Source organism: Caballeronia udeis (assembly GCF_044909315.1).
Taxonomy (GTDB): domain Bacteria; phylum Pseudomonadota; class Gammaproteobacteria; order Burkholderiales; family Burkholderiaceae; genus Caballeronia; species Caballeronia udeis_A.
On sequence record NZ_JBIYEB010000014.1, the window covers coordinates 57,672 to 111,607 of the forward strand.

The following is a 53,936-nucleotide window of genomic DNA, read 5'->3' on the forward strand; positions in this document are numbered from 1 at the left end:
ACCACGATCTTGCCGCTCGCCGGATCCACCACCTGTCCCGACAGCAGGTTCAACGTTCCGACAAACGACGCCACAAAACGCGTACGCGGAAAGTTATAGATCTCCGACGGCGTGCCGATCTGCTCCACGCGCCCTTCGTTCATCACCACGATCCGATCGGAAATCGACAGCGCCTCTTCCTGATCGTGCGTCACGAAAATCGAGGTAATGCCGAGTTCGCGCTGCAAGTTGCGAATGTCCTCTCGGAGGGAGACGCGAATCTTCGCATCGAGAGCGGACAACGGTTCGTCGAGCAGCAGGACTTGCGGTTTGTTGGCAAGCGCGCGCGCAAGCGCCACTCGCTGCTGCTGACCACCGGACATCTGCCACGGATACCGGTCCGCGAGGTGAGGCAGCTTGATCAGCTCGAGCATTTCCTTCACCCGCCCCTTGATCTCCGCCTGCGGCCGCCCCAGCACCTTCAGCCCGAAGCCGATGTTGTCCGCCACCGTCATGTTCGGAAATAGCGCGTACGACTGGAACACCATGCCGACCTTGCGTTGCCGCGTGCGCACGTGAGTGACGTCGCGCCCGCCGAGCTTGATCGTGCCGCGCGTGGGGGTTTCGAAGCCGGCGATCATTCGCAGCACCGTCGTCTTGCCGCAACCCGACGGCCCGAGGAAGGTGATGAATTCGCCGCGCTCGATCTGCATATCGAACTGATGCAGCACGGTGTTCGTGCCGAACGTCTTGGAAAGGTTTTCGATCTCGAGAAGTGCCATGACAAGCCTGCCCTTTAAATTTTTTGTCCGGCGAGAGCGCGCGCCGAGCCGAAGACCTGAATAAGCCCCATCGAGGCCCACGTAATGGCGAACGCGATGATCGCGAGCGCCGAAGGTTCATACGCCCGGTTCGCGCCGATCAACTGAAGGTACGGCCCGAATGCCGGACGGTTGAGCAGGCTCGCCAGCGTGAATTCACCGATCACCACCGCGAACGTCAGGAACGCGCCCGACAGGATCCCGGAACGCACGTTCGGAAAGATGATCTTGAAGAGGATGGTCGGCCAGTTCGCGCCCAGGCATTCGGCGGCTTCGGTGAGCGAACGGACATCGACGGCGCGCAAGCCGGCATCGACCGAGCGGTACATATAGGGCAAACACAACGTAACGTAACCGCAGATCAGCAGGAAATCAGTCGCACGCTCATTGCCGGTGAGCGGCAGGAACGAACTGCTGTTGTAGATATGCAGATAGCCGAACACGATCACAATGGCCGGGATCACGAGCGGCAGCAGCGTGATGAACTCGATCAGCGGGCGCAGCTTCGGCAAGCGCAACTGCACCCAGTAGGCGGTCGGCACGACCAGCAGCACCCCAAGCACGATGGCGAACACGCCCATCATGATGGAGTAGCCAAACGACGCCTGGAAATGCGGATCGGTAAGGACCACGCGGTAGGCGTCGAAGCTGTATTCATCGCGACGCATCTTCAGGCTGAACTCCACGGTGGCCGCCAGGGGCAACAGGAAGTAAAGCGCGCCGATGAACATGGCGATCCACGCGCCCGTCCGCGTCTGAGCCCGGACCTTGTTGTCCGGAGCGGGTGCAGGTGTGAGTGTGGTGACGGTGCTCATCGACGGCCCCTTTCAGCGCGCGAGCGCAACCAGATATAACCGCCGTTGGACAAGCCGGTCACAAGGACCATGCCGAGCGCGAGCGCATAGCCAAGATTCTCGTTGTGCAGCACGTCGCCGCGAATCTGCGCGTACAACACAATTGGCACGATGTTGAGCGAACTGCCCGTGAGCGCATAAGCCGTTGCCACCGCGCCGAACGCGTTGGCGAACAGCAGCAGCGTGGCGCCGAGCACACTTGGCCAGAGGACAGGCAGCGCGACGAACATCCAGTAGTGGTACGCACTTCCGCCCAGGCAATCGCAAGCCTCGCGCCATTCGCGCTTCAGGCCATCGAGCGCGGGCGTGATGATGAGCACCATCAGCGGGATCTGGAAATACAGGTAGGTCAGCGTCAGCCCGGTGAAGCTCAGGATGCTGAAGCCCGTTGAATACAGGTTGATGCCGACATACTTCTTCAGCAACACCGTGACGAGCCCGACGCGCCCAAGCGTGCAGATGAACGCGAACGCGAGCGGCACGCCCGCGAAGTTCGACGCCACGCCGGAGAATGTCATCAGGGTCGGGCGAATCCACACAGGCAGCTTGCCCTGCACCGCCGCCCAGGCCAGCAGGAGCCCGAGCACGCCACCGCCCAGTGCCGATGCCGCGCTGACCTTGAAACTGATCCAGTACGCGTCGAGCACGCTGGGCTGAAGCAGCTGACGGAAATTCTCAAGCGTGAAATGGCCCTGCGAGTCCTGGAACGCGCCGACCATCAGCCACGCGGTGGGCAGCAGCAGGAACAGGACCGCAAACGCAAAAAACGGTAAGACGCCGAGATAATTCCACGCGGGCGACACGCGTCGCGCCGCTTTCATGCCGGGACCGAGCGACGGGTTCGACTGCCCCTCGCGCTCCTCATGTCCGGACATGGGCGTGGCGATCTTCGATGAAGTGCTCATGATGTCGCTCTTGACTGACAGGCCGCGCTGGAGAAAAGCACAAAGCGCGAGCCGGAAGGTTAGCCGGACCTGCAGTCCGGCCAACCGTGCACTACGTTACTTCACGTAACCACTTCAGCAGTTACTTCACGTTGGCGCCGACCACCTGGTCCCACTGGCCCGTGATGAGCGTCTTCGAAGCGTTTTGCTCGTCGAGCGTCGGGAACACCACGTTCTTGTAGGCCGACGGCGGCGGCAGCTTGGCGAGCAGCGCTGCCGGGATCTTCTTGTTCGCTTCGAGGTCCTTGAAGCGGATCGGATGGCAGTAGCCGGTCAGCCAGCCAATCTGGCCTTCGTCCGAATACAGGTATTCCATCCACAGCTTCGCGGCGTTCGGATGCGGAGCGTAAGCGCTGATGCCCTGCACGTAGACGCCGGCAACCACACCCGTCTTCGGCACGACCACCGACACCTTCGGATTGCCCTTCAGGGTATCGCGATCGGCCAGCGCGTTGTAGTCCCAGCGCACGACGATCGGCGTGGTGCCCTGCGCAAGCGACGCCGCCTTGCCGATCACCGGCACGAAGTTGCCGTTCTTGTTCAGCGTGCTGAAGAAGCTCAGGCCCGCCGCACCGGCCTTCGATGCATCGCCCTTGGCTTGCGACAAGCCGGCTGCGTACACAGCCTGAATCGCCTGGTTAGCCGAGCGCGGGTCGCCCGCGAGCGCCACGGCATTCTTGTAGTCGGGCTTGAGCAGGTCGGCCCAGTCGGTCGGGACCTTGTCGATCATGTCGGTGTTCACTTCAAACGACAGCACGCCGTAGTAATCACCGTACCAATAGCCGTCCTTCTCCTTGGCCGAATCCGGAATGGTCGCCCAGGTCGACACCTTGTAAGGCTGCAGCAAGCCGGCAGCCTGCGCCGTCGGTCCGAACGACAAGCCGACGTCGATCACGTCCGGCGCCTGCGGACCCGTGTTGCCCTTGTTCGCCTTGATGGCTTCGACTTCGTCGCCCGAACCGGCGTCCGGATTCAGTTCGTTCACCGTGATGCCGTACTTCGCCTTGAAACCCTCGATCAGTGCACCATAACCGCACCAGTCGTGCGGCAACGCGATCGTGGTCAACTGGCCTTCCTTCTTCGCAGCAGCGATAAGCGACGCCGGTGGCGCCGCCACGGCCTGCCCCGCGACAGCGGTCAGCGCGGCGATCGCCGCCATGATGGATGCCTTGCCGCTCAAGCGGCGAAATGTCGAGGTCACTCGCAACCCGTCTTGATTCATGGTGATTCCATCCTCTGCCTGCGTGCTTACGTTTTTGGAAAGTTGCGTGCTACCTGCATGCTGCATGGTCCGAAACTTGTTTTTTAATGCGCACTCACATTTGGCGCGCACGCGACTCTGGCGGCCAAATGTTTAAGAACGATGACGACGGTGAAAAAGACAGCTATCCAGGACTTGTTTCAGACACTCCAGACGGTCCAAGGGAACTATCCGCGAGTGTGACGGAGAGACTAAGTTCAAATACCCAAATTCGCAAGTATCCAAAAAAATGCAACATCGGCAGCGCCAGTTCTTGTTAATCTTTCAGCCGGAATCCCTGGTAACACCTGACGCCAGACAGCCAATTAATATTGGCGACACACGGGCGACACATAGTCCGTTCACAAGACTTGAGGCGCTGCCGGACCGGATTGGCGGCCACGCAGTGTCTACTCGTTTTCACTAGTCACCGTTCAACTTCAACGCTCAGGAATACGGCATGTGGCAGGAAGATCGTCATCAGAGAATTCGCGCGCTGCTCGCCACGCTTGAACGCGTGTCGACCGAACGCATCATGGCCGAACTCGGCGTGTCGCGCGAGACGGTCCGGCGCGATCTGGTGGATCTCGAAGCACTCGGTGAATTGCGGCGCGTGCATGGCGGCGTGACGCGCCCGGCTGACGAAGCGCCGATCGCCGAGCGCAGCCACACACGGGTCAAGTCGAAGAACGCCATCGCACGGGCGGCCACCGCGCTGGTCAGCAGTGGTCAAACCTTGTTCATTGACGCCGGCACGACCACCGCCATCCTGGCAGAAGAACTCGCCAAGCTCGCCAACCTGACCATCATCACGAACTCGATAGACGTTGCCCAGAAGATGCGGGCAACCGGTGAAAAGACGGATGCCAGCAACGAAATCATCCTGCTTGGCGGCTCGATCAGCGACCGGGCATTTGCCACGGTGGGCGGCACGACCGTCGCCGAAATCCTCAGGTACCGCGCCGACGTGGCGCTGCTCTCGCCGGTCGCCATCGATCACCGGCATGGCGCCACCAACTTCGATCACGCCGAGACCGAAGTGGCTCGCGCGATGGTCGCGCACGCCGACCGGGTAGTGATCCTGGCCGACTACAGCAAGATCGGGCAGTGCAGCAGGATTGCGTTCTGTCCGATCAATCGCGTGGATACGCTGATCACCAACAAGAAAGGCGCCGACGGTCCCGCGCTGCTGTCATTGCGCAAGAAGCTGCCGCAAGTCATTCTCGCCTAGCGTTTCAAACGCTGTCGTTACCGTAGGTGGCGTCAAGCACACGGCGCCGCAGCCGGGTGTCGCGCAACGCGCCGGCTGCGTCGAGCACCGGGTACGCGGTTGAGCAGAACAGCGAGTTGAGGCGCTTGAGGTCGCTGATGATGTCGAGATGCAGCGCACTGGTCTCGATGCTGCGCGCGCTCTGCCCGGCCAACCGGTCCAGGTGCGCATACGAATAACTGCGCTCGAGATCGCGGAACCGTTCCTTCTCGGCAAGCAGGCGCTCGGCGCTACGCAAGTCGCTGTTGAGAAACACACTCAAACCCAGTTGCAAGGTCAGGATCACGCGGGAATGAAGGTCCTCCAGCTCGGCCAGACCCTCGGGCGAAAAGGCCAGCCGGTGCGTAATCTTCTTCTCCAGGATGTTGGTCGCCACCCGTTCGAGGATGTCGCCCGCGTGCTCCAGATTGATGGTCAACGTAATGATGTCGGTCCAGCGGCGGCTATCCGCCTCGTCGAGCTGCTCGCGTGAGATGCGGGCAAGATAGGTCTTTACCGCCGCATAAAGCTGATCGACATCGTCGTCCATGCGGATGGTCGAGCGGGCCTTGGCCGGGTCGTTGGCCCGCATCAGGTCGAGCACGTTGTCGAGCATGGTGCGAATGATGTCGCCGATCCTCAGCGTTTCGCGCGCGGCATTCGCCAGCGCAAGCGTAGGCGTGGAGAGCGCGACGGGATCGAGATAAAGCGGCCGCAGTTCCGGGTTGACTTCGGGCCGGTCCGGCAGCAGGCGATTACACAGGCGCGAGACCGGATCGATCAACGGCATGCACGCCACGCAGCGCACCATGTTGTAGATGAGGTGGAACGTGATCACCGCCTCACGCGGATACGGGATCAACGCGCCAATGCCCTGCGCGATCCACGGGGCGAACGGCAGCACGATCAACGCGCCGGCCAGCTTGAACAGCACGTTGCCGAGCGCGAGGCGCCGGCCGGCCGGGTTTTGTCCCAGCGTGCCGATCACCGCAAGCAGCCCGCTGCCCAGATTTGCACCAATCACCAGGCACACCGCCACCTTCAGCGAAATCACGCCCGACGACGCCAGCGTTGCGGTCAGCAGCACCGCTGCAAGACTGGAGTAGGAGATCATGGCGAAAGCCGCGCCTACCAGCGTGTCGAGCATGGAGTCGCCCGTCAGCGCGCCGAACATGACCTTCACGCCCTCGCCCTGCATCACGGGCTGCGCGGCCTCCACAATCAGGTGCAACGCCAGCAGGATCAGCCCCAGCCCGATGACCGTACGTCCCACCTGACCGGTACGGGTCTGTTTGAACGACAGGAACGCGATCACGCCGCCGAGCAGCAGGATGGGTGACAGCCACGAGAGATCGAGCGTGAGCACACGCGACATCAGCGCCGTGCCGACGTCCGCACCCAGCATGATGGCCAGCCCCGGTGCGAGCGGCAACAAGCCTTGCGCTGCGAACGACGAAGCCAGCACGGCGGTCGCGTTGCTGCTCTGGACCAGGCTTGTCACGCACAAGCCAGCGCCAAATGCCCGGAAGCGGCTGTTCGCACTGCGTCCCAGCACGCGCCGCAACTCGGCGCCGAAGACTCGCAGGATGCCGGTCCGGACAATATGCGTGCCCCACACCAGCAGGGCCACACCTGACAAAATATTCAAGAGAATCAACATGCGTCTACGTCCGTTGTTCGTTCTGACTGTACTGCCATCCGTGCCATGATGCCACGCAAACAGGTTGTACAATTTTGCTTTGTTGTAGTTTTGGGTATTTAAAGCTACGATCAAATCGTCTTGGGAAACCTGTGCCGGACGGTGGTCTGGCGCGCTTTTTACCCGCTTTTAACCTGCAATCAAGGGCTATGGGATGAGTCGTACTCTGGCGTTGTTCGATCTGGATCACACATTGCTGCCGCTGGATAGCGATCAGTCGTGGGCGCGCTTCTACGCCACGCTGGGTTTCGAGGGCAGTGCGGACCATGCGGAAGAAATTGACGCCTACTATCAGCAGTACGTCGCCGGCACGCTCGACATGGACGCGTATCTGGGCCTCACGCTCGCGCCACTGGCGCGTCATCCGCGCGCGCAACTTGATGCGTGGCATGAGACTTTCATGAAGACGGTGATCGAACCGGCCATCCGCCCCGAAGCGCTTGCGCTGCTGCGTCGTCATCGTGACGCGGGGCACCTGTGCTGCATCGTTACCGCTACCAATGCGTTCGTCACCACGCCCATTGCGAAGGCGCTTGGTGTTGAGCATTTGCTGGCCATCGACCTGGGCACTGAAGGCGATGATCCGCTCGGGCGTTACACCGGGCGCTCGGTGGGCGTGGTGACGTTTCGCGAAGGCAAGATTGTCCGCACCGAGCAATGGCTGGCTTCCCAGGGATTGAAGCTGGAAGATTTCGAAACAAGCTACTTCTATAGCGATTCCGTCAACGACGTGGCGTTGATGGAACGTGTCACCCATCCGGTTGCAACGAATCCCGACGCGAAATTGCGGGTGATTGCAGCCGAGCGCAAGTGGCCGGTCATCGAATTGTTCGCGTAGGGTTCTGGTTCGCCTCCGGGACTTCAAGGGTGGGGGCCAGCGGCCCCCCGGACATCGCGTGAACGCGCCCCGCCCTATTCTCCAAACCCCGCACATGGCGTAGCATCCGCCCATTCCTCTGACAAACACATATAACAAGACATGGCCCTGATCGCACGCAATCTGCTTGGCATCGCCGTCCTGCTGCTCATCGCTTTCATCTTCTCCACCAATCGCCGCGCCATCCGCCTGCGCACCATCGGGCCTGCCCTGCTGGCACAGGTCGGCATCGGCGCCTTCATCCTGTTCGTGCCCTTCGGCAAAAGCGTGCTCTCCGCCGCCGCGGCGGGCGTCAATCACATACTCGGCTATGGCAACGCAGGCATCGAGTTCCTGTTCGGCGGTCTCGTCCAGCCAAAGATGTTCGAACTGTTCGGCAACGGCGGATTCGTCTTCGCCGTTCGCGTGCTGCCCGCCATCATCTTCGTGACCGCCCTGATCTCGGTGCTCTATTACCTCGGCATCATGCGCTGGATCGTGATCGTGCTCGGCACGGTCTTCCAGAAGCTGCTCGGGGTGTCGAAGATCGAATCGTTCTCGGCCGTGACCACCATCTTCCTCGGTCAAAGCGAAATGCCGGCGGTCGTGAAGCCGTTCGCACGCGACATGACAAGCGCGGAACTGTTCGCCGTGATGTCGAGCGGCATGGCGGCAGTGGCAGGTTCCGTGCTCGCGGGTTATGCGGGCCTCGGCGTGAAGGTGGAATACCTGCTTGCCGCCTCATTCATGGCCGTGCCGGGCGGATTGCTGTTCGCGAAGATCATCCACCCCACGAGCGAAGCCAGCCGTGTCACCCTCGAAAACCTGAACTTCGACGAGAAACGTTCAGCGAACGTGATCGAAGCGGCCAGTTCCGGTGCAACCGTCGGCCTGAAGATCGCGGTCATGGTCGGTGCCATGATGATTGCGTTCGTTAGCCTGATCGCATTGCTGAACGGGGTGGTGGGCGGCATCGGGAGCTGGTTCGGCGACCCCAATCTATCCATGCAATCCATGCTTGGCGCCGTGTTCGCACCGCTTGCGTACCTGATCGGCGTGCCTTGGGATCAGGCCGCGCTCGCCGGCAACTTCCTCGGTCAGAAACTCATTCTCAACGAGTTCGTGGCGTACGCGTCACTGTCTCCGTATTTGAAGGACTCCGCCAGCGTCGCCGCGGCTGGATTGCAGGCGCTCGATCCGCGTACCATAGCGATCTTGTCTTTCGCGCTGTGCGGTTTCGCGAATTTTTCGTCGATCGCCGTGCTGACCGGCGGCTTCAGCGCGGTTGCGCCGGAGCGGCGCGCGGAAGTCGCACGCTACGGCCTGCGCGTCGTGCTCGCCGCCACACTCTCGAACCTGATGAGCGCGACCATCGCGGGCATGTTCCTGACGCTGAACTAAGGAGTCACTCATGACGATGGACCAGTTGCTCGAGCGCGCGAAGAACGCGCGCGATCGCGCCTACGCGCCCTATTCCAGGTTCAAGGTCGGCGCCGCCTTGCTCACCAAGGACGGGCGCGTATTCGATGGCTGCAATGTGGAAAATGCATCGTACGGGTTGTGCAATTGTGCGGAGCGTACGGCGTTTTTCAGCGCTGTCGCCGCGGGTTACACGCGTGACCAGTTCACGGCGCTCGCGGTCATTGGCGACACCGACGGACCGATTGCACCCTGCGGCGCGTGCCGGCAGGTGATCATTGAACTGGGCGGCCCCGACCTGACCATTCGCCTCGGCAACCTCAATGGCGCGATCCGCGACACGACTGCCCGCGAACAACTTCCCGACGCGTTCTACCTATGACAAACCATAAAGTCATCTACGACACCGACCCGGGTGTCGACGACGCCATGGCGCTGGTGTTCCAGGCGCTGCATCCCGAGATCGAATTGCTTGGCGTCACGAGCGTGTTCGGCAATGCAACCATAGAAACGACCACGGCTAACGCGCTCTATCTGCGCTCGCGTTTTGCACCCGGCGTGCCGGTCGCGCGCGGGGCAGCGGCGCCGTTGCATCGTGCGCCGCCTGCGCCAATCGGCTGGATTCACGGCGACAACGGTCTCGGCAATATCGAACTGAGCGAGCCCGCTGATACAACGCTCGACGCACGTCCCGCGCATCAGTTCATGATCGATACGGTTCGCGCACATCCTGGCGAGGTGACGCTGATTGCAGTCGGTCCGTTGACGAATCTGGCGCACGCGCTTAAAGCCGACCCGGAGATCGCCGGGCTGGTGAAGCAGGTCGTCATCATGGGCGGTGCATTCGGGATTGCGGGCGTGCTCGGCAACGTGTCACCGGCTGCCGAGGCCAACATCATGTGCGATCCCGATGCAGCGGATCTCGTGTTCGGCGCCGCGTGGCCAGTCACGCTCGTCGGCCTGGACGTCACGCAAAGCACGATCATGCCGAACGACTGGCTGGCATCAGTCTGCGACGGCGCGGGCGAGGCCGGCCGTTTTGTGTGGGACGTATCACGGCATTACGCGCAGTTCCACCGTGACAGCGCCGGACTCGACGGCATCTATGTCCACGATGCGTCGGCGGTGGCGTACGTGCTGGCTCCGCATCTCTACACCGTGCGCAAAGGACCCGTGCGTGTGCTGACCAGCGGAATGGCCACCGGTCAGACGATACAGAAACCCTCGACCATGCGCGTTCCTGCGCCGGACTGGGACGACCGTCCGGCGCAGTCGGTCTGCATCGGCGTGGATGCAGCCGGCATGCTGGAGTTATATAAAAACACCTTGATGAAGGCCGTCTAGGCGCTCAGCCTTGCGCCGAGCCAGACCCGCAAGGCCTCGACTTCTTCGGCACAGACCGAGTGCGGCATGGGGTAGATGTGCCATTCCAGCTTGCACCCATGCGCAAGCGCGAAGTCGCGGCCCTGGATGGCCAGCTCGATCGGCAGCACGGGGTCCTGGGTGCCATGCGCGGCGAAGATCGGCGTGTCGCGATTCTCCTCACTGAACGCCGCATCAATCAAACCGGGCGACGGCACATAACCGGACAACACAACAAGCCCCGCCAGCTTCTCCGGATGCGTGAGTCCTGCGGTGTAAGTCATCGCGCCGCCCTGCGAAAACCCTGCAAGGAAAATCTTCGAGGTCGGAATACCGCGCTCGTTCTCCCGCGCGATCAGTTCGCGAATCCGTTCGCACGAAACCTTCAATCCGGCTTCATCGACCCTGCGGTTCACGCCTTCGAACGACAGAATGTCGTACCACGCCCGCATCACATAGCCGTTGTTGCCGGTGACCGGTATTTCGGGGGCATTCGGAAACACGAAACGCACCCCGGGCAGATCGCCCAAGCGCAGCTCCGGCACCAGCGGGATGAAATCATTGGCGTCGGCGCCCAGGCCGTGCATCAGGATCACGGCAAACTCGGGATTCGGCGCGGTTTCCACGTCGATGGTGGTGAGCAAAGCGGTCATTGGCTGGACTCCGGTTTCAGATATTTTCAGATGATAGGGACAAGAACAAGGATGATGCCGAAAAGCGAAACGAGCCATACGAGCGAGCGCAAGAATGGAATCCCTGCCGCGTACAAGGGCAGGTAGACCACGCGGGCGATGATGTACAACCACGCACCGTAAAGCGTCAGCGTGCCTTCCCGGCCGGCCATGTGCGCGACCAGGATGGCGATGGCGAACACCGGCAAGGTCTCGAACAGGTTGGCCTGGGCGCGCATCAGACGGCCAGTCACCTTGCCGACTGGCGGGCCCGGCTGGTCACGCGGTCCACCGTTATATCCCACGCCGGTTTCGCGGTTGCGAACCACCGACGGCAACAGCACCTGAATGAGGGCGAGTACAAGCGCCCAGGCGAGGATATGAAGTTCGGTCGTCATGGGAGGTGCCCGTTTGATTGAAGGTCGTTACGCAAAACCGGAATCATCATGCCATCATTGATGCATTACGTAGCCTTGGGACTTCACTCATGCAAACACTTCCCGTGCGCCTTGTTCCCGGAGACGACCTGCGTGTGGCGCTTGAGACAATCGCACGAGACCGGGCCATTGGCGCCGCGTTCGTGATGCAGGGCATTGGCAGCCTGAGCGTGGCGAACCTGCGTTACGCTGGCCTCGACCAGCCGGCCCAGCTTGACGGCGACCTCGAAATCCTGACGCTGGCCGGCTCGCTTGCTGCTGACGGCGCGCATCTTCATATGGCCGTCTCGAATGCAGAGGGCCGTGTGTATGGCGGCCATGTATCGCCGGGATGCATTGTTCGGACGACGGCGGAAATCCTGATCGTTTGCCTGGACGGAGTGCACTTCTCACGCGACCTGGATCCGCGCACCGGCTTCCCCGAACTCTCGATACACCCTCAGGCGTGACGCCGCGACGGCCTCGGCCAATACCTGCGCGTCAGTTCGATGCTCAAGATACACGCCACCAGCCAGACCGTTCCCAGTGCAAAGCCCGCCAGCACGTCGCTCGCGAAATGCACACGCAGGAATACGCGGCTGCTTGCCGTGGTGAACGCGATGAGCGTGGCCGCCACGATGACGGCCAGGCGCCAGCGGTCCGGCAAAACCCTCACGAGCACATACGCAATGATGCCGTAGGTGACGAGCGACCCTGATGAATGGCCGCTCGGGAAACTCCATCCGGTGGCGGTGGCGATCGATTGATCATGCACTGGCCGCACGCGTTCAAACAGATGCTTGAAAATGCTGTTGAGCAAACCGTTGCCGACTATCGCGAGTGTGAAGCCAATGGCCAGCGCATACCGTCGCCGCACGGTCAGGATCGCTGCGCCGAGCACGCACCACACGGCGAGTACCCACGCATCGCCCAGATGCGTAACCAGCGCAAACGCGCGGATCACGCCGATAGGAACCGCGCTCGCGATGCCGTCGGCGAAGGCCTGATCTAACCGGCCGAGTGTCTCGCCTGCGCCTATTTCATCAGCAATCGCGGCAAACAAGGCAGCCGCGCCAACGATCACGACAAAGCTCACCGCCAGATTCACGACCAGCAGGACCCTGCCCGACGGACCGCCTTCTTCGCGCGGCAGACCGTAACGTTGAACGAGCTGCCACACACTCAGCACCACGAGCATGGCGAGAACCAGGGACACCGCAAACACCATCAATGCATGTTCCCCAGCTATATGGGCTATCTCAAACAAGCCGGCGTACGGCCCTTCAGTCTGTTTCATAAAAGCGTCGCTAATGGAGTCTTGAGTGACTCGCTATCCAGGTCGAGTTCGTGTTGCATGTTGAGTTCAAACGATGCGCTTGCCCGACTGAAATCCCAGCGCGCAACAATTGCGCGGCGAATTGCACGTCGAAGCGCACCGCGTGCGTCCGTCCTGGATCCGTCGTAGTCAATCACGTTCACTGAATTGGGCACGCGCCCGCGCACGCGCGAAGACAACGCGGTTCCCGCCTGCACGGCCCACATCTGATGCGGCAAGTCTTGATACGCAACATGCAGCGGCGTTACATACGGAAGATGGATATGACCGCCTAGGATCAGGTCCACGCCCGCTTGCGACCAGCGTTCAATCGCATGTTCGCGGCCGTGCAACAGGTTCCTGATGTCGGTGGTACGCGCCGCCACCACGGGCTGATGCGTGACGATAACCCGCAACTGACGCGGCGTCGCATGGTCGAGGCGGCGAACCACGCGCTCGACTTGTTGCGCAGATATTTCGCCATCCTTACGACGATACGCACGCGTAGTATTGACACCGATCACCAGCAGGTCGGCCGATTCGAACACAGGTTCGAGATCGTCTCCGAACACGCGCCGATGATTGGCATACGGATGTGCAATGCGAGCGAACAGGTTGTACAGCGGAATGTCATGATTACCGGGAACGATGATAAAAGGTGTTGCACCGAATGTATCGACGAACGCCCGCGCTGCACTGAATTGCGCACGCCTGGCGCGCTGGGTAATGTCGCCGGACATGACGACGAGATCAGGCTGCAGGATATTTGCAAGCCGCTGCAACGCTGCCACGACCGGCGGTTGTTCGGTGCCAAAGTGCGGATCTGAAATCTGGAGCAACAGGGTCATGAGCGATTGGCGTTGGCCACGTCGGCCTCGGGCTTGAGCAGGAACAACGGCTCCGGGGCGACGCGAAATTCGAGCGGCATGATGATCCAGTTTATCTCGCCATCGGTCGCAACCTTGACGGGTCGTTGACGTTTGGACTGATGCGTCACCGTGATGCGCTTGAACGCGAAACTGATCACGTTGTCCGCGTCGCTCATCCGGCCTGCAGCACCTCGCAACGTGAGGCCGAGTTGCGCAAGGCGACCGATTGCCCGCGGCGCAATCGCGGCGAGCAAACCACGTTCCAGTTGCGGCGCTTCGGCCATGCCGATTTGTTCGAGTTGCAGGCGATTGTTGCTGACAAAGAGCGTCGATGTCCGGACCTCATGCATTGTGCCATCGTGCTCGATGTGAAGGCGCAAATGACGGTGCGTGCGTAGCAGCGTCACGGCTGCAGACCACAGCGCGATCAGGCGGCTGCGGCCAAACTGCCGCTTGTAGATCTCGCGGTCTTCCAGCAGCTTGGGATACAAACCGAGACTCGCGTTCACGAGAAACATGCGCTCGTTCAAGAAGCCGACCTGGACCGGGAACGCCCGCGCGTCAAGCAACAGACGGATGGATTCGGCCGGGTCCGCGGGGATGCCATGGTCACGGCTGAAATAGTTGAACGTGCCCCGCGGCAACACCGCAAACGCGCATCCGCTGCCGAGTACTGCCTCTGCCACCGCGCACAGCGTGCCGTCGCCTCCCGCACCGACCACCACGGCGTTTTGCGCTTTCGCATCACGTACGGCCTGGCGAGCGGTATCGGCGAGTTGAGAAGGGTCAGCGACCAGGCGAACCTCGAACTTGCGCCCGGCCCGTCCAAGGATATCGTCAAGCGCAGCGCGCGTTTCGTCGCTTTGCCTGCGCCCCGAGCCCGCGTTCATCACCACAATAAAAGGCGCATCCGCAGCAATGACGCGCGGCGCAGGATCAGTGGAAGCGGTAACCGGGGGTGACGTAGAAAGTTCGGGGGGAGTCATGAAAGGCGCTCCTTTTGAGTCAGTGCCGAAAACAACTCGGCGAGGGAACAGGCGCCTTGAATCTGGCCAATGCGTCAGGCCAATGCGCGGCATCGACCAATTATAACAATTAGCTTACAGAACGATTGGCTGAACGAATCCGCCGCAGCGGTCTTGAGGGAACGAACAATGACTATGCGAGGTAATCCGAACCGTGCAGGAACCGCATGGGCGCGATGCACACGCAGCGACACCAATAAAACACAGCGCGGCGTTCTCACGCCGCGCTGCGCCCCTCCCGGGCAAGCTACATGTGCTCGCCTCGAATATATCCCTCGAGCTGATGAATCGTGAGCTGCTGCTCGGAGATAATATTTTTCACCAGATCGCCGATTGAAATCATGCCCACCAGTTTCTCGCCATCAATCACCGGCAGATGCCGCATGCGGCGCTCGGTCATCAGGGCCATGCAGTCGTCCGTGGTCTGGTCGGGACGCACGAAACGCACTTGCGAGGTCATGATTTCGCGCACGGGAGTCTGTCGCGAGACACGGTCCATCAGCACGACTTTGCGGGCATAGTCGCGCTCGGTCATGATGCCGACGATCGCCTCGCCGTGGGTCACGATCAGGGCGCCAATGTGCTTCTCCGCCATCATCGCGATTGCTTCGTAGACCGATGCCGTATCGGCGATCGTGAAGATGGTGTGATCGGGTTTCGAATTAAGAACTTGTGCGACTGTAGCCATCGAACGCCTCCGTTGAACCGCGCTACGCCTGCCGGCTGGCGGGCGTTTCACATGGGTGAATAGCCGGCTTCCGGATCGCGTGGCGCCTGTCACCACGGGTTCGGGCGACACTCCGCACCCGCCGCGTTGAATCAATCGCCTTGCATCGGCACCTTACATCCGGATTACCCAGCCCATTCAAAAAGTATAGGCCAGACACCTGCCGCGTGAACGCTGGAAAACACTGCTTTTTATGCGTCCAAGGGTCTATCCCGATGCTGCCGCGCGCGCGATCCGGCCGGTATGAAACAGTCCCGTCACAAAGTATCGAAAAACGCTTCAGTTTCTCCGCAGCGCGCCGCTAATCAGGAACCGGTTATTGAGAAGCCGGATATAAATCGATCAGGAGAACCACCTTGAGCAGTTCACAACACGATATCGAACAGCGGGTTCGGCTCGCCGGCAACAACATGTTCGAACTGCTCCTGTTTCGCCTGGGCGAAGCACCGGACTCCGAACAACGCGAGCTGTACGGCATCAATGTGTTCAAGGTGCGCGAGATTCTCGCGATGCCGCCGATCACCGTGGTCGCCGGTGCAAACCCGGAGATTCTTGGCGTTGCCGACATCCGCGGCCAGATCATCCCTGTCATCGACCTGGCGCAGGTCACGGGCTGCCAGCCGAAGAACGGTCTGAAGATCCTGCTGGTCACCGAATTCGCGCGCACGACGCAAGGGTTCGCCGTCGAGGAAGTCGATGACATCGTGCGGCTGGAGTGGAATCAGGTTTTGTCCGCAGAATCGCATTCGAGCGGGCGGACGGTGACCAGCTTCGCGCGTCTCGACGGCAACGTGGACGGATCGCGGCTCGCACAGGTGCTCGACGTCGAGCAGATCCTGCGTGACGTGCTGCCGTCGACTGAAGTGGAGATCACCGAATCGAACACCGGACGGGTGGTTCTGAGACCGGGCACCAAAGTGCTCGCCGCCGACGACTCCGGAGTCGCGCGCAGCCTGATCGAACAGAGCCTGACCGCGATGGGCGTGTCGTTCATCATGACCAAGAGCGGCCAGGAAGCGTGGAACGTACTGGAAGACCTGCAGAGCAAGGCAGAAAAACATGGCGGCTGTGCCGCGGACGAAATCGCGCTCGTGCTGACCGACCTGGAAATGCCCGAGATGGACGGATTCACGTTGACGCGCCGCATCAAGGCGAACGCCGGCATGCAGGCCATCCCGGTCGTGATCCATTCGTCGTTGTCGGGGTCGGCGAATGAGGAGCATGTGCGCAAAGTGGGCGCAAACGCCTATGTAGCCAAGTTCGCTGCCTCGGAATTGGCAACCGTGATGCGGGACGCGCTCAAGACAGGCACCTGAAGCAATCCTTCCTCATGCACAAGCACAAAGGCCCGCTGAACTTTCGTTCAGCGGGCCTTTGTTCGTTTCAGGTCTTCCAGCTCGGCGCGATCATGACGGCACACGTACTGCCGGCCATGCGCGTAGAAGCTTGAGAATTACTGACCGAAGAAAACAGCTTGTGCGTTGTTGGTACGGCTGTGGCTCGAACCCGATTGCGACACCGACGTACGTTCACCACCGTAGGCATTCGTATCAGCGTTGTTTTGTGCAGCGATGGTTTGCGTGTTCAGGCCTTGTTGCGAAGCCGGAGCGCCAACCGTCGGACGATACGAAGGTGCCGGGCCGTAGCCGCTGGCAAATGCCGGGACAGCGATAGAAGCGGTAGCGGCGATGAGTAACGATGCGAGAAGATTCTTTTTCATGGTGAGCTCCGATATACGTTGGCTTTCGACTGGTTCAGAAGGCGTCGCAGCGGTCAGACTTTGTTTCGGTGGCTGCTTCGTCGATGAAATGCAGTGTATACCCCTACTATCGGTTTTTTATCCCCATAAACTTCAATACACTTTTCGGGATAAACCAATAATCGAATGAGGTCCCGATCGGGAAAAATCGCCGCGAGGGAGCCCGCAAAAGGCTCGCAGGAAGTTAAGGCAAGGGGAAATTTTGAGGGCCGGACCCCGAACGAAATCAGAAAAATTTCGATCGGGCGCCCGGAAATGCCGATTGAACCTTTAGTGAACCTGGACGAGCCGGCTGATCAGATCCACCAGGACACCGGGCGCATTGCCCTTCTGGCAGTAGCCGTCGAAACCCGCATGGAGGCCTTTCGAGCGAACGTAATCCTCGCCGAGCGCCGTGAACGCAATGATCCCGGCGTTCCGGGTGGGAGAAATCCGGCGCAGGACCCGTGCGGTCGCGAAACCGTCGTGCTCCGGCATGCTGATATCGAGAATCACGATGTGCGGCACCCAGCCGTCAATAGCCTGGAGCGCATCCACGCCGCTCAGCACATAGCGCGCGTCGCAACCATCCGCGCTCAGCGCCGCGGTAAGGCCTTCGGCACTGGCGGCGTTATCGTCGACCACCAGAATTCGCCAGCGCTCGGCGTCCGCTTCGACATTTCGATCGGTCCATAACACGCAGCTTGGGGTAAAAGAGACTGAATCCATGACCGCTCAGATTTATGCATGTGCAGCAAACGCAGCATTTTCCGCGCCATCCTGCCTGTTTGCTGCGAGCGGTTTCTGCCGGTGTAATGAAAAAACCGCCAGATCTCTTGTCCGATAAAGCCAGACGGGTTTAAAGACAGCGCCACGTGGGTTGCACGAGGCGGCAGCCGGTCCGGTTTCAGGATTTGGTTTTGGCTTTTTTGCTGGAAGATTCGTCCGTGGAGCGTAGTTTTGCGTTTGCCGATACCAGCAGATTTGCATCGACCTGACGCACCGCGTGTTCAAGTCCTTCCAGCGCCTCGCGCAAACTGCGCTTTTGAGCCTTGTCCAGCTGATGCGGCCCCAACTCCGTAACCAGCTTCGCTTCTTTTTCAAGCCGTTTGAGCAATTTGGCTCCCAGACGGCTGTCGATGGCTTGTTCGCCCAGCAATTCGACGATGCTCGTCGCGAGCCGCGTCAGTCCGTCTGCCGTGGTTTGCGTAGGTTCGTCCTGCTCGACGCGATCTTCCATTTGTGTTTTCCCGATGAAGCGTAAAGGGTCGGGCTGCGCCCGACGGCCCTCTTGCATCGCGCGAGTTTAACCACGGGGCGTGACAACCATAAGTACTTTCTGTGTCACGCGGCATTTGCCCAACAATATCGCAAATCCGGTCGGACGTTGCTTGATTCGAGTTGCACGGCGGGGACAATCCAAGTCCGAATCAGCTTTCAATTGCCCTTGCCAACCACGACTGAATCACGATAACGATCACGATGACTACCGCCCTACCCTACGCCTCTGATTTCTCCGGCATCGTGTGCGGCTTTCGTTTCGCGCCGGATGCGCCGGGCGTGCCTATCGACTCCGCCGGCGCGCTTGAGTGGCTGAAGCAATCCTGCACCGACCGGTCTTCAACCGACTTTGTCTGGCTGCACTTCGATCTCGCGAACAGCGCGAGCGAACGCTGGATGCGCACGCAACTCGACCTGCCGGATGCCTTCTTCGAAAACCTGCGCGACGGCTCGCATTCCACGCGGATTGAACACCAGGAGGGCGCGCTGCTCGCCGTCATCAACGACGTGATGTTCAACTTCGACGTCACGCCGTCGGAAATTGCGACGTTGTGGGTCTACACCCGCGAAAAGCTGCTCATCACCGCGCGGCTGAAACCGTTGCGGTCTATTGATACGCTGCGGGAATCGGTACGCAACGGCGAAGCCTTCAGGTCGACGGCCGAACTGCTCATTCATCTGTTACGCGACCAGGCCGATCTGCTGGTACAGATCGTACGGCGCACGAGCATTGATATTGACAAGATAGAAGACCGTTTTCTTTCGATGCGATCTCCCGCCACGCGCTCCGAACTCGGTGCGTCACGACGCGTGCTGGTCAGGCTGCAACGTTTGCTCGCGCCCGAACCGGGGTCGATCTTCCGCCTGCTGGCCAGGCCGCCACGCTGGTTGCAAGCACTTGACCTGCAGGATCTGCGCGATGCCACCGAAGAGTTTTCGCTCGTGCTGGGTGATCTCGCGGGACTGGTTGAACGCATCAGGCTGCTGCAGGAAGAGATCGCCGCGCGCATGGACGAGCAAAGCAACCGCACGCTGTTCACGCTGACGCTGGTCACCGTCCTGGCGCTGCCGATCAATATAGTCGCGGGGATTTTCGGCATGAACGTTGGCGGAGTTCCGCTCGCCGAAAACAAGCACGGTTTCTGGGTGATGGTCGCGATCGTGGCGACCTTCACCCTGCTGGCCGGATGGTGGGCCTTTTACCGCCGGCGAGGCCGCTAGCATTCCGGCAGTCACTTCACGCAACCGGTCTTCGTTACGGATGAAGACCGAAGCCACGGACTGCCGGCCGCGCTTCAATCAGAAACCCAGGTCGCTCAAGCCAGGATGGTCGTCGGGACGGCGACCCAGCGGCCAGTGATATTTGCGCTCGGACTCCTTGATCGGCAAATCGTTGATAGATGCGTGCCGATGCGTCATGAGGCCTGCTTCGTTGAACTCCCAGTTCTCGTTGCCATAGCTGCGGAACCAGTTTTTTGCATCATCGTGCCACTCGTACGCAAAGCGCACCGCAATCCGCGATCCGGTGAACGCCCACAACTCCTTGATCAGCCGGTAGTCCAGTTCGCGCGCCCATTTGCGCGCGAGGAACGCTTCCACTTCGGCACGCCCCGATACGAACTCTGCGCGGTTGCGCCAGCGCGTGTCTTCGCTATACGCCAGGGCGACCCGCTTTGGATCGCGTGAATTCCAGCCGTCTTCCGCGAGACGGACCTTTTGCCGAGCGGTGTCGGCATCGAATGGCGGGAATGGTGGCTTGCTTTCCATGACGTTTCCTTTTGATCGTGGAGGGTTGATTGGCGGTTCATCCGGCACTGGACAGCCGACGGTAGACAGACCTGTCTACCGTCGTACTCTAGCGCAGGGAGACAGACCTGTCTACAATGACTTGTCATGGACAATCATTCACTCAATACAGACCTCTCACCGGCCGACCGCATTCTGGTCGCGGCCCATGAGCTGTTCTATCGGGACGGTATTCGTGCGACCGGAATCGATCGCGTGATCGCGGAATCAGGCGTCGCGAAGAAGACGTTTTATCGCTACTATCCTGCGAAAAACGACCTGATCGTGGCGTTTCTGGAATATCGGCACCGCAACTGGATTACGTGGTTCGAAGACGCCGTGAAGCGCCATGGGGCAAACGCGGAAGCGTTGGTCCCGGCACTGGCGGAATGGTTCGAGAGCGATGTGTATCGTGGCTGTGCGTTCATCAACGCGGTGGTGGAAGTAGGCGGGACCTTGCCCGAAGCCGTCAGCATTTCACGACGTCACAAGCTGGATATGGCAGCGGTGATCAGGACACTTTTGCCGGCATCGTCGAGGAGCGCGAAGGCCGACGCGCGGGCATTGGCCATGGCGGTGGACGGCGCCATAGTCGGCGCGCAATTTGAAGACTCGCCCGAGATCGCGTTGAAGTCGCTGGCGCGCGTGGTGAAAGCGATTGCCGATACTGCAAAGGGGTAGGCAGCGGTTGCGGTGGAGGTTTACGCCGGGCATATACAACAAGGCCGGTCCAAACGCGCGTTTGGACCGGCCTTTCGTCTTGGCTCGCTGGATAGCGTTCCGCGAATAAGCGCTTAGTGCCCGTTGCTCAGCACGATCTGCGCAATCACGCCGGTCGCGATTGCGGCAAGCACGTAGTCGCCGTTCACGCCCACCCAGTGGTAACCGCGCGGGGGCTGACGCAATCCATAACCGCGATAATCGTCGACCACATATTGGCGGTCGCGATAGTCGTCCGGCAAGCGATCTCCGCGGTGCCAGTCATGCGGGCCTTCACCATGCGGACCGCCGGGACCGCCGCGTGCCGGACCATTGTCCGCATGCATTGGCATGGGCGGACGGCCGTTGTTGTGGTTCTGATCCTGGTGACCGCCGTTGTTATGGTTCTGGTCCTGATGACCGCCGCCGTTGTGGCCTTGCATGGCGGGACCGCCCGGACGCTGTTGCGGCCCACCCTGATCACCGGGACCGTTTTGGGCAAACGCCGTGGCCGTCAGACCCAGGCTTGCGCACAGCACTGCAGCACGAATAGAGCTTTTCTTCACGAACACCTCGTTCAACGTTGTAAGTATGCAGCTAGTATCCCTCACGCAAGTTGCGTTCCACGGTATTTGGCGAAAATTGACACCTTACGAAAGATATACAAATTATCTGAATCGGCATCGCCTGACACGGCAGGCTCTCGTGAAACCACCTCGCTATCGCGTCCATTAAAACGTTCAATCAAGCGCAGACAGCACTTTTGCTGCTGGACAGCATCGGGGAAAGCCTTATTGCATAAAGCGTTGTTGTGATTATTCGCGCTAACAAGACAGTGTATTCACCTTAATGGTATTTATCGGAACAGGCTGATTGCGTAAGTTCGATCATGAACCATGCCAGGAACGAACCATGACAGCGTTAGCGAGAAGCGCGGACCCGTGGCTGCAAACGGTCCGCTCATTGACAGCGACCCACAACCGCGCGGCAGAACCTGCCCCGCAGCAAAAGGCCGCGCACCCGTTTCTAGAGCGTCTCACGCGAGCGTGGGAGCGCGATCATGCGCGCGTCGCGTCGGCGTCGCCGCAATCGCCGCGGCCGTTCCCTGAAGCGGTGGTGCGCGTGATCGAGCGTCCAAGCAGCGCGACGGCGATCGTCTACTGGTCCGACGCAGCAACTTGCCACTACGGCTATCAGGGGTGGCGCGTCACTACGGCGACGTCGGACGGCGCCTGCGCACTTACCGGCGCACCCATTCATCGAGGCGACTCGGTGTATAGGCCGTCACAGCGCGACCCGAAACCGCAAAACGCATCGGCGATGATTCTTGCGGCTTCCATGCCACAGAACGAGACCAGCGACGCCGATTTGCAGGACCAGCACGCCTGACAGCGTCACCGGCCTTGGTCAAATTGACGAAAAGCACGGCCGCACCATGCGGTTGGGCTTTTCGTCATGTGGAACGTGCACGGCAAACGCGCCAATTCTGAGAAACAGCTTTAACTGTTTCTGCGGACCGTAATGTGTACGCGGATCGGTGCGGTGCCGGTCTGATTTACAAAGTCCATCCGCCGCGTGCACCGGCCTCATCTCTGTTTTCCAGGCTCCCTCGCAAACGCTTGCGTCACATGCAAGTTCCAAGCCCAAACGCGCGCTGCGCGCTGATAGTGGCGGCCTCCGGTCATAAGCCAGAAGTACGAATCCCGCTTCGCGACGCCATTAAACTGTAGAGCCGCGCTTTCATTGCAGGGTGTGCAACACAGCCAGGGTCGAACGGCTCGCCCGCCGTAGTCGTGCACCAGGAAGCATCAAGCGTCGTAAATCTGTCATGGCAGTTCAGTAGCATCGTAGTCTCCCGTCGCTCCATCACTGCAAGGAGTTCATCGTGAAGAGTTATCAAGCGCAGCGCGTCGAAGCCAGAGACACTATTCGTTCAGGTGACACAGCTTACGAATCGCCGGTACGCCGCGAATCGCAGGAAGCACGTGCACAAACGGATCAGGACGTCTATGGCGATTCACTCGACATACCGCTGAACTACGGCGGCATGATGGACGCCGTCCGCGACGCAGTCAGGGCCAACCTATAAATCGAAGTATGAAAAAGCGGCGCCTCAGAAATGAGAGCGCCGCTTTTTTTCGTTCTGTTTTTATGTTGTTCCCATCGTGCGGGTTGCGTGCCACGCTCTCAGCGCTTCGCTCCTGCCGCCGCCGGCCCCAACCTCCCGATCACAGCCTCGTGCTGCGGGTACGTCTCTTTCAAAGCGGCCACATCGGCAAGCTCGAACTCGCTGAACTCGAAACCGGGCGCCACCGTGCAGCCCACCAGCGCGAACGTTGCCGGATCCCATAGCTCTGCCGCAAACCACTGCCCTGCCGGTACGACCGCCTGAAATACAGCGTCGTCATGCGTCAGCGCATTACCCAGGCGATGAGTGACCAACTGCCCGGTGGGATCGATGACATGAACATCGAGCGGCTCACCTGCATAAAAATGCCACACCTCGTCCGAGCGGATCCGGTGCCACGCCGAATGTGCGCCGTCGCAGAGCATGTAGTAGATCGCCGTCGATGCCGAACGTATGTCGCCAGGCGAAGCATCGCGCGTGAGCTCGCGCACTACCTTGTCCGCGCCGCGAAACGTCTCGCGAAAATAGCCGCCTTCAGGATGCGGCTGCAGCCCGAACCGCTCGATCAACACGTCACGCATCACGTCACGCATAAAGCACGCTCCCTATGATTTCAGCCTGTAGCCCGTCTTGAAGATCCACGCGACCACGCCGATAAACACCGCGAGGAACACCAGCGTCATGATGAGGCTGATCTCGACGCTGACATCGGCGGTACTGTAGAAGCTCCAGCGAAAGCCGCTGATCAGGTACACCACCGGATTGAACAGTGCGACGGCCTTCCAGAACGGCGGCAGGATGTCGATGGAATAAAAACTCCCGCCGAGGAACGTCAGCGGCGTGATGATCAGCAACGGGATTACCTGCAACTTCTCGAACCCGTCCGCCCAGACGCCAATGATGAATCCCAGCAGGCTGAACGTCACCGCGGTGAGCAGCAGGAACACGATCATCCAGAACGGGTGATCGACGTGCAGCGGCACGAACAGGCGCGCTGTCGCAAGAATGATGAGACCGAGGATGATCGACTTGGTGGCGGCCGCGCCAACATAACTCAACACGATCTCCAGATACGACACCGGCGCCGACAGCAGTTCGTAGATGGTCCCGCTGAACCGGGGAAAGTAGATGCCGAACGACGCGTTGGACACGCTCTGCGTAAGCAGCGACAACATCACGAGCCCCGGCACGATGAACGCACCGTAACTCACGCCGTTCACTTCGGGAATACGCGAGCCGATTGCGGCGCCGAACACGACGAAATACAGCGACGTGGAAATCACCGGCGAGATGATGCTGCCCATGATCGTGCGCCACGTGCGCGCCATTTCGAATACATAGATTGCGCGGACTGCGTGGATATTCATTTTTTCTCTCCGACCAGGCTCACGAAAATATCTTCCAGCGAGCTTTGCGTCGTTTGCAGGTCCTTGAACCTGACGCCGTTATCGGCCAGATCTTTTAGCAGCGTAATGATGCGGCCCGGTTCGTCCTGCGCGTCGTAGGTGTAGGTCAGTTCACTGCCGTCTGCTGACAGGTCGAGCCGGTAAGCCCCGAGGCCGGCAGGAATCTCGCCGATCTCGTCTTCCAGTTGCAGCGTGAGTTTCTTCTGGCCGAGCTTACGCATCAGTTCGGCTTTTTCCTCGACCAGGATGATCTCGCCGCCGTTGATCACGCCAATCCGGTCGGCCATTTCCTCAGCTTCATCAATGTAATGCGTCGTCAGGATGATCGTCACGCCGCTCGCTTTCAGGCCGCGCACGAGATTCCACATGTCGCGGCGCAGTTCAACGTCGACGCCCGCGGTCGGCTCATCGAGGAACAGGATCTCCGGCTCATGCGCGAGCGCCTTGGCAATCAGCACGCGGCGTTTCATCCCCCCGGACAGCGTGCGCAGCTTGTTATCCTTCTTTTCCCAGAGCGACAACGATTTCAGCACTTTTTCAATGTGCGCCGGATTCGGCGGCTTGCCGAACAGGCCGCGGCTGAATGAAACGGTCGCCCAGACCGATTCGAAGGCGTCGGTGGTCAGCTCCTGCGGCACGAGGCCGATCATCGCGCGGGCCGCGCGGTAGTCGGAGATAATGCCGTGACCGTTGACCCGCACCGTGCCTTCCGTGGGATTCACGATGCCGCACACAATGCTGATCAAAGTCGTTTTACCGGCGCCGTTCGGCCCGAGCAGTGCGAAGATTTCGCCATGGCGGATACTCAGCGTGACGTTTTTCAGCGCCTTGAAGCCGGACGCATAGCTCTTCGACAAGTTCGAAATTTCGATGATGTTTTGCATGGCCGTGAAGATATCAGAAAGCGGAATATCGTTCGCAAATGGCCGGGATTAGACCTCGGTCAGCTTGATCGCGAAATGCGCGGGAACGTGGTTTGCGGCGCGTTCCGGCAAGATTCAGGAAGACCCGGAGGTTCGCATGACCGATTCCGATCCTTTCGACTTGCAGCGTTTTATCGATGCGCAGGAGCCGGTGTTCCAGACGGTGACAGCCGAACTCGAGGCCGGCAAGAAGCGCACGCACTGGATGTGGTTCGTGTTTCCGCAAATCCAGGGGCTGGGCCATAGCGAAATGGCGCGCCGGTACGCGATTTCATCGGTGGACGAGGCGCGGGCCTACCTGGATCACGCTGTACTTGGCGAGCGCCTCCTGATCCTCACCCAGATCGTGAACGCACTCGACGGCCGCTCGGTTGAACAGATCTTCGGCTACCCCGACGACCTGAAATTCCATTCTTCGATGACCCTCTTCGCCCACGCCGCCGCGGACAAGGCGCCGTTCGAACTGGCGTTGAATACCTATTTCGGCGGTGAGCCGGACGCGGGAACGGTCGCGCGGCTGAGGTAAGCGAAGAATCCACACCCGCGGGTCTCCTCCTACAAAACGTTACAATTCGCGTCGACGCATTCGCCGCCGGCCGGTCCCACAAGGACCCGTGACGGGTTGCATCACTGGCCGCATCTATCGATGGCACGGTCAGCCAGGCCTGGAACACCCTTCTGTTCGCTTCGCCATATCGTTGATCGCCCACCCGCCCCGCGTGCACGTCCATATCCATGCCCCGGCGCCTTGGGCAACGCCCTTATCAATCAGAAATCAGCCAGGATCGTCTCTCCATGCTTTCGCGTGTCACTCGCTTGTTTCCCCTTTGGGCCGTTCTCATTTCGGTCGTCGCCTACTTCTCGCCGGCCTCGTTTACAGGCATCGCGCCACACGTCACCCTGCTACTCACCATCATCATGTTCGCGATGGGCGTGACGCTTTCATTCGCCGACTTCCGGCGCGTTTTCACCCGGCCGGCGCCGGTCATAGCAGGGATCGGGCTGCATTACCTGGTGATGCCGCTCGCAGCCTGGGTAATCGCAAAACTGCTGCGCATGCCGCCTGACCTGACTGCGGGCATGGTGCTGGTCGGCAGCGTCGCCAGCGGCACGGCGTCGAACGTGATGATCTATCTCGCGCGCGGCGACGTGGCGCTGTCCGTCACCATCAGTGCCCTGTCCACGCTGGTCGGCGTATTCGCCACGCCGCTGCTGACGCGCCTTTACGTGGATGCGTCGATTGCCGTCGATGTCCACGGCATGCTCATGAGCATTCTCCAGATCGTCGCGCTGCCTATTGTTGCCGGGCTGGTCATCAACCAGTTGTTCAACAAGATCGTGCGCGCGATCGAGCCCGCATTGCCGATCGTTTCGATGATCGCGATCCTGCTGATCATCTCGGCCGTGGTGGCGGGGACGCAGAAAAGCATTGCGTCAGTCGGCTTGCTGGTGATGCTGGGGGTGATCCTGCATAACGGTATCGGCCTGCTCGGTGGATATTGGGGCGGCCGTCTGCTTGGCTTCGATGAAGCCGTGTGCCGCACGCTCGCAATCGAGGTCGGCATGCAAAATTCGGGACTGGCGGCGACGCTGGGCAAACTGTATTTCACCCCGATCGCAGCACTCCCGGGCGCACTGTTCTCAGTGTGGCACAACTTGTCCGGATCGTTGCTCGCCGGGTACTGGGCCGGGAGGCCGGCGAAAGGGTCGACGCGTGATCTCGAAGCGGTGGAACTGGCGAAAGGCCCGCGGCTGGAGAGCTGAGTGGAGTTGAATTTGATCGGGGGTGATGCGGTGCATCGGCCCCCTTCCCCCTGCACCGGGGCGTTTCAACTTATATTAAGGGGTGGGTAAAGCTCAGCTAGAAAGGGAACGATCATGGAACGCGACGATTTCATCGAAATGCTGGCGCGCGAGGGTTTCCAGACTACCGTACTCGTGGAGCGGGAAGCCGGCGCGTCTCTTGATGATCACGCGCATTCGTTCGAAGCGAAGGCGCTGATTCTCGAGGGCGAATTGACGCTGTGCATTGCCGGCAAGGACACGCTCTATCAGGTCGGCGATGTGTTCCATCTGAAAGAGAACGAAACCCACAGCGAGCGTTACGGCTCCGAAGGCGTCTGCTATCTGGTGGGCAGGAAATAGCAAAGCGGCCGGATGAAAACCGGCCGCTCCTTCATTGGAAACGAGCGAAGCCCACGCACACATCGGCTTCGTCCGAACGTTTGATCACTCCTTCAAGGCCGAACCGAACGGCATGTCGGCTAGCGCGGAAGCATGCTTCTGCTTGTGAGCTTGCCGCATTGGCTTGAGCACAAAGAGCGCCAGCAGCGCCGATGCCGCGGCCATCCCCGAGGCCAGCATGAACACCGCATGCCAACTGCCGGTCGCAGCCGTAATCACGCTGCTGAACGGCACGAGCAAGGCCGCCGTACCTTTCGCTGTGTAGAGCAAACCCGCATTGGTGGCCGCGAACTTTGGCCCGAATGTATCGCCGCACGTCGCGGGAAAAAGACTGTAGATCTCGCCCCAGGCGAAGAAAACAATACCCGTCAGCACCACGAACGCCACCGGGCTCTGCCCATATTTCGACAGCAGCAAAATGCCGATCGCCTCAATCGCAAACGCGATGAACATGGTGTTCTCGCGGCCGATGCGATCCGAGATCCAGCCGAAGAAAGGCCGGGTCAAGCCGTTGAGGACCCGGTCGATCGTCAGTGCGAACGTGAGCGCGGGCAATGTCAGGCCAAGCAATGAGACCGGCGAGTCATGCAGGCCGAAGTCCTTCGCAATGGGACCAAGCTGTGCGGTCGCCATCAGGCCGCCGGCCGCCATCATCACGAACATGAGATACATCACCCAGAAGATCGGCGAGCTCACGACCTGCCTGGGCGTCGCGTTATAAACAGCGCTCTTCAAGGCGCTCTTGACCGATGCAAGCAGACTTGCGGGCGGCGCATACAGCGCCATCCCGAGCAGGAACACGACCAGCCCCTGGCCAAGGCCGAACCACAGGAAGGTGGCTTCGTAGCCGCTGCTCTTGATCATGTGCGCGATCGGCACGACCGTTGCGGCCGATCCCGCGCCGAAGCCGGCGGCCGTGATACCGGCTGCCAGGCCACGGCGAGTGGGGAACCACTTCAGCGCATTGCCAACGCACGTGCCATATACGGCGCCTGCGCCGACACCGCCCACGGCCGCGGCGAAATACAGCAACGGCAACGACGAAGCCACCGAGTTGAGCGCCCACGCAATCGCGCAGAGCAGGCCACCGCCCACGACGACCGGACGCGGGCCGTACTTGTCGACGAGATAACCTTCGATGGGAACCAACCAGGTTTCCGTCACTACGAAGATCGTGAACGCTACCTGAATGGCCGCGCGGCCCCAATGGTGCTTTTCATCGATCGGATTCACAAACAAGGTCCAGCCGTACTGCATATTCGCGATCATGGCCATGCAGATCACGCCAAACGCAAGCTGCATCCATGGCGACGCTAGCCGCGCGGCATCTTCCTGGCGATTTGTATCCATCACTGTCTCCTTGGCATTTGCTGCCTTGTATTCGGGACGCCGAATGGACGTCTCCGTCATCGCCCGTCCTTGGTTTTGATGGCGATGGAATACACAATATGTAATATATCAAGTAAGTACAATGAAAGAATTGACAGGGTTTTTACCAGATCGGGTTAATACCGAAAGAAATATGCAAGCATATTTCCGAATGTCCCGCAGGGCAAAAAAAGGCCCGCAGGCATGCCTGGCGGGCCGAGACATGATGCGCGACATGGCGGTCCGCAACACGCATGACAGTTATAGTAGAAAGTTAAATGTAATGTAAAGAATCTTCTTCCCTTCTACGCATTGAACAGTTCGCTGCGTGCCGTGCTCATGATCGACGATATGGCGGGATGGCTGATCCGCCGTTCAATGGAGATGGCGAAGAACTCCTCAACGATCGTGTCGATGCGCCCGACCGCAATCAAACCGTGCTCACGTTTGAGTTGCGCTGCCAGGACCGTTGGTGCGAACAACACGCCTCTTCCCTCGCGGCCGAAGGCTAGCGTCAGCGCACTGTCGTCGAACTCTCCCACCACGCGCGGCGAGATCGTGCGCGATTTCAGCCAGTGATCGAGTTTCCTTCGGACTGCTGATTCCGTACCGGGCAACAGCACCGGCATGTCGCTCAGCGACGCAGGAAAGGCCTTGGCAGCGCGCGCAGCCAGGGCTTTGGACGCGAAGCAACTGAGCGTCGAGCGGCCGAGCGAGTGGTTGAACGCCTTCACGTTCACGTCGGGCGGGATGGGTGCGTCGGCAATGATCAGGTCCAGGCGATGCACCGCCAATTGCGAAAGCAACGCATGCAGTTTGCCCTCGTGACAGATCAGCCGCAGTGAATCCGAGAGGTTCAATGCCGGCTCGAGCAACCTGTAAGCCACCGTCTTTGGAACCGAATCCGCTACGCCCACACGCAGTTGCGTCCGCGCAGCCTCCTTCTCCTGCCTGACCGCACTTTCCAGCTCGGCGCCAAGCGAGAAGATTTCATCGGCGTAGTCGAGTGCAAGCCGGCCCGCATCCGTCAGTTCGAGGTTGCGGCCGCTCTTTTTGAAGAGCTTTTTATTGAGCGCGTCCTCAAGCAATTTGATCTGGCCGCTCAGCGTTTGTGGCGTGATATGCAACTGCGTACCGGCGCGCGCAATGCCGCCCGCATGTGCGGCGGCCCAGAAATAATACAAATGCTTGAAGTTCATCCATGCCTCCGCGGCAATGCCTGGGTACATCGGGATAGATCGGTTTTTCCGATGTATCGACGCCTAAAATACGAATTTTACATTAAGCCTACATCCGCTACATTGAGGCTTCGCTTAGGTGTTTGACGAAGGAGTCAACGCAATGAAATGTCCAGTGTGCAAGACGCCGGATCTGTTGATGACGGACCGCCAGGGAATCGAGGTCGACTACTGCCCGACATGTCGCGGCGTGTGGCTGGATCGCGGTGAACTCGACAAACTGATCGAGCGCGCCGCTGATGAACCGGTTCAGCAAGCGCAGGCGGCCAGTACGCCCGTTGCGCGACGCCATGATGAAGGGCGCCATTACAACGATCATGATCGACGCCACGGTTACGGCGACGACGAGTATCGCGACCGGCGTTACCCGCACAAAAAGAAGAAGTCGCTTCTCGGCGACCTGTTCGACTTCGGCTGACGAAGCAGGCTGAAGAGCGCGCTTACCCGTGCAACATGAGCAGTTGCTCAACCCTATTTTTAAGTGAGGCACACGATGGCAACCGTCGCGCAATTGCTGAGTTCGAAAACGGATCAATCATTTCACACGATCGAGGCGTCAGCGAGTGTCTTCGACGCGATCAAGCTGATGGCGCATAAACAGATCGGTGCGCTCGTGGTCACGTCCGGAGAGCACATTACCGGCATTGTGACCGAGCGCGACTACGCCCGGAAAATCGTGTTGCACGACCGCGTGTCAAAAGAGACGCCCGTGGGCGATGTCATGTCGCGCGCCGTCCGATACGTTCGCCTGAATCAAACGACGGACGAATGCATGACGCTCATGACCGAGAACCGGATACGTCATCTTCCGGTGATCGATGGTGGCCTGCTGATCGGCATGGTGTCGATCGGTGATCTCGTCAGGAACCTGATTGCCGAGCAACAGTTCACGATCCACCAGTTGGAGCACTACATTCGCGGCAACAGCCACGGAGCAGAGCTGGCGGTTGAAACACGCTAGACATGCTCTGCGATTCCTGGGAAAACTCTGCCGGACTAAATTTAAATCGAATAACGCTCTTGGCGAGGTCACGTTGCACGAGGTGCGCAAACGCCCTCTGTAGCCCTCGCCTGAATTTTCAAGCTCTACCAGGCACTGCCCAACTCCACATTGAGCCTGCCACCGTCATGCATCGCCTGGATGATGCGAGCCCAGGCGGCTCTGATCCAACCGGTTTGCCGCAAGACCTATGCGCATGGGTTTTCGCTGCGGTAAGGGCAGGCAAGCAATGCACCGTGGAGGTGAACGCGGCGCGCTTCGGATCTGGTCGGGCGGTAAGTCATGAAGGGCGGCTCGCCTGGGCCAGCGGCAGCCCCTGTTCTCTGTCATAATGGCGTTTCGCCGTTTGCCACTTTTTGCCGCTAAACGCCTTATCTTGCCATGCATGCGCTTACCCACGCGGTTACCCATGCTGTCGCCCTTCCCGCGGTCCTGATGCAGCCTTTCATCGTCCTGCTCGTCCTGTTCTCCGCGCTGCTGCACGCCACCTGGAACGCCTTCCTGCATACCAGCGGCGACCGTGTCTGGCAGTTCGGCATGATGTCTTTTCCCTACCTCGTGTGTTCGGCGGTCGTGTTGCTGTTCGTGCCCGCGCCGGCGCGGGAGAGCTGGCCGTATATCGCTGCATCGGCGGCTTTGCAACTCGGCTATTGCATCGCACTCGCGAAAGCCTACAAAGCCGGTGACTTCGGACAGATCTACCCGATCGCCCGCGGTCTCTCGCCCCTGCTCGTGTTTGCGGGCGCATTCGTCTTCGCGGGCGAGCACCTCCGGCCGCTCGCGCTGGCAGGCGTGATGCTAGTGTCGGTGGGCATCATTTCGCTGGCCTTCCGCCGGCGCCGCTTCGCCACCGCCAGCGTGCCGGCTGCGCTCGTGACGGGTGCGTTCATCTCCGCTTACACAATCGTGGATGGCATTGGCGTACGCGTGGCGGGCAGCGGCTTCGGCTATATAGCGTGGGCGTACATCCTCTTCAATGTGCCCCTTGCCGCAATGGCTTTCTACCGATACGGCGGCCCGCGCCGCCTGTTCCTCGACGACCCTCGGCGCTCGCTGCAAGCCCTGGGCGGCGGCGTGATCGCGATGGTCGCGTACACCATCGTGATCATCGCGTTTCGCTACCTGCCCATTGCAATGGTCTCGGCGTTGCGCGAGCTCAGTTCGATCTTCGCGGTTCTGATCGGCTGGCTGTTCATGCGCGAAAAGCTGACCACGCGGCGAGTGCTGGCGTGTGCACTCGTCACGGCCGGCGCGGTCCTGATCCGCATTTAAGTGACGGTTTGCCGATTTTCAAACACCTTCGCGCATTATTTAGCCGCGGGGGTGACTTCCACCGCCGTGGCTGAAATCAATACAGCGTGAACGGTGTCGCCCGGTTTCAATTTATACGCGGCAATTTCAGAGCTTAAATCGAAGGTTTCTGTACGCCACGGGCCGCGCAGGGTAATTGTCTTGTTCTTGTTATTGATACTCTGCACTGTCGCGACAATCTCGGTTTCGTGTGCGGCGCCAAAACCCTGAGAACCCGATCCGGGTGCATAAACGTCGGTATCAACACGTTTTCGCAATTCATCGCCCTTCGTTGACGCTTTCACTGCCCTCACCAGCATCGAGTCCCTGACCTGAACATCCACGCGATCGCCAATCTTCAAGGCGTCGAAGTTCGTGACTTCCTTACCGATCACGACCGGCATGACCCGGCCTTTCGCGCCTTTAAGCGTCAGACTCCGAGTAGCCGGGTCGATCCCGACAATCTGCGCATGGATCTGTTTGGGCGGGGCATTCAGCACCGATTGAATTGCGGCACTGGAAAGTTGCTGATCGGTTTGCGCACTGACATGCGCAGTCACCGTCAACAAGGCAAGCGATAAAGCCACAGTCCATTTTACGTTCATGCAGTTTCTCCGGGCGAAGGAAAACGAAATCGCGTACCGAATCGAATTATTGATTCGATTCGGAAGCGTCAGCGCATTAATTTTCGAACGCTATTTATACAGCGCACACCGGAGCCCTGTCCATGAAATCGCATTAATTACTGGTTATCAAATAATTGAATCAGACGTGTATAATATCGGAGATATTTTATTTTTAATAATGACTGGTCCGATTCAACAGGAATTCGACGCGACGCCGGTATCCCTTTCAGGACACCGGCCAAAGCCTGGTCTTCATCTAATACTCAGACAGAACGCGCACCGCTCACGTTCACCAGACGCAAACGCGTAATTTCAGACGGGGCGCCGATCCGTATCGGCGGTCCCCAGTAACCGGTGCCGCGGCTTGTATACACCCACAAGCCGTTGAGCTTTTCGAGTCCGGCAACGAACGGTTGCTGTAACCGGACGAAGAAATTCCACGGCAAAAACTGACCGCCATGCGTGTGACCGGACAATTGCAGCGTAAAACCCGCTTTCGATGCCGCCGGCGCACTGCGCGGCTGATGGGCGAGCAGGAGACGAAACGCAATGTCGGCTGGTGCGCCGGACATGGCCTTGACCGGATCGCTTTTGTGCGCCGGATCGAAACTCCCCGCTCCGTAGTCCGTCACGCCGGCTACGACCGCGCGCGCCCCGTCGTGATTCACAACCACGTGTTCGTTAAGCAGCACCTTCAGCCCAAGCCCGCGGAATTCCGCGATCCACTTGTCCGCGCCCGAGTAATACTCATGATTGCCGGTGACCAGAAACGCGCCATGCCTCGCCTTCAGGTCCGAAAGCGGCCGCGTATGCGCGGCAAGATGCGGCACCGAACCATCGACTACGTCGCCAGTCACGGCGATCAGGTCCGGCGACAACGCATTGACCGCCGCCACGATCTTCTCCACGTAATGACGCTTGATGGTCGGTCCCACGTGGATATCGCTGATCTGCACGATGGTGAATCCATTCAACGCGGCAGGCAGGTTCTCAATGGGCACATCTACATTTTTCACCCCGGCGCGCCGCCGCGCGCTGTAGATGCCGAACAGCGTGACCAGCACGGCGAGCAGCGGCACGCCAAGCGCGCTCCAGGCGATAAAAGCAGGCCAGCCGCCCGACTCCTTGTGCACGCTGCTGATCAGGTGCAGGACAAGCAACACGATATCGCGGAGAAACGTCAGCGCCAGCAGCGACGAGAAGAAGCCCATGGTGAGCAGGCCGATCCATGCCAGACGATCCGACAGCGGCTGCTGGCTAATGTTGCGGGCGGCCATGCCGAGCGGAATCAGCAGGCACGAAACCACGAGTGCGAGCACCGCGAGCCATCGCAGCGGTGCGCCAACGGGTGCAACCGGAATCAGGCGCACGCCTATGTACACGTGAAACAGAATCCCGATACCGATGACGCGGATAAAAAACGCGGAACGTCGCATAAACCGCCTGGTGGAAGGTGAAGCCGGTAAGTTGCAACCGAGATTGAGGCTGGCGACTGCTAACGTCGCGATCCGTCGCGATCGGTCAAAACGTTGGAACGTCTGAAGAGAAACCCGGCCCGAAACGGCATCCGATTCTACCGGTTCACCAAAAAAACTGCCGGTGCCCAGCCGTCGTTATACGGCTCGCAACCTACATGCCATAAAGGATTCGTCAAGCGTCGCACTTCGTGCAGACAGCGGCAAGCGTGACGAGTCCAGGCCTGCAACCGCACAGGAATGCGGGTTTGGGCGGCAACCCGGCGAGGACGCCCAAGCGAATGGCGTCACTTGAAAAAATAACCCGCTTGAAGCGGGTTATTTTCGTGCAGCCACACTACGGCCAACTGCTGCGTTCAGGGTGCTGACGCTGCCTTGGCTGCCGCCGCCTTCTTCTCCGCATTCTGGATATTTTGCGGGTAGTTGGTCTGGTCACCGCCGGGCTGATAGCCGTTCTTTTCCAGGGTTTTCAGTTCGGCGTTCTTCTTCGCGCGGGCAGCCTTGCGGGCGGCCTTGCGTTGCGCTTTCTGCACCTGTTTCGGTGTGGAAGCACCGGTGTCGCTCGCAGCGGTTTGCGCCATTGCGACAGGGGCAGTCAGCCCAGCGATCGATACTGATACGACAAGAGCCATTGCAGCCATGCGGATTCGGTACATAACGAGATTCTCCACGAGAAGCGGTTTTTTTTGGTGCGGCAGCGCCATGGCGTCCGCCGCGTTTGTCGTGCTGGACCTGCATGCTTCGTTACGTGCCAGACAATCCCGCCTTTACAACCCTGTTCGCGAGCCATCGGACACGCGTGGGTATCTTAACCAACTCTTTATAAAAACGTGTAGCACATCCGTTAGAACTAAATCAGAAAACCGGGATTTCCCCATGTTGGTGATGCCGTCACTTCAAAAACCTCACAAAACCGTCGACCTCTTCGCGCTTGCTGACAAGCGCATTCTCGGGTTGTGACAGATCCGCGTAACCGATGCTCATGCCGCACACCACGATCTCGTTGTCAGGCAGCGCCAGGTGTTCCGCGATGATCCGGTGGTAGCGATTGAACGCGGCCTGCGGGCAGGTATCCAGCCCGAACGCGCGCGCCATCAGCATGACGCTCTGCAGGAACATGCCGTAGTCGAGCCAGGAACCCTGCTCCATGGTGCGATCGGTGACGAAAATCACGCCGACCGGCGCACCGAAGAATTCGAAATTGCGGCCAAGCTGGACCTTCATACGGGTTTTATCGTCGCGTGTTATGCCCAGCAGCGAGTACAGCGACCAGCCGAGTTCGCGCCTTCTGTCGATGAACGGCGAGGTCCAGTTGCGCGGGTAATAGGCGAATTCCTCTTCGTGCAGCTTGTCCGCCTCGGGATCGTTGTACACGGCAAGGATCTTGCGTGAAAGCGCGTCGCGCGCTTCACCAGTCAGCACGTAAGCCTTCCACGGCTGTGTGTTGCTGCCCGACGGCGCACGCCTGGCGTGATCAAAGATCTGGTGCAGGGTGGTTTCGTCCACCGCGTCGGGCAGGAACGCGCGAATGGAACGGCGCGACATCAGCGCCTGCATCACGGTCACGGTTGCGTCATTGTTCATCAAGGGCTCTCGTCTCGGGATCGCATGCCCTGAGCACGGTGTGTTGGCGCCCAGGCGTTCGGCGGATACTGTATCGCGTACCCGCCGAACGCGCCCGGCGTGCTCACCTGAACCGCGTGTTCGCCAGCTCGACGGCTTCATCCGCGCAGCTGTTCGACACCGCGTGCGGCATGTATAGACCGAAACCCTTTGCCCGCGTCCACTGGATCTTCGACGGCAACGCAATCTCAGGCTTATCGGTCACCACATCGATCAACGCCAGCGCCGGCCGCGCACACGCACGCCTCAACGCATCGGGCGAATCCTTTGACTGTTCCACTCGAATGCTGAAGATGCCCGCCGCTGCCGCGATCTCCGCAAAGTTGGTCGCGCTCAGGTCCTGGCCAGATCATCCGTAATGGTCCGGCCCAGGATGAATGCCCCCGGCTTAAAGTAAATGAAGGTCACCCGCCTGCGCCGTCAGCGTGTCGCGAACGTCGGGGAGACGAGACGGATAAATGCGGCGACTCGTTGTGTCGGCGACAAACCCTTCAGGTTCGCCACGCCGTATCCCGTGACCACCCGGTGCGTGTCCGTGCGCGGCGTGGTCGCCGGGCTGGCGAGACGGGCAACCATCTTTGCAAAGTAGTCGGCCCGCTTCTTCCGGGGAATGGCCGCGCGTGCAGATCAGAATCGGGACGGCGCTCGAACGTCATCACTACTTTGTTATCCTGATTAATCCTCCTGGTCTCCACCCCGACAATGCCCTGTGTCGGCCTGCTGGCCGGCTCGTGCCTGGCCGACACCTTGGACTCCGCCTACAGCGTGTCGCCCGCGAATACCGGGTGCGTGGCCTTGACCTTATCCCAGGCAAGGTTCGCCACCACCTTTGCGCTCACGGTGCGTACGCTCATTGAGCACCTTCAAGTGTTTACCCAACGCGTTCATTCCCGTCACGATCCCTCCCGAAGACAATGCTGCATTATTGGTGCCAGCCTCCGGAAAAACAGAAGCCCCGGGGCTTCAACCCGTGCCGCGTGACGGTTTCACACCGCTTGCGATCAGGTGGTCGAGCAGTTACGTAGGCAACGCTTCGCGTTCGTTCACGCACACGCGCATCTCGCGCGACGCCCAGCTATAGCTCAAGCTGAGCACGCGGAAATAAAAAAATCCATCCGGCTTGCGCCGGATGGATTTTTTTAGCGATAACGCCGGGTCGCGGAGGTACCTGGATTGCCGCGTTACCGCACTTCCGGAGAAGCTCGAAACCAGCCGGTTTTACCCGGCCGGTTCGCCGTTCGTTATCCAGCGGGGATCCGGATCACCAACGAGGTACGCATGATGGCGTTTCGGCGAAACACCGGCAATCGGAGGAATCCGACTGCTTTACTTGAGCACCTTGCCGGTACTCAGCTCATTCGGGTTGACGACATCAACCAGCACACGCGTACCCGGAACAACCGTGGCCGCAGCCTTCGGCGAATTCGTCTGCACCGTCAGCTCAGCGCCTTGTGTGTCCCTCAGCGTCACCGTGCGGCCGTCAACGCTTGCTACGCTAGCCACGGTCTGATTGCCGTCCGGCGAGGGCGTTGCCGCCAGGGTCGCAGAATCGAGCACGGTCAGCCTGACCGCGCGCTCGGTCGTTCCAAACACATTGGTACCGGGTTTGATCTTGTCGAGGTTCGGTACGTTGTCGCCAACCTTGAACACCTCAGCGGCGCCCCGCGCATTGATGACCGTCACCTGGTGCGTGTTCATATCCACCGACTGCAGTTTGCCGCCAATACCCACCGACGTGGTGCCGTCGATTGACGCCGCGAACGCGCCTGTCATTACCATGGATGACGCAGCCGCAACCAGCGCGGACTTGAAGGACCAGAGGGCTTTTCTTGACTTGGTTGAGTTTGACTTCGATTTCATTTTGCTACTCCTGCCGGACAAAGAGGGTTCTGCTCGTGCGCCGTCCGATCTAATCGCACAAACCGTTCAAATAACGTGAACCCAGTTTGTTTTTCGGGATGAGCACTGTCAATCTACCCGGCCTATTTTTAGGTATCCTCCTATTTCAAGAAGTTGGTTTAAGCTATGCACCAAAATAATCAATTTCAAAGCATGTTGAATGCCGCGAAGCCTGAAGGTCGTACACTGTTGCATTCACGCCCCGCGTACTTATTTAGGATGACGCAGTCCATTACAATACGCACCTGCAATCTTTGCCCGGCATCGGGCGCTGGGGAAATACCATGTCTCTTCTCGACGTAGACACTATCGATTACGTCGGCGTAAACATTCTGTTCAAGCGCGTGTACGTCGGCATTTTCGACGACCTCGACTGGGACGACGCAGCGACGCATTTTGCGTTGCTGACAAGAAAGATCGATCGTTACACGCAATACGTCCGTTCCGGCCAGCTACTTGCCGCTTACCCCCAGGTACGCGGTTATCCGGTGTGCATTGAGTACGTTGCCATGCGACCCATGACCCGCGCGGCCGAGGTCTTCTGGAAGACACGCGAGACGCTGATCCGGGCGAGCGGTTTTGAAGTCCGGTGCCGTACTGTCGACGTGCGGCATGCGCTGGCCTCGGATGCCGGGGTGAGGGCGGACAACGCTACCGTCGCGACTGAAACGCGGCTGGAATCGGTCGTCAACGCGCTGGATCTTGCAACCCGCCCAGTTCGCGATGAAAAACCGCGTGAGGATATCGTGCATGCCGGGCGCCGCGCAGTGCTGGTAATGCGCAAGAAAACGTCCTCAGGGCGATGAGAACAGCCAGACAAGGCAGCGTATTGTGACGAACTGGTGACAAGTGCATGTACATAAAAAAGGCGAGGCCCAGTGGGCCTCGCCTTTTTTATGCGTTTTTCCAAGTGTCGTGAGGGGAAGATTTGGGGTAGCGCAACCGCCTGCTCCGCGCTCCTGTTGTTTTCCCTTCCCCAGCCTTTCAGCGTTCAGCTGATCCGGCGACCCACTGCCGGCTTTCCACTCTGTCACCGTGGCTCAGCTCACACACCAGTTCCGCCTGACGCACGAACGGGGCACTTCACGTTCACTCGTTGCCCATATTCGTCGGCAAGCGCCGTTTATGGGAAATTGCAACGGGACGCTTTGAGTCTGCGTCACGCGGGGCACCCGCGCCGGTACGCGCCGTTCCGGCGGTGAACGCTTTGCCGGTGTCTTCCTGGATGGTCGAAATCGAATGCTTGTAGACCGCCTGGATACCGGCGGCGGAACTCAGCATGACCAGATACTGGTCGAACGATTCGATGTGACCAACCAGCCGGACCCCGTTGACGAGGAAAATTGCGACACGTTTGCGCTCCTTGCGGGCGGCGTTCAACACATCGCTCTGACTTTGCTGCTGGTGTTCTGTAGCCATTCTCATTCGACCTGACGTTAGTATTTCGGACTGTCCCGACGGAGATCCGCCAGAATCTTGATGCATTACACAGTGCGTGCCCGGCAAACTCGCTATTGAGTTCCTGTGAAACAGCTTGCGCTGACCGAATGCTACCGTTTCTTGCCGCTCGGTCGCACAAAGCAGCACCCGGCAGTGACGCGCGCTTCGCCAATCCAGCGTGTCATGATGCCAGATGACGGCACCGCGCACTGTTTGCTCCCTTTCGAGCAACGCCGCGCCGTGGAGTTCAAACTTCGCACGAAAATTCAGTTCGGGCTATTGCCAAGCCCGATAAAACCGCTCCCAACTGCACGCCCAATACTAACTCGCTGAAATAGCGCGTGGGCATGGCCCTTGAATGTCAACAAGATCAGAAACGGACAAACTCTCGCCGACCGACGCCGCGGACCGGGGCGGACAACTCCGAAGCAGTTGCTGAAAAGTCTTGCGGGTTGGATTCTGTCGGATGCCAGGCGGCCCGGCGCGCGGGAAATTCGCCATCATCGGCACAGAGGAAAGGGACAAAAAGCCGTCACGGCCGGTTTCCCGGACAGCAACAGCCTTTTGCGTTCGCCGCCGGCTCATCAAAAAAGGAAACAAAGAACAGGAAGCAGGAGACGGCGGCTGAATTCAAACGCTCAGTGTTATTGAGCGGGAGCTGCCGGCTTCTTATGTTTGTGCTTGAAGTGGGGTTTGCCCCTCGAACTTCCCGGCGTGGAGCTATTGTCACCCCCCATGGTCGGACCGGCGGTTGCGGCGCCATGCGCGTTGCCGCCGCCCGACCCACCGTTGCCGTTGCCCTGGGCCGCCGCCATGCCGGACGCGCCAAGCAGGATGGCCGATACGCAAATCAGGTTAAGTACTTTCATCGTCAATCTCCAAAGAGCACGCATAGAGTACGATTCAGGATCCGGTTGCCGGCCATCCGGACTCGTGGCTGACAGGCTGGAGTCGGCAGGCAGACAACGGGTCGAATGTAATGGATCGGCCACACGGCTTCAAGAATTGTTTCCATTCAACCCGGGCGCGCTCTCAGCTCACCGGCCCCGGCAACAAGGGCGCCAGTTGCCCGGCAACGCTGTCCAGAATCTCCTTCGACAAAGCCGGGTCCGACACCGCTCGCGCCAGGCCGATCGCGCCCAGACAGGCGCTCATTTGCAGGATCGCGCGGGCGCGGCGTTCAGCCGGATCCGCGATATCGAGCAAACCCTCCGAGAACGCGAGATTGTGCTTGACCCGCTCAGTGAATACCCCGCGCGTGGCGTCGTTGCTGCGCCCGACATCACCTAGCAAAGCGCCCAACGCACAACCTTGACCCGGGGCGTCCCGATGCGCTTCGCTCAGGTAATCGCGCACCGCCTGCGCCAGGTTTTCTGCACGTGCTTCCCATACGTCGAGGCTCTTGAATGCAACCTCGAGCGCCTCGGTTACGAGTTCGTCGCGCGATTCAAAATGCTTGTAGAACCCGCCAACCGTCATGCCGGCTTCCTTCATGACATCGGCAACGCCAATGCCGTCCAACCCAAGTTCCCGAAAGCGCCGTGCCGCCACATCGACGATCCGTTGATGCGTTGCCGCCTTCTCTGCCTGTGAATGTCCCATGACCTTCTTTTGTCCTGTGATGGGGTAACTCTCAGCACCCCCGAAACATCAATCTTAATGCAGAACAGGAATGGCTCAGGCGCGGGCGGGTTCGACGCAGTGGTCACCACCCCCTGCTTGCGCACGTTACTTTTCGCAATCCGATGTCAGTTTATTCAGCTATGCGAAATAATTGGGTACGAGATATTTCCTGTTTTCAATGACGCCTCCATCAGACGGCGTCATGCATGCGTCAATCCTTGAAGAAACGGTTGCCCGGTCTCGGCAAACCGAGATTCTCCCGCAAGGTAACCCCTTCGTATTCACGTCTGAAGATGCCTCTTGCCTGCAATTCGGGAACGACCTTGTCGACGAAATCGTCAAGGCCGCCCGGCAGGTAAGGGAACATCACATTGAAGCCGTCAGAACCCTCCTCCACAAGCCATTGCTGCATCTGGTCGGCGATCATCGCGGGAGTGCCGATCATTTCCAGCCCCGAATAACCGCCGACCCGTTGCGCAAGCTGGCGGATCGTGAGCTTGTCGCGGCTCGCCCATTCAATCACGCGCTCGCGGCTGCTTTTGCTCGCGTTGGTTTCGGGTATTTTGGGCAGCGGACCGTCAGGATCGAAGCCCGATACATCGTGGCCAAGCATGATCGAGAGCGAGGCAATACCGCTGTCGTAATGCACAAGGCTGTCGAGACGCGCGCGCTTTTCCAGTGCTTCGTCCAGCGAGTCACCGACCACGACGAACGCCGCCGGCAGGATCTTGAGATGCTCGGGGTTGCGTCCGAGTACCGCCATGCGGCCTTTGACATCGGCGTAAAACTGCTGGCCCTGCGCCAGCGTGGTCTGCGCGGTGAAGACAGCTTCCGCCGTTTCGGCCGCGATCTGCCGGCCTGCTTCCGACGACCCCGCCTGCACGATGACCGGCCAGCCCTGCACGGGCCGCGCGATATTGAGCGGCCCACGCACCGAGAGGTTCTCGCCCTTGTGGTTCAGCACATGCATCCTGGCGGGATCGAAGAAGGTCCCGCTTTCAACGTCGCGAACGAACGCGTCGTCGGCCCAGCTATCCCAGAGGCCGGTCACGACGTCAAAGAACTCCCGCCCGCGCCGGTAGCGCTCGCCGTGCTCCACGTGTTCGTCCAGGCCGAAATTGAGCGCAGCGTCCGGATTGGCCGTGGTGACCAGGTTCCAGCCCGCGCGTCCGCCGCTCAGGTGGTCGAGCGAGGCAAAGCGCCGGGCGACGTGGTAAGGCTCGTCGAACGTCGTGGATGCTGTCGCGATCAGGCCAAGGTGCTCGGTCACCGCGGCAAGCGCCGACAATAATGTCAGGGGTTCGAACGACGTAGCCGTGTGACTTCGCTTCAGTGCCTGGGTAGGCATGTTGAGCACGGCAAGATGGTCGGCCATGAAGAACGCGTCGAACCGGCCGCGCTCCAGCGTCTGCGCAAAACGCTTGAGATGCGCGAAATTGAAGTTTGCGTCCGGGAAGGCGCCGGGATAACGCCAGGCTCCGGTGTGAATGGTGGCCGGGCGCATGAAAGCGCCCAGGCGCAAGCGACGTTGCGTGGTCATGGGATTCCGTTCCAGCGTTGATAAGAATGCCTCGACAGCGAGGCATGCGCTTCGCTCGCGGACGCGGCGTCATCGATAAAATACGTCGAATGGCAAAAGCGTGCACGAACCGCCATGAATGCAGAAACGGCCCGGCCGGCCAGCAGTTTTCAGTGCGCGTGTCGTCGCCACTGCAACCGTCCGCAGTGGCGAGGTCACCTACCCGTGTCAGCCTGCGGGCTGCACGTCGAACTTGTCCACGCGATCCGTATAGAAGGCCAGATGGTCCTTGATCTCAGCGACCGCGGGATAGGCATCTTCATAGGTCCATATCGCGTTCACGGAGCGCTCGCCGCCCAGCGGAATGCTGTAGTAGGCGCAGTCGCCCTTGTACGGGCAATAGGTCGTGTGGTCCGTGCGCTGCAGCAGCGACATGTAGACGTCCTTGCGCGGAATGTACTGGACCGCCGGGTACGACGCTTCACGCAACGTCAGCGCCTCGCGCGTGTCCGCAATGACACGCCCGCCGATAGAGACAGTGATGCGCGCCGGATTAGGTTCGATCGTGATGGGGTGGTCGGGTCCGGGAACCCGGACGGTTTTGGTCTGCATGGCTTCGCGCTCCTTGAAGCGAGGGTGAACGGACTCAGCGTGGTGAGATAGTCGTTACCTACGAATACTGCAGCGTATCGGAAAGCGCGCTTTCTTGCCGTGACCCCCGCGTGCTCGCGGACCGGCGCGGGTTTGGCGGATCTGCCACCCGCTCGGCGTGGCCGCGTTAAAAGGGGGACGTAAGAGGCGGCGCCGGGAACCCGGCAGACGAATCGGCGTATGGAAATGACGGTGAAAGAATGATCCGGTTACCTGGTGTCATACACCTCGTCATGCCGGACGGAGTAGAGTACCCCGCACCGGACTAGCGACGCGCTACAAATAACCCTTGCCGTCGATATATGCCTTGCGCCAGCGCGTAATTGTCACGCGCTCGAATAGACCCGCAAGCGCGAAAGGGTCCTTCGCGATGAAACGTTCAGCTTCCTCGCGCGTGTCGAGGGCGACCACATACAGGCCGCCGCCGGCGTTACTGCCGTCGTCCTGGAGCTTCGCCCCGCACGCCAGCAGCAGCGCCTTGTTCGCTTCGAGGAAGGCCAGGTGCACGTCGCGCTGCTGCGTGCGTACCGGCGCGTGACCAGGCTTGTCCCAGGTTTCGATAATGAACGGCATGACAGCTCCCCTCATCGAACTCAATTCTGCGCGATCGCCGACGGATGCTGGGCTAGCGGCGTGACCTGGATCGCCATGTAGGGAAAGAGCGGCAGCGAGCTTAGCAACGTATGCAGCTCGTCATTGGACTCGACGTCGAAGACGCTGTAGTTCGCGTACTGCCCCACCACGCGCCACAAGTGACGCCACGTGCCTTCATGCTGCAGCTTTTGCGAGAACGCCTTCTCGTCGGCCTTCAGCCTATTGGTGAGCTCCGAATCCGCATCGGCAGGAATCTGTACCACCATATGAACCAGGAACAACATGATCGAACCTCCGCAAGATGATTGAACCGCCTAGCCCCATGCCAGGATCGCAACCGTATAAACAATGCCGATCCAGAACATCATGATGACGGTATAGCCCATGATGTCCTTCAGTTTCAGCTTCGACAAAGCGAGTGCCGGCAAGATCCAGAACGGCTGGATCAAGTCGTTCCAGGCGTTGCCGAGCATGACAGCGGTGGCCGTATGACCCACGGACGCACCAATCGCCTTGGCCGCCTCGATCATGAACGGGCCCTGGATGACCCAATGACCGCCGCCGGAAGGCGCGAAGAAGTTGATGAAGAACGAACTGACGAGGCCCCAGAACGGCAGCGTATGCGGCGTCGCGATCTTGACGAAGAATTCGGAAAACGTGTTGACCAGTCCCGACGACGCCATGATCGCCATGATGCCCGCGTAAAACGGATATTGCAGGATGATGCCGCTGATCGTCCGGATGCCTTCGTTGAGTTTCTCCACATAACGAATGGGCGTGCCCAGCAAAATGATGCCGAGAAACAGGATGATGAAGTTGATCAGGTTCAGGTCCATCGTGCCGCCGCCGTGGAAATACAGCACCACGTAGACCACGCCGATCAATCCGATCAGGCCGCTCAGCAAGCGGCTGTTGTTCAGACGGCCGGCGAATGTACGGTCATCGCCGGCGTCGGCGGGAACCGCCGCTTGAGCCGCCCGCGTGCGCTCTTCAAGCGTACGGTCGATCTCGGTCACCGGTTGGCCCGGCTTCGGATGCAACCACGCATTGAGCAACGGCAGCGTGATCAGCACGATCAGGCTGGTGATGAGCATGGTCGGCGAGAAGATGGTTTCCGAGAGCGGAATCACGCCCATCTGCGCTTCCATCGGGTGGCCCTTGGTGGAGATGAGCACTGGAATACTCGCCGACAAACCAAGACCGTAAAGCGTAAAACCGCTATAGGCCGACGCAATGATCAACGGGTAGTGCACGCCCTTCACGCTGAGCGCCAGCTTGCGCGCAACAATGCCGCCGATCACCAGCCCGAAACCCCAGTTGAGGTAACTGCCGATCCCGCCCACCAGCGTGGCGACAATGATCGCCATGCGCGGATCGTGTACCCGCATGACGATGCGATCGAGGAATCGCTCGGTTAGTGGAGCGGTCGCGAGCACGTAACCCATTGCGAGGATCACCGCCATCTGCGTGGTGAATGCAAGCAGCGTCCAGAAGCCTTTGCCCCAGCTGGTTGTCAGCACCACGATGCCCTGGCCCTGCACCAGGACGGCGAGAATCATGGTGAGCAGCGTCAGCCCGATAGCAAAGACGAACGGATCCGGTAAATACTTGCGCATCAGTTCGGTGAAGAATCCGGTTATTTTCTGCATTGCACTGTCTCTGAAATATTATTTAGTTAAGCGAAATTTTCAGCCATCTCCGCGGGCAGAGTCAATCGCCTGCCCTCAGGACTCTTTTCGTGACGCCACCACCCGCCCGTGGCGAGCCAGCGCCATCAATGCGCGGTCGCGCCACGCCACCCGTTCTTCCCATTGCTCAAGCGGCAGCGCCGCACGTCTTGCCGCCGCCACCGTCTCCACCAACTCCGGTGTCCAAGGATCGTGCTGGCCGCGTTCGGCACCCATCCGTTCGTAGGCCGGCCCCATCTTCTGTGCATGCGAGCTTATGCCGCCACGCGTATTCAGATCGACCGTTTCGAACGGCCCGATCACCGACCACCGCAGGCCGAGGCCGTCGCGCATGACGGTGTCTATATCCTCGACGGTCGCGACGCCGTCGCGCACGAGGCAATACGCTTCGCGCAGCACGGCGCCCTGCAACCGGTTGAAGACAAAGCCCTCGACTTCCTTCGATACGAGCACGGGTTGCAGGCCGGCATCGCGGAAAAGTTGCAGCGTGCGTTCAGTGACCTCCGGAGCGGTGAAAGGCGCAGGCACGATCTCGATAACGGGAATCAGGTACGGTGGATTGCCCGGGTGCGCAATCAGACAACGGTGCCGTCCTGGCAGGTCATCAACAAAGCTCGATGCCGTCAGCGCCGATGAACCACTGGCGAAGATCGCCGTCGCGGGAGCGGCGGCATCGAATTGCGCAAACAACGCACGCTTGATGTCCACTCGCTCGGGTGCGCACTCCTGCACGAGATCCGCGTCGGCAACGGCTGCTTCTACTGAGGCCGCTATCCGCACGCGCGCTGCCGCGGCCTCCGCCGTTTCGTCGAGCAAGCCGAAGCGCGCCAGTTCCGTCAGGCGCTGCGCGATCTCTCCAGGGGCAGCATCGCGGCGTGACGCGTCGGGATCGAAAAGACGCACGGGCCATCCCGCGCGCGCAAACACCACAGCAAACGCGACGCCGATACTCCCCGCCCCCACGATCGCCACGCGCCGGATTTCAGCCCTGTTCATCTCAGACTCCCGCCACGCCAACCGTCATTCCACCACACACATACAGCACCTGGCCGGTGACAAAACCGCTGCGGGCATCGAGGAAATAGGACACGGCATGCGCGACGTCTTCCGGCGTGCCCACGCGCTTCACCGGTACGCTTTCTATAATCGCCCGCGTGCGCGGGCTGTCCGGCGGATTCGCACGTTCGAAGAGTTCGGTGCGGATCGGGCCCGGGCCGATCGCGTTCGCCGTGATGCCATGACGGCCGAGTTCGAGCGCCCATACCCGGGTCATGCCGATCAACGCCGCCTTGGTCGCCGAGTACGCGGTACGCAGTTCCTTGCCCAGCGCCGCCCGCGACGACATATTCACGATCCGGCCGAAACCCGCAGCCTGCATGCCCGGCAACAGAGCCTGCATGCACTGCATCGCGCAACGTACGTTCAGTGACCACGCAAGCTCGAGTTCTTCCAGACTCTGCCCGGCTGCGTCCGCCGGCACCACCACGCCGACATTGTTGATCAGCCGCGTGATCGGACCGCCCGCGAGCGCCTGATCGAGTACCTTCGCCGTTGCTTCGGCATCCGAAAGATCGGCGATCAATCCATTGCCAACACGGTCAATCACCACCGCTTCAAAGCCATCCGCTTCACAGCGCTCTACGCAGGCCGCACCGATTCCCGCCGCACCGCCGGTAATCAAAACTCGTTCTCGTGTCATGTCGTGTACTTTAGGAAATCAGACGGTTGCGATCGGCGTCACGGGCGAACCCATCGCGCCCGGCAAACGCAGCGGCGGCGCTGTCAGCATGAAATGCGAGCGAGCGTTGGCACGCAGCCAGACCGCCAGATCACGCAGGTACCAGAGCTCGCCGAGCGGCAAGCCAAGCTTGAACAGACAATGGTGATGCAGCGGCATCAGCGGATAGTGGCCTTCCGCCGGACGCGCCGGATAACGCTCGACTGCATAGTTGTCCGCGACCAGCGCCGCAATGCCCGAATCGGTCAGCCACTGCAACAGCCGCTGATCGCGGCCGTCGAGTGCGCAACACTGGGTGTTGAGCACGGCTTCATCGGGATGACGGTTCATTTCCAGCACCAGTTCAGCGAAACCGGTGCGCAGCAGCAACATGTCGCCGTGATCGATCTGTACCTTGTCCGTGTCGATGGCGAACATCAGGTCGTCATAACCCACGGTGCGATGCTCGCGTCCGTAATGCGCGACGAGGTCGACAAGAACGCCGCGCCCCTGCATGCCCTTTACCGCGAGATTTTCAATGCCGAGCGCTTCTGCATGGCTATGTTCGTTACCGCAGGCGTGCGGCGCGAACGCGTCGTCAAGGCGGTATTCCATGGGCCCGACCACATCCGTGTTCGCCTTGTAGCCGTTGTAGTAGACGCTCTCGGGCACGCCGTCGCCGTCGGCGTCGAAGAGCGCGCCCACATGCGCGAGCGAGTCCCATTGGGTGGAATATTGCAGGCTCATCAGGACCTGATCGTCGCTGACCACGTCGGTTGCCTGCTCCTCCATGCGCGCGAACGGGAAGTTCACGTAGGGCAATCCGTCCTTCGTCGTAGGCCGCAAGACCGGCGGATGACGACGTACATTCAGCTTGCTGTCGCCGGGATAGTCGAGTGGCAGCGACAGGCAAAAACTCAGGCCCGCGCGGATCTCGCGCGCACCCTTCAGCACCTGTTCCGGGGTGATCAGGTTAGGTCGTCCGAGTTGATCGTCGGGGCCGAAATCACCCCAGTTCGAACCGTCTGGCCTGTTCTTCCAGCGCCTCTGATCCTGCATCCTGTTCTCCTTGCACGACCGTGGTTTCCCGCCGCTAACCGATCAACGTCTGCGGTATCCGGTCGAAAATATCGAGGAGCGCCGCGACCGCGTGCTCCTGGTTCTTCAGCAAGCGCGCCTTCGGGCCGCCGATAACGAGCGCAAACGCTTCGCCATGGATCGAGAATCCCTTCGCAAGCCCCGCGACATCCTCGACGTTTTCTCCGGTCGAACGATGCCAGCCGAGCGTCACGCCCTGCTCCACTTCCACTTCGAGCGACGCGCGATCGATCACTGACCCATCCGTCGATGCACTCAGCGGCTCGCAACTGTCGAGCAGGCGCCGGCGTGCGTCCACAGGCAACGCGCCCAGCAGCGCCTTGCCTGCCGCGCTGGCGTGGACGAGCATAAAACCGCCGGGTTCGTCGCTGTAGCGAATCTTCTGACGCGACTCCATGACGTCCAGATAAACGACCCGCGTTCCCGCGAGCGTCGCAAGCGCCGCCGTTTCACCCGTCGCGTCACGCAACGCCGTGAGCAGGGGCTGGAACAACAGCGTCAGCGGATCCTCGCTGCAAATATCGCGTGCGACATGCAACAGGCGCTGGGTCGGGTAATACCCCGCTTTTACGCCTGGCGCGTAGAGATAACCCTTCGCCACCATCGTCTGCAAAAGCGCATGACAACTCGACAAAGGGATTTCGGTTCGACGCGCAATCTCGCTGTAGATCATCGGTTGCCGGACCTCGGCAAAGAGGTTGATCACGTCAAAGACGCGCACTGCAGTTTTCACATCCATGACAACATTATCGGTATGTCGATAACTTCAACGCAAGAGGTCTGGGGTATACACCTAGAAATGAGCCACGTTCTACGCTTTCGGGTCCGAATCAACTCCGGGCGTGGCCTGCCTGAGGAAAATCCGGCGTGGACTGTCACGAGAGACGGCTTGCCCCTTTCATCGGACAGGTGGTTCTTGAATAAATAGTTATCCTTATAAATTCCCATGTTGACGACGCGTCATCGACTGCCCCAAGCGAGATCGGGTGACGGCGACCGGTGAGAACCTTCGGGATACTAGCGGTGAGTCTATTCGCGAGCGTGCCCGGCGATCACGGTGAGCTTTCCCGGGAGCTTGAAGTGAGCCTATCCGGGAGCAATAAAAAACGGCGAAGCCTTCATGCAAGGCGTCGCCGCTTGGTTATTCCGCCTGAACCGGATGCGGTGTTTCAGCATGACACTCGCGCGCGGCCCTCAGGCGCCCTAGAGCTGCCGCGCGATCACCATGCGCTGCACTTCGCTCGTGCCTTCGTAGATCTGCGTGATGCGGGCATCGCGATAATGACGCTCGACAGGATAGTCTTCCAGATAACCATAACCGCCGTAAATCTGAATGGCCTGCGAGCAAACCCGCTCCGCCATCTCCGACGCAAACAGCTTCGCCTGCGACGCTTCGCTCAGGCAAGGCAAGCCTTCGGTGCGCATCCGCGCTGCGTGCAACACAAGCAGGCGCGCCGCGTTCAGGCTGGTCTGCATATCGGCGAGAAGATTGGCCACCGACTGATGCTCCTTGATCGGCTTGCCGAACTGCACGCGTTCATGCGAATAAGCACGCGCTGCATCGAATGCCGCGCGCGCAATGCCCACCGCCTGCGCCGCAATACCAATACGTCCGCCCTCCAGATTGGCCAACGCGATCTTCAATCCCTCGCCGCGCGCGCCCAGCAGGTTGCCCGCAGGAATCGCGCAGTCCTCGAGTGAAATCGGGCAGGTATCGGATGCACGAATGCCCATCTTGTGCTCCGGCCGCCCCACGTTGAAACCCGGTGTATTCGTGGGCACGATGAACGCGGACAGACCCTTCTTTCCCAACTCGGGATTGGTGACGGCGAACACGATCGCCATGCCCGCGCGCGCGCCGTTGGTCGCGAACTGCTTCGCACCGGACAACACCCACTGGCCGTCCCGTTCAATGGCGCGGGTCTTGAGATTATTGGCTTCCGATCCGGCTTGCGGCTCGGTCAGACAGAACGCACCGATCATCTCTCCCGTCGCCAGTTTCGGCAGATATTCAGCCTTTTGCGCTTCAGTGCCGAACGCGAGAATCGGTCCGCAGCCAACGGAATTGTGGACGGCCATGAGCGTCGAGCACGAGGCGCAGCCGGCCGCGATTTCCTCGATCGCCAATGCATACGCCACGTAGTCGCTGAACGTACCGCCCCATTCCGCAGGCACGATCATGCCAAGCAGGCCGAGTTCGCCGAGTTGCCGCACGACCTCGTCCGGCAGGGCGGCGTCGCGGTCCCATTGGCCCGCGTGCGGCGCGAGCACTTCGGTGGCGAAGTCGCGCGCCGCGTCGCGGATCATGCGTTGGTCGTCGGTCAGGAAACTGTCGATCATGATGGTATGGCTCGTGTGAAATACGGGAAAACGCGCTGGGCTTACACTGCTGCGCTTAAGCGGTGAAGCCGGCAGCAAATAGCATCACGCCAGATTCTAGGCGCGGCGCACTCGTCTGCCGATGCCTGAAACGATCAAGCTTCCTGAGCGAATGCGCCACCTAGTGACTACCCCAACGACTACCCCGACACCCAAACGCCCGCGAGACCCGCGGCCGCTGCGAGCCCCGGCTGCGGCTCCACCCGCTCCACGGACACCGCGCGGCCGGGACAATGAACGCGGGACCATAGCGGGGGATCTCGTTGAAGAAGCGCTGCGGTGCGCCGAGCGTCGCGGTGTGGAGCGCACCGGGTTGCTGGCGCTGGCAGGCATCCAGCCGGCCGCGCTCGCAGCGCCGCTCGCCCGCGTCTCGGCTGCACAATACGGCCGCTTGTGGAGCGCCGTCGCCGATGCGCTCGACGATGAATTCTTCGGCCAGGATAACCATCCAATGCGCCGCGGCAGCTTCGCGCTGCTTTGTCATGCCGCGCTCGGTTCGCGCGACGGCGCTCAGGCGCTGAACCGCATTGCCGGTTTCCTGCGACTCGTGCTGGACGACCTGCAATGCAAAATCGACATCGACCCCACGCGCGTAAGAATTCGTCTCGCCGACACCGGTACTGAAACGCGCTCACCCCGCCCGATGTTCGTCTACGCCACCGCGTTCATCATGATCTACGGGTTGTTATGCTGGCTGGTCGGCCGTCGCATCCCGGTGCTGGCCGCCCACCTGCGCTGCCCGGAACCGGCGATGTCCGACGAATACCGGCTGATGTTCTGCGACGCAATGTTCTTCGATCAACCGGCGTCGTATGTCGATCTCGCGCCGGATTGCGTCGCGTTGCCGGTCGTTCAGACGGCTGCCACGCTAAAGGTTTTCCTGCGTGAGGCGCCGGCCAATTTCATCGTGAAATATCGCAATCCCGATTCGCTCGCTGCGCGGATTCGCCGCAAGTTGCGGCAATCGCCGCCTGTCGACTGGCCGGATAGCGAAGCTGTCGCGACAGCGTTGAACATGGCCGAGGCCACGCTAAGACGCCGGCTGAAACAAGAAGGCGCAACCTACCAATCCATCCGCGATGCGCTGCGGCGTGACCTTGCCATCGCGCGGCTGGCGGACACGACGCAGACCATCGCGGAGATCGCGCATGCGCTCGGTTTCGCGGAACCCAGCGCATTTCATCGCGCCTTCAGGAAGTGGACGGGCGTGCGGCCGGCGGCGTATCGCGGCATGCATACCGGTGTCGACCCCGATGCATGACAGCACGCACACCGTCGCGCTGCTATAGTGAAAATCTGCTGGTCCATTGAAGGAGCGTTGCCATGCCGCAACCGAAAACGCCACAGCACAGCAAGCCAAAAGCACCCGCGGGCGTGAGCCATCGCGAGGACGCACTCGACGAAGCGCTGGACGAGAGTTTTCCCGCAAGCGACCCCGTCGCGATCTCGGTCGATCCCGACCCTGCCCCTGAACCGAAGCGTCACGGCAGTCACGGCAGTCACGGCAAACAATCGCGTTAGCCGCTTTCAGTCGTCCATTTAGTCATCCAGACCCGTCAGCAGCAGGGCCAGCTTCTCGACGTGCTGCATCAGCATGGCGCGGTGTTTGTCGATCTGCTCGATCCTTCCGGCAAGATCGGCCTTCACCGGATCGTCGAGTTTGCCCGACGCACGCAAATCCTCCGCCTTCGCATTGATGCCATCGAGCTGGACCATCGAAAGCTGCCGTTCCACGCGGCGCAGGTCGGTCAACAGCAGATCCCGGTTGCGCCGGAACATCTGGTCGCGCCGATGCGTCTCCACTTGCTGCAGCGCCTGGTCGGCAATACGGCGGGTCGCTTCAGTTTGCGAGAGCAGCGGTTCCGGGCCGCGCAAGACGGGCCGCTTGGGCGCCGGGTGCGCATTGCCGCGAAATACCGCCGCGGGTGTTTCCTCATCCATCGCACGCTGGGTTTCGGGCGGAATGTCGCGCCGGTCGCGGCGCTCGTCCAGCCAGCGCGGTGGCAAACCGGTGACGGTTTCCACCCCGCGCACGAACTCCTCGCTGAAATCGCGCCTTCCGGCCAGAATCAGCTTCATGTACGACGGGGAAAAACTCATCATGCGGGCAATTCTCGCGCCGCCAGCCGGCGATCCCGCGAGCACATTCAGGTTGGCTCGCCACACGAGGTACAGCGTTTCATCGAAATCTTCCATGGGCTAGTCTCCAAGCAGACGGACTCGCAAACGCTGCGCAGCGGTTCACATGCGCTTGACGCTCAGGTCCTGGCGAGCCCGTCATGACGGCGACGAGCCGGATCGTGATCGGGGGCGTCGCCTAAGTGGGCATCTGACCGCAATCTTACCGTCATCTCAATAATGCGCGTTTTGTCTGGGTAGGCGGTGAAAACCCGCAAAAATCAACAGAAATCACGTGGTTTAAGAGCAACCCGCGCCAAAAGGGCGTGGGGATGGGGCACACCGCGGGAGGGTTGGCCCACTCGATTCTCTCGAGCTCCCTGCGTCGTTTGTAGCCGTAGCGTCTCGCTCAAGAAAATCTGCCACACGAATAAATGGCATTTATTCGTGTGGCAGATAATTGCCAGATATCTCTCACACGAATAATTGACAAATATCTGCTATAGACATAAACTGCGTTTATTCGTGTGAGAGATAATTGTGATGCAACAGGTCATTGCAACGCCCTACCAAATGGGTCAGATCCTTGCCGCCGGCCGCCGGCGCGCGGGCCTCACCCAAGCTGAAGCGGCCTCGCGGCTGGGTGTCAGCCAAAGTCGCATATCGACGCTCGAGGCGGACTCCAGCGCGCTGACACTCAATCAGCTGCTGACGCTTTTTGGCGCGTACGAGCTGCAACTCCAGGTCCTGGACAAGGGTTCGTCCGCTCCAACACCCACCGCTTCTGCATCGGAGTGGTAATGGCGGGACGCAAGCCACATTCCCGGGCGCTGTCGGTATGGGTCAACGGCGTACGGATGGGCATCTGGCGCATTCCCACTCGCGGCCCGATGGAACTCGCCTATGACCCGGATTGGGCCGCCTCCGAGCTCAGCCGGCCCCTTTCGCTGTCGTTGCCCATCCCGCTTGATAACGCCCCGCTCAAGGGCGACCGGGTGCT

Annotated in this window: 64 protein-coding genes and 1 pseudogene (2 of these 65 cut by a window edge); 22 read left to right on the forward strand and 43 right to left on the reverse strand. The window is 60.3% G+C overall.

Annotated elements, in window-relative coordinates; genetic code table 11:
- From ABH944_RS22190 to ABH944_RS22205, 4 genes are all read right to left on the reverse strand, one after another.
- Positions 1-761, reverse strand: the 5' portion of a protein-coding gene (locus tag ABH944_RS22190) for an ABC transporter ATP-binding protein (RefSeq protein WP_404608857.1). 307 nt of this gene lie to the left of the window's left edge; the window shows 761 of its 1,068 coding nt (coding positions 1-761); the start codon lies at positions 759-761; its stop codon lies beyond the left edge, outside the window.
- 14 nt (positions 762-775) lie between these two features.
- Positions 776-1,615: an ABC transporter permease gene (locus tag ABH944_RS22195; protein WP_404608859.1), complete on the reverse strand. Its 840-nt coding sequence runs from the start codon at positions 1,613-1,615 to the stop codon at positions 776-778.
- The gene (locus ABH944_RS22200; protein ID WP_404609087.1) at positions 1,612-2,475 is read right to left on the reverse strand and encodes an ABC transporter permease; all 864 of its coding nucleotides are present in this window, start codon (positions 2,473-2,475) and stop codon (positions 1,612-1,614) included. The genes ABH944_RS22195 and ABH944_RS22200 overlap by 4 nt, the downstream gene beginning before the upstream one ends.
- A gap of 205 nt (positions 2,476-2,680) precedes the next feature.
- The gene (locus ABH944_RS22205; RefSeq protein WP_404609089.1) at positions 2,681-3,757 is read right to left on the reverse strand and encodes an ABC transporter substrate-binding protein; all 1,077 of its coding nucleotides are present in this window, start codon (positions 3,755-3,757) and stop codon (positions 2,681-2,683) included.
- 541 nt (positions 3,758-4,298) lie between these two features.
- Here ABH944_RS22205 and ABH944_RS22210 point away from each other — a divergent pair.
- Positions 4,299-5,069 carry a DeoR/GlpR family DNA-binding transcription regulator gene (locus ABH944_RS22210; protein WP_097269415.1) on the forward strand — a complete coding sequence of 257 codons (771 nt, stop codon included), beginning with the start codon at positions 4,299-4,301 and terminating at the stop codon, positions 5,067-5,069.
- Positions 5,070-5,073: 4 nt separating this feature from the next.
- Here the strand turns inward: ABH944_RS22210 and ABH944_RS22215 are convergent, their stop codons facing one another.
- Entirely contained in the window at positions 5,074-6,747 is a 1,674-nt protein-coding gene (locus tag ABH944_RS22215; RefSeq protein WP_404608860.1) for a Na/Pi cotransporter family protein, read from the reverse strand.
- Between the two features lie 193 nt (positions 6,748-6,940).
- On the opposite strand from ABH944_RS22215, the gene ABH944_RS22220 reads away from it, so the two are divergent.
- From ABH944_RS22220 to ABH944_RS22235, 4 genes are all read left to right on the forward strand, one after another.
- On the forward strand, positions 6,941-7,624 hold the full coding sequence (locus ABH944_RS22220; protein ID WP_404608861.1) for an HAD family hydrolase: 684 nt from the start codon (positions 6,941-6,943) through the stop codon (positions 7,622-7,624).
- Between the two features lie 141 nt (positions 7,625-7,765).
- Positions 7,766-9,043 carry a NupC/NupG family nucleoside CNT transporter gene (locus ABH944_RS22225; protein WP_404608862.1) on the forward strand — a complete coding sequence of 426 codons (1,278 nt, stop codon included), beginning with the start codon at positions 7,766-7,768 and terminating at the stop codon, positions 9,041-9,043.
- A gap of 10 nt (positions 9,044-9,053) precedes the next feature.
- Positions 9,054-9,443 carry a cytidine deaminase gene (locus ABH944_RS22230; RefSeq protein ID WP_062088784.1) on the forward strand — a complete coding sequence of 130 codons (390 nt, stop codon included), beginning with the start codon at positions 9,054-9,056 and terminating at the stop codon, positions 9,441-9,443.
- The gene (locus tag ABH944_RS22235; protein ID WP_404608864.1) at positions 9,440-10,405 is read left to right on the forward strand and encodes a nucleoside hydrolase; all 966 of its coding nucleotides are present in this window, start codon (positions 9,440-9,442) and stop codon (positions 10,403-10,405) included. Before ABH944_RS22230 ends, ABH944_RS22235 begins: the two co-directional genes overlap by 4 nt.
- On the opposite strand, the gene ABH944_RS22240 is transcribed toward ABH944_RS22235, so the two are convergent.
- Positions 10,402-11,076, reverse strand: a complete 675-nt coding sequence (locus ABH944_RS22240) for an alpha/beta hydrolase (RefSeq protein WP_404608866.1) — start codon at positions 11,074-11,076, stop codon at positions 10,402-10,404. The genes ABH944_RS22235 and ABH944_RS22240 overlap by 4 nt on opposite strands.
- Positions 11,077-11,102: 26 nt before the next feature.
- Positions 11,103-11,492, reverse strand: a complete 390-nt coding sequence (locus ABH944_RS22245; protein WP_097269399.1) for an MAPEG family protein — start codon at positions 11,490-11,492, stop codon at positions 11,103-11,105.
- 89 nt (positions 11,493-11,581) lie between these two features.
- Here ABH944_RS22245 and ABH944_RS22250 point away from each other — a divergent pair, with 89 nt between their 5' ends.
- Positions 11,582-11,980, forward strand: coding sequence for a PPC domain-containing DNA-binding protein (locus ABH944_RS22250; RefSeq protein WP_404608867.1), 399 nt, complete (start codon positions 11,582-11,584; stop codon positions 11,978-11,980).
- On the opposite strand, the gene ABH944_RS22255 is transcribed toward ABH944_RS22250, so the two are convergent.
- The 4 genes from ABH944_RS22255 to ABH944_RS22270 form a co-directional block, all read right to left on the reverse strand.
- Positions 11,971-12,807, reverse strand: a complete 837-nt coding sequence (locus tag ABH944_RS22255) for a phosphatase PAP2 family protein (RefSeq protein ID WP_404608868.1) — start codon at positions 12,805-12,807, stop codon at positions 11,971-11,973. The genes ABH944_RS22250 and ABH944_RS22255 overlap by 10 nt on opposite strands.
- Positions 12,804-13,673 carry a metallophosphoesterase family protein gene (locus ABH944_RS22260; protein WP_404608869.1) on the reverse strand — a complete coding sequence of 290 codons (870 nt, stop codon included), beginning with the start codon at positions 13,671-13,673 and terminating at the stop codon, positions 12,804-12,806. The genes ABH944_RS22255 and ABH944_RS22260 overlap by 4 nt, the downstream gene beginning before the upstream one ends.
- Positions 13,670-14,680: a diacylglycerol/lipid kinase family protein gene (locus ABH944_RS22265; protein ID WP_404608870.1), complete on the reverse strand. Its 1,011-nt coding sequence runs from the start codon at positions 14,678-14,680 to the stop codon at positions 13,670-13,672. Before ABH944_RS22265 ends, ABH944_RS22260 begins: the two co-directional genes overlap by 4 nt.
- Before the next feature lie 286 nt (positions 14,681-14,966).
- Positions 14,967-15,407: a CBS domain-containing protein gene (locus ABH944_RS22270; protein WP_062088796.1), complete on the reverse strand. Its 441-nt coding sequence runs from the start codon at positions 15,405-15,407 to the stop codon at positions 14,967-14,969.
- Positions 15,408-15,802: 395 nt separating this feature from the next.
- Here ABH944_RS22270 and ABH944_RS22275 point away from each other — a divergent pair, with 395 nt between their 5' ends.
- The gene (locus ABH944_RS22275) at positions 15,803-16,762 is read left to right on the forward strand and encodes a chemotaxis protein (RefSeq protein WP_404608872.1); all 960 of its coding nucleotides are present in this window, start codon (positions 15,803-15,805) and stop codon (positions 16,760-16,762) included.
- Positions 16,763-16,899: 137 nt separating this feature from the next.
- Here the strand turns inward: ABH944_RS22275 and ABH944_RS22280 are convergent, their stop codons facing one another.
- The 3 genes from ABH944_RS22280 to ABH944_RS22290 all read right to left on the reverse strand — a co-directional run bounded on the left by ABH944_RS22280 (position 16,900) and on the right by ABH944_RS22290 (position 18,424).
- Positions 16,900-17,166 carry a hypothetical protein gene (locus tag ABH944_RS22280; protein WP_062088800.1) on the reverse strand — a complete coding sequence of 89 codons (267 nt, stop codon included), beginning with the start codon at positions 17,164-17,166 and terminating at the stop codon, positions 16,900-16,902.
- Between the two features lie 309 nt (positions 17,167-17,475).
- Positions 17,476-17,913, reverse strand: a complete 438-nt coding sequence (locus ABH944_RS22285; RefSeq protein WP_404608874.1) for a response regulator — start codon at positions 17,911-17,913, stop codon at positions 17,476-17,478.
- Between the two features lie 178 nt (positions 17,914-18,091).
- Positions 18,092-18,424, reverse strand: a complete 333-nt coding sequence (locus ABH944_RS22290; RefSeq protein WP_404608876.1) for a hypothetical protein — start codon at positions 18,422-18,424, stop codon at positions 18,092-18,094.
- Between the two features lie 242 nt (positions 18,425-18,666).
- Here ABH944_RS22290 and ABH944_RS22295 point away from each other — a divergent pair, with 242 nt between their 5' ends.
- Positions 18,667-19,686 (forward strand): transporter, encoded by a 1,020-nt coding sequence (locus ABH944_RS22295; protein ID WP_404608878.1) that lies wholly within the window; start codon positions 18,667-18,669, stop codon positions 19,684-19,686.
- A 78-nt stretch (positions 19,687-19,764) separates the two neighbouring features.
- Here the strand turns inward: ABH944_RS22295 and ABH944_RS22300 are convergent, their stop codons facing one another.
- Positions 19,765-20,232: a nuclear transport factor 2 family protein gene (locus tag ABH944_RS22300; protein WP_404608879.1), complete on the reverse strand. Its 468-nt coding sequence runs from the start codon at positions 20,230-20,232 to the stop codon at positions 19,765-19,767.
- Positions 20,233-20,358: 126 nt separating this feature from the next.
- On the opposite strand from ABH944_RS22300, the gene ABH944_RS22305 reads away from it, so the two are divergent.
- Positions 20,359-20,931: a TetR/AcrR family transcriptional regulator gene (locus ABH944_RS22305; RefSeq protein WP_404608880.1), complete on the forward strand. Its 573-nt coding sequence runs from the start codon at positions 20,359-20,361 to the stop codon at positions 20,929-20,931.
- A 113-nt stretch (positions 20,932-21,044) separates the two neighbouring features.
- Here ABH944_RS22305 and ABH944_RS22310 read toward each other — a convergent pair whose 3' ends face one another.
- Entirely contained in the window at positions 21,045-21,515 is a 471-nt protein-coding gene (locus ABH944_RS22310) for an RcnB family protein (protein WP_404608881.1), read from the reverse strand.
- Positions 21,516-21,861: 346 nt separating this feature from the next.
- On the opposite strand from ABH944_RS22310, the gene ABH944_RS22315 reads away from it, so the two are divergent.
- Positions 21,862-22,338: a DUF3331 domain-containing protein gene (locus ABH944_RS22315; RefSeq protein ID WP_404608882.1), complete on the forward strand. Its 477-nt coding sequence runs from the start codon at positions 21,862-21,864 to the stop codon at positions 22,336-22,338.
- Between the two features lie 496 nt (positions 22,339-22,834).
- Positions 22,835-23,038: a hypothetical protein gene (locus tag ABH944_RS22320; RefSeq protein WP_404608884.1), complete on the forward strand. Its 204-nt coding sequence runs from the start codon at positions 22,835-22,837 to the stop codon at positions 23,036-23,038.
- 98 nt (positions 23,039-23,136) lie between these two features.
- Here the strand turns inward: ABH944_RS22320 and ABH944_RS22325 are convergent, their stop codons facing one another.
- From ABH944_RS22325 to ABH944_RS22335, 3 genes are read right to left on the reverse strand one after another with little or no spacing between them, the layout of a single operon-like run.
- On the reverse strand, positions 23,137-23,670 hold the full coding sequence (locus ABH944_RS22325; protein ID WP_404608886.1) for a cupin domain-containing protein: 534 nt from the start codon (positions 23,668-23,670) through the stop codon (positions 23,137-23,139).
- A 12-nt stretch (positions 23,671-23,682) separates the two neighbouring features.
- Positions 23,683-24,444 carry an ABC transporter permease gene (locus ABH944_RS22330; protein WP_062088817.1) on the reverse strand — a complete coding sequence of 254 codons (762 nt, stop codon included), beginning with the start codon at positions 24,442-24,444 and terminating at the stop codon, positions 23,683-23,685.
- Positions 24,441-25,367 carry an ABC transporter ATP-binding protein gene (locus ABH944_RS22335; RefSeq protein ID WP_062088818.1) on the reverse strand — a complete coding sequence of 309 codons (927 nt, stop codon included), beginning with the start codon at positions 25,365-25,367 and terminating at the stop codon, positions 24,441-24,443. Before ABH944_RS22335 ends, ABH944_RS22330 begins: the two co-directional genes overlap by 4 nt.
- Positions 25,368-25,503: 136 nt before the next feature.
- Between ABH944_RS22335 and ABH944_RS22340 the strand changes: the two genes are divergently transcribed.
- From ABH944_RS22340 to ABH944_RS22350, 3 genes are all read left to right on the forward strand, one after another.
- Positions 25,504-25,932, forward strand: coding sequence for a DUF1810 domain-containing protein (locus tag ABH944_RS22340; RefSeq protein ID WP_404608887.1), 429 nt, complete (start codon positions 25,504-25,506; stop codon positions 25,930-25,932).
- A 269-nt stretch (positions 25,933-26,201) separates the two neighbouring features.
- A complete protein-coding gene (gene panS, locus ABH944_RS22345) occupies positions 26,202-27,170 on the forward strand; it encodes a ketopantoate/pantoate/pantothenate transporter PanS (RefSeq protein ID WP_404608889.1) in 969 nt (322 codons plus the stop codon).
- 114 nt (positions 27,171-27,284) lie between these two features.
- A complete protein-coding gene (locus tag ABH944_RS22350; RefSeq protein WP_404608891.1) occupies positions 27,285-27,551 on the forward strand; it encodes a cupin domain-containing protein in 267 nt (88 codons plus the stop codon).
- A gap of 84 nt (positions 27,552-27,635) precedes the next feature.
- On the opposite strand, the gene oxlT is transcribed toward ABH944_RS22350, so the two are convergent.
- Together oxlT and nhaR are read right to left on the reverse strand one after the other, a co-directional pair.
- The gene (gene oxlT, locus ABH944_RS22355; RefSeq protein WP_404608893.1) at positions 27,636-28,940 is read right to left on the reverse strand and encodes an oxalate/formate MFS antiporter; all 1,305 of its coding nucleotides are present in this window, start codon (positions 28,938-28,940) and stop codon (positions 27,636-27,638) included.
- A 323-nt stretch (positions 28,941-29,263) separates the two neighbouring features.
- The gene (gene nhaR / locus ABH944_RS22360) at positions 29,264-30,157 is read right to left on the reverse strand and encodes a transcriptional activator NhaR (RefSeq protein WP_404608895.1); all 894 of its coding nucleotides are present in this window, start codon (positions 30,155-30,157) and stop codon (positions 29,264-29,266) included.
- Positions 30,158-30,299: 142 nt separating this feature from the next.
- Between nhaR and ABH944_RS22365 the strand changes: the two genes are divergently transcribed.
- From ABH944_RS22365 to ABH944_RS22375, 3 genes are all read left to right on the forward strand, one after another.
- Entirely contained in the window at positions 30,300-30,614 is a 315-nt protein-coding gene (locus ABH944_RS22365; protein ID WP_404608897.1) for a TFIIB-type zinc ribbon-containing protein, read from the forward strand.
- Positions 30,615-30,689: 75 nt separating this feature from the next.
- Positions 30,690-31,157, forward strand: a complete 468-nt coding sequence (locus ABH944_RS22370; RefSeq protein ID WP_404608898.1) for a CBS domain-containing protein — start codon at positions 30,690-30,692, stop codon at positions 31,155-31,157.
- A gap of 474 nt (positions 31,158-31,631) precedes the next feature.
- Positions 31,632-32,468, forward strand: coding sequence for an EamA family transporter (locus ABH944_RS22375; protein ID WP_404608900.1), 837 nt, complete (start codon positions 31,632-31,634; stop codon positions 32,466-32,468).
- Between the two features lie 35 nt (positions 32,469-32,503).
- Here the strand turns inward: ABH944_RS22375 and ABH944_RS22380 are convergent, their stop codons facing one another.
- The 8 genes and pseudogenes from ABH944_RS22380 to ABH944_RS22415 all read right to left on the reverse strand — a co-directional run bounded on the left by ABH944_RS22380 (position 32,504) and on the right by ABH944_RS22415 (position 38,070).
- A complete protein-coding gene (locus tag ABH944_RS22380) occupies positions 32,504-33,091 on the reverse strand; it encodes a hypothetical protein (RefSeq protein ID WP_404608902.1) in 588 nt (195 codons plus the stop codon).
- A gap of 284 nt (positions 33,092-33,375) precedes the next feature.
- Entirely contained in the window at positions 33,376-34,548 is a 1,173-nt protein-coding gene (locus ABH944_RS22385) for a metallophosphoesterase (protein ID WP_404608903.1), read from the reverse strand.
- A gap of 395 nt (positions 34,549-34,943) precedes the next feature.
- On the reverse strand, positions 34,944-35,291 hold the full coding sequence (locus ABH944_RS22390; RefSeq protein ID WP_404608905.1) for a hypothetical protein: 348 nt from the start codon (positions 35,289-35,291) through the stop codon (positions 34,944-34,946).
- Between the two features lie 187 nt (positions 35,292-35,478).
- Positions 35,479-36,171, reverse strand: coding sequence for a nitroreductase (locus tag ABH944_RS22395; RefSeq protein ID WP_404608907.1), 693 nt, complete (start codon positions 36,169-36,171; stop codon positions 35,479-35,481).
- Between the two features lie 103 nt (positions 36,172-36,274).
- The gene (locus tag ABH944_RS22400) at positions 36,275-36,547 is read right to left on the reverse strand and encodes a hypothetical protein (RefSeq protein ID WP_404609090.1); all 273 of its coding nucleotides are present in this window, start codon (positions 36,545-36,547) and stop codon (positions 36,275-36,277) included.
- A gap of 83 nt (positions 36,548-36,630) precedes the next feature.
- Positions 36,631-36,786, reverse strand: a complete 156-nt coding sequence (locus tag ABH944_RS22405; protein WP_404609091.1) for an acetyl-CoA hydrolase/transferase C-terminal domain-containing protein — start codon at positions 36,784-36,786, stop codon at positions 36,631-36,633.
- Between the two features lie 25 nt (positions 36,787-36,811).
- Positions 36,812-37,064, reverse strand: a pseudogene (locus ABH944_RS22410) (hotdog family protein); the annotation flags it as partial.
- Between the two features lie 472 nt (positions 37,065-37,536).
- A complete protein-coding gene (locus ABH944_RS22415; protein ID WP_404608909.1) occupies positions 37,537-38,070 on the reverse strand; it encodes a hypothetical protein in 534 nt (177 codons plus the stop codon).
- Between the two features lie 323 nt (positions 38,071-38,393).
- Between ABH944_RS22415 and ABH944_RS22420 the strand changes: the two genes are divergently transcribed.
- A complete protein-coding gene (locus ABH944_RS22420) occupies positions 38,394-38,915 on the forward strand; it encodes a DUF6572 domain-containing protein (RefSeq protein WP_404608910.1) in 522 nt (173 codons plus the stop codon).
- Positions 38,916-39,198: 283 nt separating this feature from the next.
- On the opposite strand, the gene hfq is transcribed toward ABH944_RS22420, so the two are convergent.
- The 13 genes from hfq to ABH944_RS22485 all read right to left on the reverse strand — a co-directional run bounded on the left by hfq (position 39,199) and on the right by ABH944_RS22485 (position 50,776).
- Complete coding sequence (gene hfq, locus ABH944_RS22425; RefSeq protein ID WP_062090630.1) at positions 39,199-39,528, reverse strand: RNA chaperone Hfq; 330 nt, start codon at positions 39,526-39,528, stop codon at positions 39,199-39,201.
- 665 nt (positions 39,529-40,193) lie between these two features.
- The gene (locus ABH944_RS22430) at positions 40,194-40,418 is read right to left on the reverse strand and encodes a hypothetical protein (protein ID WP_404608912.1); all 225 of its coding nucleotides are present in this window, start codon (positions 40,416-40,418) and stop codon (positions 40,194-40,196) included.
- Between the two features lie 163 nt (positions 40,419-40,581).
- On the reverse strand, positions 40,582-41,151 hold the full coding sequence (locus ABH944_RS22435; protein WP_404608914.1) for a TetR/AcrR family transcriptional regulator: 570 nt from the start codon (positions 41,149-41,151) through the stop codon (positions 40,582-40,584).
- Positions 41,152-41,383: 232 nt separating this feature from the next.
- Positions 41,384-42,712: an LLM class flavin-dependent oxidoreductase gene (locus tag ABH944_RS22440; RefSeq protein WP_404608916.1), complete on the reverse strand. Its 1,329-nt coding sequence runs from the start codon at positions 42,710-42,712 to the stop codon at positions 41,384-41,386.
- 207 nt (positions 42,713-42,919) lie between these two features.
- A complete protein-coding gene (locus ABH944_RS22445; RefSeq protein WP_404608917.1) occupies positions 42,920-43,303 on the reverse strand; it encodes a DUF427 domain-containing protein in 384 nt (127 codons plus the stop codon).
- A 315-nt stretch (positions 43,304-43,618) separates the two neighbouring features.
- Entirely contained in the window at positions 43,619-43,915 is a 297-nt protein-coding gene (locus ABH944_RS22450) for a YciI family protein (protein WP_404608919.1), read from the reverse strand.
- A gap of 20 nt (positions 43,916-43,935) precedes the next feature.
- Positions 43,936-44,220: a muconolactone Delta-isomerase gene (gene catC, locus ABH944_RS22455; RefSeq protein WP_404608920.1), complete on the reverse strand. Its 285-nt coding sequence runs from the start codon at positions 44,218-44,220 to the stop codon at positions 43,936-43,938.
- A gap of 30 nt (positions 44,221-44,250) precedes the next feature.
- Entirely contained in the window at positions 44,251-45,585 is a 1,335-nt protein-coding gene (locus ABH944_RS22460; RefSeq protein WP_404608922.1) for a short-chain fatty acid transporter, read from the reverse strand.
- Between the two features lie 75 nt (positions 45,586-45,660).
- A complete protein-coding gene (locus ABH944_RS22465) occupies positions 45,661-46,620 on the reverse strand; it encodes a 3-hydroxyacyl-CoA dehydrogenase (RefSeq protein ID WP_404608924.1) in 960 nt (319 codons plus the stop codon).
- Position 46,621: 1 nt separating this feature from the next.
- On the reverse strand, positions 46,622-47,323 hold the full coding sequence (locus ABH944_RS22470; protein WP_404608925.1) for an SDR family oxidoreductase: 702 nt from the start codon (positions 47,321-47,323) through the stop codon (positions 46,622-46,624).
- Positions 47,324-47,341: 18 nt separating this feature from the next.
- Positions 47,342-48,400, reverse strand: coding sequence for a cyclase family protein (locus ABH944_RS22475; RefSeq protein WP_404608927.1), 1,059 nt, complete (start codon positions 48,398-48,400; stop codon positions 47,342-47,344).
- Between the two features lie 34 nt (positions 48,401-48,434).
- On the reverse strand, positions 48,435-49,178 hold the full coding sequence (locus tag ABH944_RS22480) for an IclR family transcriptional regulator (protein ID WP_404608929.1): 744 nt from the start codon (positions 49,176-49,178) through the stop codon (positions 48,435-48,437).
- Between the two features lie 464 nt (positions 49,179-49,642).
- Entirely contained in the window at positions 49,643-50,776 is a 1,134-nt protein-coding gene (locus tag ABH944_RS22485; RefSeq protein ID WP_404609093.1) for an acyl-CoA dehydrogenase family protein, read from the reverse strand.
- 220 nt (positions 50,777-50,996) lie between these two features.
- Here ABH944_RS22485 and ABH944_RS22490 point away from each other — a divergent pair, with 220 nt between their 5' ends.
- Together ABH944_RS22490 and ABH944_RS22495 are read left to right on the forward strand one after the other, a co-directional pair.
- A complete protein-coding gene (locus tag ABH944_RS22490; RefSeq protein WP_404609094.1) occupies positions 50,997-52,079 on the forward strand; it encodes an AraC family transcriptional regulator in 1,083 nt (360 codons plus the stop codon).
- Positions 52,080-52,141: 62 nt separating this feature from the next.
- Complete coding sequence (locus ABH944_RS22495) at positions 52,142-52,339, forward strand: hypothetical protein (RefSeq protein WP_404608931.1); 198 nt, start codon at positions 52,142-52,144, stop codon at positions 52,337-52,339.
- 18 nt (positions 52,340-52,357) lie between these two features.
- Here the strand turns inward: ABH944_RS22495 and ABH944_RS22500 are convergent, their stop codons facing one another.
- A complete protein-coding gene (locus tag ABH944_RS22500) occupies positions 52,358-53,014 on the reverse strand; it encodes a hypothetical protein (protein WP_097269302.1) in 657 nt (218 codons plus the stop codon).
- A 465-nt stretch (positions 53,015-53,479) separates the two neighbouring features.
- Between ABH944_RS22500 and ABH944_RS22505 the strand changes: the two genes are divergently transcribed.
- Together ABH944_RS22505 and ABH944_RS22510 are read left to right on the forward strand one after the other, a co-directional pair.
- The gene (locus ABH944_RS22505; protein WP_404608932.1) at positions 53,480-53,737 is read left to right on the forward strand and encodes a helix-turn-helix domain-containing protein; all 258 of its coding nucleotides are present in this window, start codon (positions 53,480-53,482) and stop codon (positions 53,735-53,737) included.
- Positions 53,737-53,936 carry the 5' end (the start) of a type II toxin-antitoxin system HipA family toxin gene (locus ABH944_RS22510; protein ID WP_404608934.1) on the forward strand. Its footprint extends 1,153 nt past the window's final position, so only the first 200 of its 1,353 coding nucleotides appear in the window; it begins with the start codon at positions 53,737-53,739; the stop codon falls past the right edge of the window. The genes ABH944_RS22505 and ABH944_RS22510 overlap by 1 nt, the downstream gene beginning before the upstream one ends.

What these genes read in the sequence shown, in the direction of transcription:
- ABH944_RS22445 (WP_404608917.1), bottom strand. Translation starts at nt 43,303, where the DNA reads ATGCAGACCAAAACCGTCCGGGTTCCCGGACCCGACCACCCCATCACG.
- ABH944_RS22210 (WP_097269415.1), top strand. Translation starts at nt 4,299, where the DNA reads ATGTGGCAGGAAGATCGTCATCAGAGAATTCGCGCGCTGCTCGCCACG.
- ABH944_RS22235 (WP_404608864.1), top strand. Translation starts at nt 9,440, where the DNA reads ATGACAAACCATAAAGTCATCTACGACACCGACCCGGGTGTCGACGAC.
- ABH944_RS22220 (WP_404608861.1), top strand. Translation starts at nt 6,941, where the DNA reads ATGAGTCGTACTCTGGCGTTGTTCGATCTGGATCACACATTGCTGCCG.
- ABH944_RS22200 (WP_404609087.1), bottom strand. Translation starts at nt 2,475, where the DNA reads ATGAAAGCGGCGCGACGCGTGTCGCCCGCGTGGAATTATCTCGGCGTC.
- ABH944_RS22295 (WP_404608878.1), top strand. Translation starts at nt 18,667, where the DNA reads ATGACTACCGCCCTACCCTACGCCTCTGATTTCTCCGGCATCGTGTGC.
- ABH944_RS22240 (WP_404608866.1), bottom strand. Translation starts at nt 11,076, where the DNA reads ATGACCGCTTTGCTCACCACCATCGACGTGGAAACCGCGCCGAATCCC.
- ABH944_RS22375 (WP_404608900.1), top strand. Translation starts at nt 31,632, where the DNA reads ATGCAGCCTTTCATCGTCCTGCTCGTCCTGTTCTCCGCGCTGCTGCAC.
- ABH944_RS22430 (WP_404608912.1), bottom strand. Translation starts at nt 40,418, where the DNA reads ATGAAAGTACTTAACCTGATTTGCGTATCGGCCATCCTGCTTGGCGCG.
- ABH944_RS22290 (WP_404608876.1), bottom strand. Translation starts at nt 18,424, where the DNA reads ATGGAAGATCGCGTCGAGCAGGACGAACCTACGCAAACCACGGCAGAC.
- ABH944_RS22230 (WP_062088784.1), top strand. Translation starts at nt 9,054, where the DNA reads ATGACGATGGACCAGTTGCTCGAGCGCGCGAAGAACGCGCGCGATCGC.
- ABH944_RS22415 (WP_404608909.1), bottom strand. Translation starts at nt 38,070, where the DNA reads ATGAAATCGAAGTCAAACTCAACCAAGTCAAGAAAAGCCCTCTGGTCC.
- ABH944_RS22390 (WP_404608905.1), bottom strand. Translation starts at nt 35,291, where the DNA reads ATGGCGCTGCCGCACCAAAAAAAACCGCTTCTCGTGGAGAATCTCGTT.
- ABH944_RS22475 (WP_404608927.1), bottom strand. Translation starts at nt 48,400, where the DNA reads ATGCAGGATCAGAGGCGCTGGAAGAACAGGCCAGACGGTTCGAACTGG.
- ABH944_RS22340 (WP_404608887.1), top strand. Translation starts at nt 25,504, where the DNA reads ATGACCGATTCCGATCCTTTCGACTTGCAGCGTTTTATCGATGCGCAG.
- ABH944_RS22225 (WP_404608862.1), top strand. Translation starts at nt 7,766, where the DNA reads ATGGCCCTGATCGCACGCAATCTGCTTGGCATCGCCGTCCTGCTGCTC.
- ABH944_RS22245 (WP_097269399.1), bottom strand. Translation starts at nt 11,492, where the DNA reads ATGACGACCGAACTTCATATCCTCGCCTGGGCGCTTGTACTCGCCCTC.
- catC (WP_404608920.1), bottom strand. Translation starts at nt 44,220, where the DNA reads ATGTTGTTCCTGGTTCATATGGTGGTACAGATTCCTGCCGATGCGGAT.
- ABH944_RS22305 (WP_404608880.1), top strand. Translation starts at nt 20,359, where the DNA reads ATGGACAATCATTCACTCAATACAGACCTCTCACCGGCCGACCGCATT.
- ABH944_RS22285 (WP_404608874.1), bottom strand. Translation starts at nt 17,913, where the DNA reads ATGGATTCAGTCTCTTTTACCCCAAGCTGCGTGTTATGGACCGATCGA.
- ABH944_RS22215 (WP_404608860.1), bottom strand. Translation starts at nt 6,747, where the DNA reads ATGTTGATTCTCTTGAATATTTTGTCAGGTGTGGCCCTGCTGGTGTGG.
- ABH944_RS22385 (WP_404608903.1), bottom strand. Translation starts at nt 34,548, where the DNA reads ATGCGACGTTCCGCGTTTTTTATCCGCGTCATCGGTATCGGGATTCTG.
- panS (WP_404608889.1), top strand. Translation starts at nt 26,202, where the DNA reads ATGCTTTCGCGTGTCACTCGCTTGTTTCCCCTTTGGGCCGTTCTCATT.
- oxlT (WP_404608893.1), bottom strand. Translation starts at nt 28,940, where the DNA reads ATGGATACAAATCGCCAGGAAGATGCCGCGCGGCTAGCGTCGCCATGG.
- hfq (WP_062090630.1), bottom strand. Translation starts at nt 39,528, where the DNA reads ATGGCTACAGAACACCAGCAGCAAAGTCAGAGCGATGTGTTGAACGCC.
- ABH944_RS22395 (WP_404608907.1), bottom strand. Translation starts at nt 36,171, where the DNA reads ATGAACAATGACGCAACCGTGACCGTGATGCAGGCGCTGATGTCGCGC.
- ABH944_RS22265 (WP_404608870.1), bottom strand. Translation starts at nt 14,680, where the DNA reads ATGACTCCCCCCGAACTTTCTACGTCACCCCCGGTTACCGCTTCCACT.
- ABH944_RS22350 (WP_404608891.1), top strand. Translation starts at nt 27,285, where the DNA reads ATGGAACGCGACGATTTCATCGAAATGCTGGCGCGCGAGGGTTTCCAG.
- ABH944_RS22370 (WP_404608898.1), top strand. Translation starts at nt 30,690, where the DNA reads ATGGCAACCGTCGCGCAATTGCTGAGTTCGAAAACGGATCAATCATTT.
- ABH944_RS22330 (WP_062088817.1), bottom strand. Translation starts at nt 24,444, where the DNA reads ATGAATATCCACGCAGTCCGCGCAATCTATGTATTCGAAATGGCGCGC.
- ABH944_RS22500 (WP_097269302.1), bottom strand. Translation starts at nt 53,014, where the DNA reads ATGGAAGATTTCGATGAAACGCTGTACCTCGTGTGGCGAGCCAACCTG.
- ABH944_RS22325 (WP_404608886.1), bottom strand. Translation starts at nt 23,670, where the DNA reads ATGCGTGACGTGATGCGTGACGTGTTGATCGAGCGGTTCGGGCTGCAG.
- ABH944_RS22460 (WP_404608922.1), bottom strand. Translation starts at nt 45,585, where the DNA reads ATGCAGAAAATAACCGGATTCTTCACCGAACTGATGCGCAAGTATTTA.
- ABH944_RS22505 (WP_404608932.1), top strand. Translation starts at nt 53,480, where the DNA reads ATGCAACAGGTCATTGCAACGCCCTACCAAATGGGTCAGATCCTTGCC.
- ABH944_RS22335 (WP_062088818.1), bottom strand. Translation starts at nt 25,367, where the DNA reads ATGCAAAACATCATCGAAATTTCGAACTTGTCGAAGAGCTATGCGTCC.
- ABH944_RS22250 (WP_404608867.1), top strand. Translation starts at nt 11,582, where the DNA reads ATGCAAACACTTCCCGTGCGCCTTGTTCCCGGAGACGACCTGCGTGTG.
- ABH944_RS22365 (WP_404608897.1), top strand. Translation starts at nt 30,300, where the DNA reads ATGAAATGTCCAGTGTGCAAGACGCCGGATCTGTTGATGACGGACCGC.
- ABH944_RS22495 (WP_404608931.1), top strand. Translation starts at nt 52,142, where the DNA reads ATGCCGCAACCGAAAACGCCACAGCACAGCAAGCCAAAAGCACCCGCG.
- ABH944_RS22270 (WP_062088796.1), bottom strand. Translation starts at nt 15,407, where the DNA reads ATGGCTACAGTCGCACAAGTTCTTAATTCGAAACCCGATCACACCATC.
- ABH944_RS22205 (WP_404609089.1), bottom strand. Translation starts at nt 3,757, where the DNA reads ATGGCGGCGATCGCCGCGCTGACCGCTGTCGCGGGGCAGGCCGTGGCG.
- ABH944_RS22300 (WP_404608879.1), bottom strand. Translation starts at nt 20,232, where the DNA reads ATGGAAAGCAAGCCACCATTCCCGCCATTCGATGCCGACACCGCTCGG.
- ABH944_RS22255 (WP_404608868.1), bottom strand. Translation starts at nt 12,807, where the DNA reads ATGAAACAGACTGAAGGGCCGTACGCCGGCTTGTTTGAGATAGCCCAT.
- ABH944_RS22260 (WP_404608869.1), bottom strand. Translation starts at nt 13,673, where the DNA reads ATGACCCTGTTGCTCCAGATTTCAGATCCGCACTTTGGCACCGAACAA.
- ABH944_RS22280 (WP_062088800.1), bottom strand. Translation starts at nt 17,166, where the DNA reads ATGAAAAAGAATCTTCTCGCATCGTTACTCATCGCCGCTACCGCTTCT.
- ABH944_RS22435 (WP_404608914.1), bottom strand. Translation starts at nt 41,151, where the DNA reads ATGGGACATTCACAGGCAGAGAAGGCGGCAACGCATCAACGGATCGTC.
- ABH944_RS22480 (WP_404608929.1), bottom strand. Translation starts at nt 49,178, where the DNA reads ATGGATGTGAAAACTGCAGTGCGCGTCTTTGACGTGATCAACCTCTTT.
- ABH944_RS22440 (WP_404608916.1), bottom strand. Translation starts at nt 42,712, where the DNA reads ATGACCACGCAACGTCGCTTGCGCCTGGGCGCTTTCATGCGCCCGGCC.
- nhaR (WP_404608895.1), bottom strand. Translation starts at nt 30,157, where the DNA reads ATGAACTTCAAGCATTTGTATTATTTCTGGGCCGCCGCACATGCGGGC.
- ABH944_RS22195 (WP_404608859.1), bottom strand. Translation starts at nt 1,615, where the DNA reads ATGAGCACCGTCACCACACTCACACCTGCACCCGCTCCGGACAACAAG.
- ABH944_RS22315 (WP_404608882.1), top strand. Translation starts at nt 21,862, where the DNA reads ATGACAGCGTTAGCGAGAAGCGCGGACCCGTGGCTGCAAACGGTCCGC.
- ABH944_RS22450 (WP_404608919.1), bottom strand. Translation starts at nt 43,915, where the DNA reads ATGCCGTTCATTATCGAAACCTGGGACAAGCCTGGTCACGCGCCGGTA.
- ABH944_RS22405 (WP_404609091.1), bottom strand. Translation starts at nt 36,786, where the DNA reads ATGGTTGCCCGTCTCGCCAGCCCGGCGACCACGCCGCGCACGGACACG.
- ABH944_RS22380 (WP_404608902.1), bottom strand. Translation starts at nt 33,091, where the DNA reads ATGAACGTAAAATGGACTGTGGCTTTATCGCTTGCCTTGTTGACGGTG.
- ABH944_RS22470 (WP_404608925.1), bottom strand. Translation starts at nt 47,323, where the DNA reads ATGACACGAGAACGAGTTTTGATTACCGGCGGTGCGGCGGGAATCGGT.
- ABH944_RS22465 (WP_404608924.1), bottom strand. Translation starts at nt 46,620, where the DNA reads ATGAACAGGGCTGAAATCCGGCGCGTGGCGATCGTGGGGGCGGGGAGT.
- ABH944_RS22420 (WP_404608910.1), top strand. Translation starts at nt 38,394, where the DNA reads ATGTCTCTTCTCGACGTAGACACTATCGATTACGTCGGCGTAAACATT.